This window comes from Moraxella sp. RCAD0137 (assembly GCF_002894025.1).
Lineage (GTDB): Bacteria > Pseudomonadota > Gammaproteobacteria > Pseudomonadales > Moraxellaceae > Moraxella > Moraxella porci.
The window spans coordinates 1-41,476 of record NZ_LTCC01000016.1; the positions used below are offsets into that span (position 1 = coordinate 1).

The window sequence follows — 41,476 nt, forward strand, 5'->3', positions numbered from 1 at the left end:
TTGACCATTTCTAGTTTAAATTCGCTGCTGTACTGCTTACGCTGTTTTGTCATGAGAGATTGCTCCTAGTTTGGGGTAGTATAACCTCTTATGGGGTGTCTGGGAATATTGTACCGGTACAAATGTAGAGTTCACATTTCTTTTTTTGGCATAACTATCAATAACCAACCCCTTTTTATAGTCTTGGGGTTGTTTAGAGAAATAATACGTGTAAAATTTTTGAGTGACATTCTCAAAAGGGTTTCCAGATCTGGTCCAATCATCAAACCCCAAAAAATAAGCTTTTTTATTGTTCGCTAGTAGTAATTTACGATATCCTTCGTAGGTTTGTTGCACCAAGAATGTGTCTGGCATTAGCAATCCCATTACGCCATCGTCATGCAGCCAATTACTAGCGACAACATTGGTAATCAAGGCAGCAATATTTAGATTAATACCGCCAGTTCTAGCATCACCAGAAAATATAGTTTTCGTAATTTGTAAAGATTTTATTTTTTCTCGATACTGTGAAGGTAAATTCTTCCAGTCCACCCAAGGTGGATTCCCCACAATAACATCAAAGTGACCAATTTTTGAAGTGGTTAAGTAGTTGGTAATTATCCTAGCCCAAATACCATTCCAATCATTTTTTTCAAATCTCACGAAATTATCTGCCAAGTCTTGCATCTTTTCGACAATGATAGGTGTTTTTTTATATTCTTCCGGAATTAAAGTCATTAATCTATTAAATACAGAAGTGCTATTCAATGACCGAATATCTATCTCTACTTCAATCATGCAACGAGAGAACCTTTTTAAATTTTTAAGTCCTACCTCTGGGAAGTAAACGGGAAAAGTTATGTCTTCTGGATTGTGACTGGGGATGTTTGTATCAAGTGAGTATTTAATGAAATCTATATTGTCGATTTTAACCACTTCTGGCGTATAAGCTGAATCGCCAGCATAAATCGGTATTTCAATTTCAGAATCAAAAGTAATATAAGGCGATATGTTCAAAAAGTAGTTTACTCTAGCCGTTAATACGGCTAATGGATTCAGGTCAATACCGACCACCCTTGAAGTAATTTCTCTAAGAATATCGCCTTTATCCATGTTGCTAGGTAGCGAATCAACTACTTGGTTAAGCAAGGCTGTAATAAACGTGCCCGAACCACAACATGCGTCCAGCGCTCGCCATTTTTTGTTAAACTGGTCTTTTCTAAAGTCTAGTGATTTACAAACAACATGATTAGCCAACCAGAAAGGTGTGTAGTATTCACCTAGCGCATGGCGTACTGGTGAGGGTATAACCGTCTGATAAAGATTTTTAAAGAAGTCTTTTGCTTGATTTTGATTATCGAAAAAGTCAAAAGTAGTGTATTTGTTCAATTTCTGAATAATAAATTTAATATTTGTGGCGATTTCATCGTTCCATTGCTGACTGGTAGAGTACCAAGAGAAAAAATCACCTTCTAACAAATTTTGTACACCATAATCTCTAATAATCGATCCAGATTCCAACTCCATCATTTTACTTTGCAAGGCCTGAGATTTTGCATTTAGCATCTCTGAATAATTTACCAGCGAATCATCGAATTTAACCTGTGAAATAACCTTGAACGCTATTAATTTGATCAAAATAGAGTAAGCGGTCTGTAGAGCAAACAGGGCATTATATTCACTGTCACTATCATCCAAATTAACAGAAAGGTAGTCGCTTAAAGATTTTTTTCGCTTGATAATATCCTGTTGTTGAGAATGGTCATCATGTGAAAGTTTAAATAAATTTTTCCATTCTTTAAGCAACATCTGAGTTTTCGTAGTCGATGATTCGCTTATGGTTTTATAAAGCAAAAGTGTTAATGCTCGGATTGGCGAATTATTCACCGGAGCAAAATCATTGATTAATGCCGTTGAATCAAAATTTTTTTGATTCAATCCAACAATGGCTTTGATCACCCGCTCATAATGTTCATAAGTTATATCAGTGTAGTCTTCGAATCGAACGACTCCTTTGTTATCTACTGTAAATATTGCACAAATATTACCATCTGTTGTCATCGCAAAAGTTTTGTTGATGCTATCTTTGTTTTCACCATTTAGATAATTAAGTGTCTGCTTGATAGCAGATTGCTTATCGGTTTTGGATGCTAAAGCACTAGGTTGTTTAAATTCAATCAAGACATTGGCTAGCGCAGTATCAACAAAACCGGATTTATAGGTGACAATATTTTTTTCTTTATGAGGATTGTACTGATACCCCAAAGGGTTAAAAAATTTCTGAAACAAAGAAAAAATTCGCATATCAAACTGTGTTTCAATAGTTTTTTCGTTCTTTGCTATTATATTTGCATATTCTTTTATATCATTCATTATCTGGGTTAGTTCATTAATAAACCCATTATCTACAAAAACACTTTCAAGATTTGATAAATTTGACATTTTAATCTCTTAACCATTTATTTAATATGGAGCTGCAGTATATCATATGATGCAGCCCACTACAGCCCTTTTTTATAGTATCGAGCAGCGCTAAGTCTATACCAGTACACAAAAGTAGCTTTCATCAAGCTCTACTTCGCCATCAAATAAAGTGCGAGCTTCAAGGTTGAGATTATATTCTATCACAAGTCTAATTTTGCGGTAAAATAAAGCTGCTGAATTGTGCTGAATGCCAAGCAAATCACTTGCTGTTCTAGCAGTAACTTGTGCTACAAAAAAAAATTCAAGCGGTTTTATTTGAACTTTTTTTACTTAATTTACAACGAGTTATCTTCATGTTTGTAGTATAGCATAAGGGCTAATCTACTACAGCCCTTTACGATAAAATACGGCAAATTACGATAAAGCTACCCAAACCTCTCACTTTATTGGAACTGGAAATGTAGGTATGGATTGGTAAAGTGGGGTTGATATCTCTTTTAAGCGTTTTAATCAAAGGGCGTTAACCTCCCCACATCCTGCAAATACCCAAAACGATAAAACGGCTCACGGTAATCATGATACAATTTTCTCAAATTTGCCGTATCTCGGCAAAACATAGCCGTGCGAATATTTATTCGATAGACATCTAGGCAGGTGCGTAATGAGCCGATGAAGTCTTTGATTTCAGATGATTGAAGATTGGATGGTTGATATAAGCACTCAATATTATCCAGTATTAACAAATATCGCTGATTGCCTGAGATAATTTGCTCAAATACAACTCTTAAAGAATAACAGCTATCTGTTTGATTGGGGCAAACAGCCGCAATCATGTGGGTCAAAAAATGCTGATAAATGGATGCTTGCACATCAGCAAAATCATAATAAATCACTTGGATGTCAGTATCTTTAGCCAGTCTTTCAAAGACCTGTCTATATTCATCCAATCGATACAAATACGCGTCATCACTGCTATAAAACACAGCAGTGTCCAATATCCCTTCACAAAAGGCATCAAAGATACGCGTTGGTAGGTCTTTCATGGGTTTTTGGATTGTCAAAAATTTGATGGCTATCTCAATTATCTAAAGATGTGTACGCTGTCATCTGAGCATAAATAAATTCAGGTACCATATAAAATTTAGGCTCTCCATCTTTTATAAAAGACGCAGTATCTCACCCACATGAATTGGTCTCATGCTGTTGTTTGGTACATTCTTCTCCATTTTACAGCTTAATGAATTAGCAGCAGCTCATCCCACCGTGTTGTAAATCTCTGACTAATTCGCTCACGGCGCATCTGCCAGTCGTCAGACAGCTTTTGCGAACCTAAAATCAGCTTGCCTTTGCCAAATTGCTTATTGATGGTATCCAGTGTTTGCATCAGGTTTTGATTTTCTAAATGCTCAAACTCATCTTGTTGTGCAAATAAATCATACTGCACACGATGGATGGATTCAATCCCGCCAAGCTCAATGCCACACTTTTTGTAATGATAGCCTTGTTTGTATAGGATTTTAAGCAATTTTTGGGCATGTTGGTTTAACACTCGAGTATCATTACTACCTTTAGTAAGAGCAATGGTCTTTTTGCCATAATACTGCTGATGATTGCCAAATGGATTGGTTCGGATAATAACGGTCAGTGTATGAGCTAGAGTGTTTTGTTCTCTGAGCTTTTGGGCACCACTAGCGATATGATAAGCGATGGCTGATTGCAATGGCTCAATCTCAGTGATTGCCTTAGCAAAACTTCTGCTTCTAATGATGTGTTTCTTTGGCTCTTCAATCTCAAGTCCTGCACAGGGTTTGCCATTCATCTCTTGCCATGTTCTTTGGGTGACGACGCTAAAATGATGCTTGATAAGATGTCTGTCAGCATCAACAAAGTCTTTGGCGGTGGTGATGCCTAATTGCTTAAGCTGTAGTGCTGTTTGACTGCCAATGCCCCATATTTCATCCACACTTTGGCTTGCCAAGGCTCTGTGTTGAATTTGCTTTGACCAATCATCCCAAACTACCACACCGCCAAAGTGCTGTGGGTAGCTTTTGGCAAGGTGATTGCAGAATTTAGCCAGTGTTTTAGTTGGTGCAATACCGACACAAGTAGGGATACCAACCCATTGCCAGACTCTGTCTTTGATGGATTTGCCTAAATCAGATAGTTGATGCTGATTAATCCCTGTTAAATCCGCAAAGCATTCATCAATCGAATAAATCTCAATAGTAGGGACAAGGCTTGCAATGGTGTTCATCATCCGAGTAGAGATATCACCATAGAGCTCATAATTACTTGAAAAGGCGATGACTTTACCGCGATGAATAAGCTCTTTGATCTGAAAATACGGCACACCCATTTTAATGCCAAGTGCTTTGGCTTCAGCCGTGCGAGCCACCACGCAGCCATCATTGTTTGATAGAACGACCACAGCTTTGTTTTTAAGCTTAGGATTGAAAATCCGCTCACAAGAGCAATAAAAGCTATTGCCATCAATCAATGCGTACATGAAATATCATCTTGAAAAAAGTTACCGATATGATACTGTAAAGTTTATCAGATTGCAATTTGAAATTGGTAACTCTTTTCAACATGAACAAGTTAAGTGATATTGATAGCTTATCGCTTACGCACATCCTTAATCACATGCATCACCACACCAACAATAGCAAGTTCATCGCCATCACTAAAGGTGTAATTGGGATAACGCTCATCACCACGGCTGTTTTCAGAATGTAGTTCGATACATCCATCATCTAAGATATGCAATCGCTTGATGGTGTATTGAGAACCCAAATCAGCCATGACGATATCTCGATGGCTTGGGGTGATGGCACGATCAATGACCAATAAATCATCTTTATCAATCCCAGCATCCAGCATCGAATAGCCACCACAGCGAGCAATGATGGTGGACGAAGGATTGCGTACCAAATACTCATTAAAATCCAAATAATCTTCGATATAACCCTCAGCAGGGGAAGCAAATCCTGCAGGAATTTTCTCTGTGGCGATGGGTAAGTCAAGCTTAGTTGGATTAGGATGTACGACTAGTGCATCTAATGGTACAGAGCCTGTAGTCAATACCACGCCCAGCTTACCTGCTTTATTCTTTTGAATTAAAGACTCTACCATCGGCAATAAGTTTCTGGGAATCTTCTTCGCCACAGGACTACCAAAAGGCGATGGCTTACGACCACTGCCTGCACGGCGACCGCCATGAGTGGATTTGGGACGAGATTTGGGTTGGGTGTTATCTGATTGGGTCATGGTGATGTCTTGAAAAAGGTTTCGGTTATCATATATGAAAAGGTGGGTGGGGTCAAGCGGTTCACTAAATGCAAAGGGAAACCAACCCATACCCCAATCTATTTACCTTTTGTTCTAAGGTGCTATAATAAATCAACAATACTTTATGGGAATAGAACTATGGAACAACAAAACAACCTCTGCGCTAATCAAGTTTTAACTGAGCATGCCAAACTTCACCTACAACAGTCACAACTCGAGTTTGCACGTGGTGATTTTGAAATTTTTGATAGTCTAGACGAGCTGAACAGAGCGGCGACAGAGTTTATGTGCAAGCTAAGCGAAGCTGAGTAAATCTGATAGCACACCAACTTCAAGCTTTGTATTTTGGAATCCAATACTCTTTGCTTTCATGAACTAATAAAAACATATCCTCCTCTGTGTAATCGGTGATTGTGGCACTCTTTAAGGCTTTCTTGGTGATTTCTTTCTTATGAAAAAATAGCATGCTGAGCATGAACCATTCTATCTGCTCTTTCTTTGATAGGGGATTTTCCGAGTTTATTAAAGCCATCAACCTTTTTTCCACTTCTTTGCGTTTGGATTGGATGGATAACTCGTCTTTTGTATCTTTAACCTTGGCTCGTAGCTCAACGCCATAATTATTGCGTAAAAATGGCAAAAATGACATTAAAGATGCACGCTGGCCACTTTTGATAGCTAAATATGCATCTAATTGCGCCTGAGATGGCGTATTTTCGTCTTTAAGCTCAAATTGGTGGTACATATCCACCACAGGCTGTAAACTCAATCTAAGCGTTGTTATGGACGTTCCACGTTCTAATCTTCTTGTATGCAAATAATCAAGATATTTCAAAATGATTGGTGGCGTGGTTTTGCCAAGTTTAGCAAGCAACTGCTCAATTCTTTGTTCCTCAGCCATCTCGGTCTTTAGTTGCTTATCAACCTTAACTTGATTGGTTTCGATAAGCCATCTTAGGGCATTAAGATAGGTTCTTAGTCCATCGGGTTTAAACTCAATGACAAGTTTTTTATAACTTGGAATCTCACCCCATGTTTTGTCACAGTGTGCAAAGAAGTCTATATACTTTAAATGCTTCTCAACCGTCCAACCATACCCACGAGTTTCAGCAAGCCACTCAATAAAATTGGCGTACGATTCTTTGATATTTGGATTTCTAAACAGATGTTTATTTAACTCGATCTCTCGTGTCAGTCGTTCACGAAGATAGCATTCATGGCACCGCTGACCACGCCCCGCCCACATTGGCTTTTGGCAACCAGAGCAAGGTATTTGCCCTAAATCATGGCATTTTTGGCACATCTCACCCTTATCAATTTGGACAAGCTTTCGGTACCGACCACAGCAAGGGCAGGTTTTATGGGTGTATTTTTGTGCACATGATGCACAAATTGGTTCATCATGGGGTACGGCTGAATATCTTGAAACATTGACCGCTTGTTTGTTGCACTCATAGCAGGTCTTTTTTTCAGTAAAATATCGCTGATAGCAAGATTGGCAAGCAATCCCATACGGGGTTCTGGCCGTACTTTTTGCTACTTTTCCACAACGAATACAAGGAACACTGCGTAAGCAGCGTTCACAAACATTGTGTGTATCATTTTTAAGCAAGCGTGCATCTTTACCACACTTAGGGCATGGTTTTTTGACAAAACAACGCACATAGCATGCTGTACAATAGGCTTTGTTTAAATAACGGCGATGAATGTCTGGCTTAAGATTGCCACAACCATCGCAATATGTCAGTTGTTTATTTTCTAGTGAGGTGTTGCTCATATTCCGCCCATGCATTTGCTTTTTTCTGAAGCCTAGCCCAAGATTTCTTCACTGCATTCAAAGTCGCTGGTTTGTCAAACTGTCTTTTTTCTCGTTTCTGTTCTTCAACCAACGGAAGTTGATTAATAACCGGCATAAACGCTCGAGGTAGAACAGACTTTTTACCATTAAACATAAAACTATTTTGGTTGGCTTCAACAGCCAGACAAGCACAAACCCACTTATCAAGCGGTATATCTAGCAGCATTTTGGCATATCTTAGATAACGAATGCGCTCATGGATCGGCAAGCTTTCAAAAACAAGACCTGTCTCGCTTTCTTTTAAGGAAAAAGTCGATACCCTTGAGGTGTCTAAACCTAGCTCATTAAACAATCTAAACATCTTGTATTGATTGTCGGCATGTCGCGCAGCAATTTTGGTTAATGTGATAAAAAACCCAATCAGATCAAACCAATCAACACCGTTAACTATCTGCCCAAAAACAACAGCTTGTTTATCTTCTAAAACCTGCATCGCTTGTTTCTGCAATTCAAATACTTCAGGTATCAACAAAAGGTTGCCTAAGTAGTCATTTGTGACCACTTCATGACAGCTGTGACAATGATTGATTGTCTGCAGCTCTTGTGACAACAAACCAGGTTGAAACAAAGCATCACAGCTATGACATCGATTTTCCATCTTAACCGCATGGACATGGCAATAGGTGTACCAACTGTACCGCCAAAGAAGGCGCATGTACGGTATTTTGTCTTCTTCTAGGCACACTGGACAGTAATGATAACCATACAAAGCACGACGATTTCTTTTAAATAAAGGCAACACCCACGGGGTGGTGCGATATTTTCCTATAGTGGATGACATGCCTTTAGACAACCAAGTCAAATTTTTGAAATCAAAGCGCTCCCTGGTCGTTTCTGCAAGTATCGCCATATCTTCATGGATTGTTTCGTCCACAAAATTAAAACCTTTATCAACATCCAAGGTCCACAGTCGATATTCTTCCCAATAATAGCTGGCAAAGGTAGTGACTGAACATCCTTGACGGAAGGCCGCGCGGATCAACCATGATGCTATACTTTCATCATCAAATATCGGTGTTCTAAAAAACAAAGGTTTTACATGAGATTTCTTAAGCCCTGAGTAGGACGCAACCATGATTTTTCCTTGATTATTTCTACAGTGATGGTTTCTTTGCCTTGTTTGATGGCATCAATAGCACATTCATTAAGCAATCGCCTTACATTACCAATTCTGCCGTCAGTGATGCTATAAATCAGATTTAGCTTTTTCGGTTCGGTTAAATTAGACGGCTCTTTCAATGGTAATATTCTCTCAAAACTACCGACGAGACGTTTAAATTCACCATCATTTTGCCAAATCGGAATTGGCAACACATCAAAACGACTGATGTGTTGAGGGTCTGTGTGTAAGACCCTCACCGCATCAGGCGTACCAGATAGCACAATGGGAATCTGTAATTCATTGCATAAAAATTTAATGCAATTCATAATCTGGCGTTGCTGACGGGCTGTACCGCTGAGCAATGAATGGATTTCATCAATAATTAAGATTTTTACGCGGCATTGTCGAAATGCGTGAATCACTTGATAACGCAGAGCGCTAGCAGAATCACTCATTTTGATTGGTAGTGCAAAGGTGGCAAGTAAAGCAATATACAAGTCCTTTTCAGTTGAGGCTGGGGGAGCCTGTATAAACACAACAGGGATCACCAAATCTAAATCATCCTCTAAATAAGTATCGCCAAATTTACGAGAAAACTGATTTAAGATTGTGGTTTTTCCATTATTTGACTCACCTATGATTAATAAATTTGGCATACGGTGTTGGCGAACTGTGTTCATCAAGCCTTGCATAATATCAATGGCTTTGTTGGCAGCGGTATAACCAATCCAACGCGGGGAGCCAATAAATTCCAGTCGCTCTTTGTCAGAAAGATGAGCGATATGTCGAAATTTTTCATGGATGTGTGTATAAGGTAGTTGTGTTTGCATTACTCAATATCCTCAAAATAGGTTGAATCATCATCATGCTGAACAGGAGAAGTTAAGGTGGTTGTTTTCAAACCTTGGAGCGCATCACCCATCACAGTTAACTCAGCTGCTTTGGTGGTCACATCATCCTCTTGAGATCTTGCCGATTCATGGATTTTTTGAGATTGGATGTGTGTTTTTCTTCGCTGTGCTTGTCTTCTAGCTGTCTTAGTTGTACTTTGAGCAGCATCGATCATTGTACGCATTTCTTCCCATGCCTGATAAATCAATGACTCGTTCACTGTGCCACTGCGCTGTTTCACCTGTTTTTTAAGCTGGTTATATTCCCAAATGCTCATCGGTGGGAAAGCTTGATTAGCACACGGTATCTTGAAATATTGTTTAATATTTGGATCGAAAAACCATACCGTGCTGATATCTCTAGGATCTTGCCTAAAGATAAATTTGCGCTTTTTGTCCGTCTTGTTATCAGTGGTGTTGATATAACTGTTCAAAATCGTATCGTAGTACTGCAACCCATCAATGGTAACGCCAGTATGTTGAATGGTGCGCTCAACACTTGGCATAAAATCCAATACTAGAGTTTGCGGACTGGTTGGAATACTTGGGATACCAATGCCTTCGTGCTCATCATCCCCAAAAATCCCGATGCGCCATTGATGGGCTGGGCTACAACCCAAAGCAGAGTGAGGTTTTTGATGATAAACCTTGGTGATGTAGGTTAAAAACCATGTTTCAAATTCACCAAGGGTAAGACTGGCGTGTTTTTCAGAATCATAACCATCCTTTTGGCGAATATTGGAAAAGGTAGTTCCTGGTAATTTATGAACCTCATGCATAAGATTCCCAATAATCCGCTCAATATGCCCACCGTATTCAGGGCGTGCAAGGGGTCTAAACTCAATATCAATACCATATAAAGAGCATGAACGTTTAAGTGACTCCGCTCTAAAATCAGAACCATTATCCACATGGATTTTCTTAGGTATGCCAAAGACATCCCATGTGACATCTTGAATGCCATGGCTTAATAACAATTCTTCTTTAGGCAAGATACTGCGTGTTAAACACATGCCTACCGAAGTCACCGAAGGTGCATCCAAGGAGATGTAATAACCTGTGATCATTCGGCTATAAATATCAATGGCTACAGTAATGTACGGTCTGCCGATTGGTTTTCGATGCTTGTCGTCCACCAAAATAATATCTGCTGGCGTATGGTCGATTTGAATGACCGACAAAGGCGCATTGACACTCGGAAAGCTACCAACCTTGGGTGTAAATTTGTTCTTCGCTCTCGACCTATAGCCGCGAGCCTTAAGATATTCTTTTTCATCAATTTTGCCAATTTGATAGCGAATGGCATTTTTACTAGGTTTCTTTACACCAGAAAGATGACAACGCTTAAACACCTCTTGTATGGTTGCTTGAATTGTTGGTCTTTGAATTGTGAGGTAATAATCTTGTATTACTTCATCAATAATCAGCTCTTGCACAACGTCGATACGGCGCCGACCTTCTTGCCAACCACGCTTTTTATCAATCAATGATGCAATAGAGTTCGTTTTTACATAACTTGCGAGCCATCTTTGAAGAGTTCTAACGGACACACCGCACTCTTGAGCGCGCCTTTCGAGCCCTGCATAACCATCGTAGTCATCATCATATCGTAAAATGGGTTCAATAGCCGCGTGTTTAGCCTGTGCCCGTTCCCATTCTTTATCACTGATTGCATCAATGTCTAGTCGCATCACCGCATGATCTGCATCATGTACATTTTCAAACTGATGAATGCTAAGCACCTGTACTTTAAGAGTTTTTAGATTTTTAAAAAAGGCTTGGTTGGCATCGACAAATTCAATCAGTTGGTATTCTTCATCACTATCTTGTTTCTTATAAATACCGCCAATACTAAGACGCAACGTGCCACGGTTAATAACCACGCCTTTGTTATTCATACTGGTAAGATCTGATTCATCTTGCTTTTTAAGCTCTCTATCTTCAAAAATCGACATGGTATATCTCCAATTTTTCACTTGTGATATCTTCCCAGATATCAAATCCTATTAGGTTGTGTGACATTAAATGCCAAAGCACACGCTTACCATGAGGGCGATATATGTCACCTTTGAAGAACAGTTCTAAAATGACTTCAACGGTGGTTTCACCTCGCATCTCAATTTGTTGCAAAATGGCATTAACTTCTTTTCTGTCAACGGCTAGATTCTTGTATTTCGACAGAAAATTGACATTGTCCAGAGCGTGATGGCGAATCCTATCTTCATCATAAATTGAGAATCGAAAGTCATTTTCATTACAATAAGCGATGGCTGCTTTCCATTTATCTGACCAATCACGCCAATTCACCTGCCATTCTTCCTTGGGTTTGACCTCAACCATCAATGAGCGAGGTTTAAATTTATCATTTAATTTAAATTGCACAAAATAATCAGGCGTGTATTCGTAGGTTCGCCCATTTTTTATAAAAGGGATGCTGATTGGCTGTGGGGTGATATCTATCACATTAGGCAACGCGGCATGATAAAGTAGAAAATCCCTTTCCAAGGTCGATTCGTATGCAATGGACTCACCTTTGTAAGTGACAAAACCTGTAACGCTGCGGTAATTGGGTTTGATTTTTCGGACTTGTTTTAGCATAAAATATTATGACGCTTATTACGGGTAGAATATAAGAAAATGTCATCAATTACGGGATAAAAAAGACATTTATTAAGGGAATAATGCCAGTAAAAACCAACAAAATCAAGAGATATTATGACATTTATTTAAGGATTTGACAGAGGCTCAAAACCCAAACCCGGTGAGATATCCTTGGCCCATTTTGGAACAATTTTTTTAGATGAGCTACCAGAATTTGATAGAAAAACTTTAGAAACTCTAAGACAACCCATTGAATCTAAAGAAATTGTTATTTCACGCGCGAATGCTCAGGTCTCATTTCCAGCAGATTTTCAACTCATCGCAGCGATGAATCCTTGTCCCTGTGGTTATCATGGCGACCCTTCCGATCGCTGTCGCTGCCGCCCCGAACAAATCAAAAAATACCAAGATAAGATCTCAGGGCCGCTGCTAGATCGCATCGATCTGCACATTACAGTGCCTGCGATGCCGATCGATGACCTACAAAATGCACCTGCTGGAGAGGATTCGCAGACCGTGCGTGAGCGCGTCGTCGCTGCAAGAAACATCGCCATCGCTCGCCAAGGCAAAGCCAACTATCAGCTGACACCCAGTGAGCTGGATCAAGTGGCAGCATTGGGCAGTGACGGCCAGCAGATGCTAAAGATGGCTCAGGCGCGGCTGAATTTGTCTGCGCGCAGCTATCATCGCACGCTGAGAGTTGCACGCACCATTGCTGATTTGGCAGGCGCTGCGACGATCGAGACTGCGCACATTGCTGAGGCATTGAGTTATCGCTAAAGCAAAGCTTAGCAAACCCTCAGATCTGCTTTATAGTCTGACCGCCACCTCAAAGCCCTCACGGATGGCTCGCTTGGCATCAAGTCGCTCGGACAGCTTAGCACCACCGATGACTTGATAATCGGCTTTTGGCGTGTCGCCCAGCTGCGGCATCAGATGATTGACTGACTCCTGGCCGACACACAGCACCACCGTATCGACACGCAGTAGCTGACTTGTGCCATCGATCGTCACCCACAGACCCTCTTCGGTGACCTTATCATAAGTCACGCCTGCCATCTGGATGACCCCTGCTTGCTTGATGGCAGCTTTATGCACCCAGCCTGTGGTTTTATTCAGACTCTTGCCAAGCTTGCCCTTGCTACGCTGTAGCAAATAGACTTGGCGAGCAGGTGTTGGCGGATGGGCAGGCTGTAGTGCACCATTGCTTTGATAATTGGCATCAGCATCGACGCCCCATTGCTCAAAAAACTCATCCGCCGTCTGTGCCTGCGGCTGATAGTCAGCATCATTGATATCAGTGGACACGCCCGCCCCATGCACCAAAAATTCTGCCACATCAAAGCCAATGCCGCCAGCCCCCAGTACCGCCACACGCTCGCCAGCAACTTTGGCACCGGTCAATAGTTCACTATAGCTCATCACCTGTGGCAGTGCTCGACCTATAATGTCAATTTCTCGTGGCACGACACCGGTGGCGATGATGATATGATCGGCCGCTTGAGCATCCAAGAATGCCTTATCCACCATCGTATTGAGATGCAAATCAATACCAAGTGTCGCAATCTGCTCACGAAAATAACGAATCGTCTCAAAAAACTCTTCTTTGCCTGGGATGACCTTTGCCATATTAAACTGCCCACCAATGAATGGCTTGGCTTCATACAGACTCACCTGATGCCCACGAGATGCTGCCGTCACCGCTGCTGACAGGCCTGCCACGCCTGCACCGACGACGATGACTTTTTTGGGTTTTTTGGCAGGTTTGATGCTGTATTCACTTTCATGACACGCCAAAGGATTGACCAAACACGATGCTCGCTCACCGCTAAAGGTGTGATCTAAGCACGCTTGGTTACAGCCGATACAGGTATTGATAAGATTGGCTTGATTATGATATGCCTTATTGACCCACTCACTATCCGCCAAAAATGGTCTTGCCATCTGCACCATATCCGCCTGACCGCTGGCGATGATGGCTTCAGCAGTCGCTGGCATATTGATACGATTGGCTGCGATGACAGGGATAGATACCGCCTGCTTGATGGCTGCGGTATAACGCACAAAAGTCGCTCTGGGCACGCTAGTCACGATGGTCGGCACGCGAGCTTCATGCCAGCCGATACCTGTGTTAATCAAGGTCACGCCAGCAGTCTCCAGTGCTCGTGCCAGTGCAATGACATCTGCCATCACCGCACCCTCTTCGACAAGCTCAATCATCGATAGGCGAAAGCCAATGATAAAATCCGTCCCAACTGCCGCTCTGATTGCCTGCACAATTTCGATGGCAAAACGCATACGGTTCTCAAGACTACCGCCATAAGCATCCGCTCGCTTATTGGTGCGTGCTGACAAGAACTGATTGATTAGATAACCTTCAGAACCCATAATCTCAACGCCATCATAACCTGCTTTTTTGGCTAGGCTTGCCGTATGGGCAAAATCAGCGATGGTCGCTTGGATATTCTTAAGGCTCATCTGCCGCGGCTTAAACGGTGAAATCGGTGATTTGATGGCACTTGGTGCCACCACAAAGGGGTGATAGCCATAACGCCCTGAGTGTAGGATTTGTAATAAGATTTTGGCACCGTGCTTATGCACTGCACGAGTCACACGAGCATGATGCACCACATCCGCCAAGCGATTGAGCGTACCGCCCAATGGTGTCAGCCAGCCTTGTTTATTTGGAGAGATGCCGCCCGTCACGATCAAGCCCACACCGCCTTTGGCTCGTGCCTCAAAATAGCTTGCCAATTTGCCATAATGATAAAAACGATCTTCAAGCCCTGTATGCATCGAACCCATCACCAGGCGATTCTTTAAAGTCGTAAACCCCAAATCCAGCGGCTCAAACAAATGCGGATACTGCGTCGGCTCGGCTATGCTCGGCTCGGCTGATTTGGTAGGAATGATGTTGGCTAGGCGTTTTTTTAAAAAAGGCATTGGCATAATAAAAAATCCGTTTAGAAAACTGTCGCCATCAAGCTAATTGACGGATGGCATGATTGTATCATTTTAGCATATTTTATGATTTTCTAAATATGCTATTTATGTTTTGACCAAGCAGTCAGTGCACTGATGTACGCTTGAATTAATCAATGATTTTTAGCCAAATTTATAACCCATCACCGCAGCTTTAACGCACTTGCCCCAACACAAACCATTTGCCAAAACCCAAAAATCAGAGTAAGCTACTCATAACTTTACTTTTATCATTTATCATTAAGGATTACTCATGAGCGATACCATTACCATCTCAGGTCAAATCACTGTCGATGATGTCAAGGCACTTGCAGAACAAGGCTACAAAACCCTAGTCAATAACCGTCCTGATGGCGAAGAAGCGGGTCAGCCAACGAGCGACGCCATCAAAGCTGCTGCCACTGAACACGGCATCATCTATGCACACATTCCTTTTAGCGGCGGGATGCTTGAGATGCGCCATGTACAAGAATTTGCTGACTTTTTTAATAGAACCGAACGCCCATTGCACATCTTTTGCCGCAGTGGCAACCGCTCTAGCATCATCTTGCAAGCCGCTCGTGAGCAAGATTTACTCGATGAAGATTGATCGCTTTTGTCATTTGGCATGATTATAATGATTTACAAAAATATCTTGTGAAATCATGATGCTGATTTGTGAAAACTTATCATTTGCGGTAAAATGGTTGTGAATTTTCATGACCATTTTTATTTTGAAATTATTATGAGCAAAAATATTCCTATTTTAACTGCCGAACAAATCGAAAAAATGCAAATTGCTGGCAAGCTTGCCGCTGATGTACTCATCATGCTTGATGACTATGTCAAAGTGGGTGTCAGCACAGGCAAACTTGACGATTTGGCACATCAATTCATCCTAGATCACGGCGCCATTCCTGCACCGCTCAACTACAACGGCTTCCCAAAATCCATCTGCACCAGCATCAACCATGTGGTCTGTCATGGCATTCCTGACCACGAACGCCAATTAAAAGATGGCGACATCATCAATATCGACACCACCGTGATTGTTGATGGCTTTTATGGCGATACTTCCAAGATGTGGATCGTCGGCGAAGGCTCGGTGATGGCCGAACGCATCTGCCGTGTCGCCCAAGAAGCGCTGTACGCTGGCATGAAAGTCGTCAAAAATGGCGCAAGACTCGGTGACATCGGTGCCGCCATCCAAAAAGTCGTCGAGCCTGAGCGTTTTAGCATCGTGCGTGAATTCTGCGGTCATGGCATCGGTGAGACTTTCCATGCTGAGCCACAAGTGCTACACTACGGCAAAGCAGGCACAGGCGTCGAGCTAAAAACTGGCATGGCATTCACCATCGAGCCGATGATTAACCAAGGCGTCTGGCAGACCAAAGTCATGAAAGACGGCTGGACCGCCATCACCAAAGACCGCAAACTGTCCGCCCAATGGGAGCATACACTGATCGTCACCGATGATGGCTGTATCGTCACCACTGCTCGCCCTGAAGAAGACTTAAGCTTTTTGAATAAATGATGATCTGGTGATCTCATGCACTTTGGGGCGTCTTTACGGACTGCCCCTATTTTTTTGAAATTTCGGTATTAGACCAAGGATCCTATGTCAAACACTGCCATCACTTGCTTTATGCAGCTTTGCCAACATCTGCATCTACAGATCGACACGCCGCCAATGCTCGACGGCTCGGACGATGACACCACACGCATCCAAAGCTATCTAAACACCTTAAATCAAGCCATCGACAGTCAAGTGGTCGCTTATGGCATCGATGCGGTGCATCACATTGAAGAGCTGATTCATCTTCGCACACTGGCCATCGATGTGATCTTACAAAAGCTGTTTGAGCTGTCTTGTTTTTCACAAGATGTGGCATTGTTTGCGGTCGGTGGTTATGGTCGTGGCGAACTGCTGCCTGCATCCGACATTGATATCTTATTGATCGGTGATAACCCTGATGCCATCAAATCAAAGATAGAAGCTTTTGTGGCACGGCTTTGGGACATCGGCATCACCCCTGCTTTTTCGGTACGCAGCCTAGATGAGGCTAAGCTGGCTGCAGCCGATCAGACCATCGCCAGCGCCATGCTCGAAGCGCGATTATTGGCAGGTAATGCTTTATTGGCAGAATTTCCTTATCAGACAGTCAAGCAAATCTGGGATGCCAAGTCATTTTATGCAGCAAAAATGACAGAATCCAAAGAGCGCTACCTTGCGCACAATGCCACCGAATACAACCTTGAGCCGAACATCAAAAATGCCCCCGGTGGACTTCGAGATCTGCAAATGATCGGCTGGCTGGGTCGTTTTTATTTTGGGCAGTCAGATCTGAGCGCACTGGCCAAGACTGATTTTATCAATCAAGAAGAATATCACGCACTTACCCAAGCACGGCGTTTTTTGTGGTGCATTCGCCATCATTTGCACACTTTGACAGGGCGCGGCGAAGAGCGACTGTTATTCGATCACCAAAAAAACATCGCTCAGCGCTTTGGCTATTATCTGCACACCGATCACACCACGCACCGAGACATCACTGCAGCACTTGAGGCGATGATGCGCCTATATTATCGCCATGCGATGAAAGTGGCGGCATTTTCTGAGGTGTTGTGCGAGTATTTTTATGAAAATTATCTGGCGACCACAGCGCGGATGGTGGACATCGACGATGATTTTTGTCTGGTGCAATCCGATGCCGACATCACAGGCGAAGGTGAGCGGCCTGTTAAGATCGCCATTCGTCGTGCTGATGCCTTTGAGCAGCATCCGATCAATTTATTGAAGATTTTTTTGGTGATGGGTCGTCAAGGCATTCGCCAAATTGCCGCCAGTACCTTGCGAGCCATCTATCTGGCCAGTAGCCTGATTGATGAGGAATATCGTGCCAATGAGGCGCATCAACGGCTGTTTTTGATGAATCTGCAAGAAGGCAATTATCTATTTCACCGCCTTAGACTGATGAAGCGATTTGGGGTACTAGGCAATTATCTGCCTGCCTTTGGCAAAATCATGGGGCTGATGCAGTATGATCTGTTTCATCGCTACACGGTGGATGCGCATACGCTGCTGCTGGTGCGGATTTTGCACCGCTTTGGTGATGAAGCGCGCGCCGAGGATTTTGGCTTGGTCAGTGAAGTTTATCAAAAAATCACCCGTAAGGACATTTTGGTCATCGCCGCCATTTTTCATGACATCGCCAAAGGTCGTGGCGGTGATCATAGCAAGCTGGGCGCGGTGGATGCTTATGAGTTTTGTTTGGCGCACGGCATGAATCAATCGGATGCTGAACTGGTGCGCTGGCTGGTACTTGAGCATCTAGCCATGTCTTTGATCGCCCAAAAGCAAGACATCTCAGATCCTGAAGTCATCGCCAATTTTGCTGAATTTACCGGCAGTATCACGCGGCTCAACCACCTATATGTGCTGACCGTCGCCGATATGAATGCCACCAACAGCCAGCTGTGGAATACTTGGCGAGCCGCTCTACTCAAGCAGCTGTACATCTCTGTGCATCGGGTGCATAGCCTAGGCAGTCATGTCACCGACAAAGATCTGGTGATCGAAAACCGCAAAAACAAAGCCCAAGATCTGTTGCCGATGGTCGATGATGCACGCTTACAGACGCTGTGGTCAAGCTTTGGCGAGGAATATTTTTTAAAACAAAAACATCAAGACATCGCTTGGCAATCTGCAGAAATCCTAGCAGCAGAACATAAGCTTAAGCAAGGCGAGCCGATCATCGCTTTGCGCGAGCATAAAGAACTGTCGCTGCGCGGTATGCAGCTGTTGATCTGCACCCCAGATCAAGACAATCTATTCGCCACCACGGTCTGCATTCTCGATCAGCTGGGGCTTAGTGTGTTGGATGCGACGATTTTATCAGCAAATATCGATGGCGTGAGTACGGCGGTGGATTCTTATGTGCTGATCGATCAGATGATCACAGACGAGCAAGCATCATTGATGAACAGTCCTGAGCGCATCGATGTGATGATACACGGGCTGAGCGAAGGGCTTAAACACGGGGGTATTTGTCCGCCAGTGAAGACTTTTAATCCAGAGGGCAAGCTAAAGCACTTCACCGTGCCGACACAGATTTATTTTACGCCAGCCACGCCATTGGCACATCAAGGTCATCAACAGATGCACCTGATCACCAAAGATCGCCCTTCGCTACTGGCCAAAGTTGGCGCTGTATTTAGTCGTTTGAACATCGAAGTGCACGGCGCGCGCATCACCACTTTGGGCGAGCGTGCCGAAGATGTGTTTTATTTGAGCGCTGGTGATGGCAAGCCTTTGAGTGATGTGATGCTTCAGGCATTAAAACAAGCCATCATCGAAGCGCTTAGCTGAAGATCGACCAGAGACGACTTAGATGCGCGTTTGGTGATGGCAATTTATAGCAATTTATGCCAAAATAGCGCTTTTGATCGCCATGCTCAGTCATCGCGATCCTTGTTAATTGATCGAGAGTTATCATGACCATTCAAACCCATACCTCATCTTATTCACAGCGCACAGGATGGCTGCTATTGGCACTGATGATGCCGATGATGTCCCACGCTGTCATCAGTACGCACACTTTTGATGAAGAAGATCTGCCTGCCTGTACAGCCCTCGCCCTGCCTGATGATGTCGAATTTGCCACCATCGGGTCAGACTGTGGCTATGCTGAGGGCTTGGCACCTGTGATCAAAGACGACCGATACGGCTATGTCAATGAATCAGGCAAGATCATCATCCCGATCATCTACCAAGAAGCGTATCCGTTCAGTGATGGCTTGGCATTGTATCGCCAAAATGACAAATACGGCTATCTTAATACCTCAGGCAAAGTCGCTATCAAGCCGCAATACACCGATGCGTGGGGCTTTTGGGAGGGGCGTGCCAAAATCGAACAACATGGCAAATACGGCTTTATCGACACCAAAGGCAAAGTGATCATCAAGCCGCAATATGAGGTCGTCGGTGACTGGTTCGAAGAAGGCTTGGTGCTGTTTAAACAAGGCGATCGCTATGGCTATCTAGACAAATCGGGCAAAGTCGCCATCGCACCCAGTTTTGATTCAGCCAAAGATTTTTCTGAAGGACTGGCCGCTGTCACTTTAAAAACTGGCGAAACCGATGCTGATGGTGTAGCACTGCACAAATACGGCTTCATCGATAAGACAGGCCAAGTCGTCATTGACATCAAGTATGATCTAGTCTATGACTTCTTGGCAGGTGCAGCTTATGTTGTCGATGGCGATCAAGCCTATTATATCGACAAACAAGGCAAACCTACCGCCATGCCAAATTATTCAGAGCGCTGATCTGACGCTGAAACTTGACAAATGCACTGGGTTTTGTCATAATCGATTCATCAAGGGGATGTTCTGGCTTCGACGCTGGTAGCGAAACCTAATGATGCATGTCAAGAGCGTGTGACTCTTGTAAATAAACATACATTTAAAATAGTCGCAAACGACGAAACTTACGCACTAGCAGCCTAAGGGCTGCTTGGGACGGCACAGATTGCCTTTGGTCTGGTTGCTCTCCCCGATGCGAACGCACAGAGGCTAGCTTGAAGTAGCGTTGCGATGCTTCAAGCGAAACTTTTAGCAAATCGCCCAATCCATCCTGACTGTCGGATCGGTGCGGGCTAAAGCCAAAGACAGAATCTAAGCATGTAGAGTCATAGATGTAGTGCTGGCGGACGCGGGTTCAACTCCCGCCATCTCCACCATATACATAAAAACCCAGTTGATTATATCAACTAAAATCTTCCAAAAACCCCTGAAACCACTAGGTTTCAGGGGTTTTTGTTTGGTGTGTATTAATACGCTTAAATACACACATTCAAAGATTTTTTGTACCTTTCCTTGTATCTTTATAGTTGCTTTTTTTAAAGGTACAAATTGTTTTTTAAGGGTAGTTTTGTTATAATCCCAACATCTAATTTGTTTTTTTATAAGGTACAAGTTTATTTTTACAAAGGAACAAATTTGTTTTTGTAAAGGCAATGTTAAACCAAGCCATCCTTTATATTAACAGCATGGAGACTTATCAAAAAAATGTATAAGCATGAAATAAAAAAATACCCTATGTCTGATACAACCATCAAATCACTGAAGCATGATCCAAGCTTTAAATCAGCTCAAGACATTGCGGACGGCAAAATTGATGGGGGTACTTTATATTTAAGACTTACACCGGAGGGTGGTAAGCAATGGAGAATTCGCTACAAAAATCCTGATAATTTAAAATGGCAGATCGCCGGGCTAGGCAGCTATCCTGAAATTACAGGAAGTGCTGCTCGTGAAGCTGCTCGCAATTTTATGCAAAAAATACACAAAGGTGAAGTTAATGCAAAACGCTCAAAACACTCTCTAACATTCGAAGCGGTTGCAAAAAAATGGATTGAGGATCAAAAAGTAGCATCAAATTGGTCTAACGATAATACAAAAAAGACCGCCGAGCGCCTGGCAAATCACATTTATCCAAAAATGCGTAACCGTCCAATTAATCGCATCAAACCGCAGGAATGGTTAGATCTATTCCTTGAAATCTATCAAAAGAAAAATGCCAAAGGCGATTTCATGATAGAAACAGCTAATCGTGTGCGTACTCACTGCCGAAATATTTACGATTATGCGATTGTACATGATATTGCAACAAGAAATCCTATCAATAAAATTGAAAATCACCTTAAGAAAAATCATCCCAGCTCTAATTTAGCCCATGTCAGCGAATACGAGCTACCTGATTTACTAAAAGCGATTGCGAATATAGATAATGACATTGTAAGACTTTATCTGCAAATACTGTCTCGCACCTTTTTGCGCCCCAATGAACTCACTCAGGCCAAATGGTGTGAATTTGACTTTGAAAATAAAATCTGGGAAATTCCAGCCAATCGCATGAAAAAACGTCGTACCCACATAGTCCCACTATCCAGCTCTGTAATCAATCTACTAACAGAGCTGAAAACCTGGACTGGTGTTAGCCCCTACCTTTTTCCTTCTCGCGCCACACTTAATCAACCGTGTACCACTCAGCGCTTCAGAAATTATCTAAAAAAACTAGGCTATCATGGTGAGCAAACCTTGCACGGATTCCGCCATATCGCAAGCACTAAGCTTAATGATTTTACTGATGAAAACGGTTATAAATTTGATGAACGAGTTATTGAATTTTCTTTAGCTCATCAAGTTAACGGGGTTCGCGGTGTGTATAACAAAGCTCAATATCTAGAAGACAGGAGAAAATTGATGGATTTTTACAGCAATTGGATTGATAAACTCGAAAAGAGCTGATTCACTCGAATTCATCATTATAGCCTCGGCTTTATAACCTTCCCAACAACTGGGATTCCTGGGGAAGTGGGAAAAATACATTAAAGACCTTGATATTCAAGGTCTTTAATGTATTGGCGAAGTGGGATTGCTTTCTTTATTTTCCCATTCTATTAACACAGATCTCACTCACCTAACACCATGCAGGATATTAGTTAAAAATATTATCAATCTGTTCAAACGTTTCATTTTTAATGCGCGCAATTCGAGCAATATTCATAAACTTAAATTGCGGATGCAATCCCATACGAACCTCTTCAAATGTCAATCGATTTATCAAAATGCTTGCAAAATCTCTCTCAAAAGTATCAGCTTGGCGCTTTGACAGCTTTACCGCACCTACATAATTGGGCAGATTCTGCAAGTTAACCTTTTCAGCAGACGGCAATCCAAAAAATTCATTTTCCCAAGCAACCATCTTTACCTGAGGAAAGGAGGTGGCCAGAAATACAAAACAATGCAGCGTATCACGTGATGACTGTCCAAAATTAATTGGGCAGTGAATATAAACCTCTTTATTTGCCTCAATCAGATGGTTTATCACATTATTTGTATTGAAGTAACTTACAATAGCAAGATAATCGCCTGAGCCGGTATCAACAACCATAGGCTTATCTGAATCCAAAAAATCATTGATAAAAATATCAAACTTCGCGGGATCAATCAGTTTCTCCATACCCACTCCTGTCAAAATATCTATCTCTTTGACCTTCAGACCTTTAAACGAGCTTAAAGTTTTATTATTAGGATCTGTATCAACCAGTTGTACGCTATCATCCCCCAGTCGATCAACGAAATATTGCGACAACAAAAAAGAGCATACAGATTTTCCAGCTCCACCTTTTGATTGCATTACTAAGTGTAAAGAATTTTTTGGGATGCCCATAAGACTTCTCCTATTACCTAAAAATTGTCGTGAGTGAGTTAAGATTTACACATCAATTATACTATATATAGAAGTTTAACAAAAATCAATCACTATATATAGCATTTTAACAATTTTGGCGTCTTTTAGAGAAATCTATTCAAAGTCACTTAGATCGTTAATTTCCTCTAACAAAGTTCCTGAATTTAATTTTTCAATCATTTCATCATGCGACAAACTTAAGAACTTCTGAGCCGACTTCTCCCAATCTTCAAGAACTCGCCCACCTGAAGTGCGTGACGGCATTTTTTTTGACAAGTATTGTTCACTTGCCACCCTATCTGCTTCTTTGACAGCCTGTGTGACAATACCGCCATCTGCCATCCTGCTGTTTGATTCGCTTTGTACTGTTGATACAAGCTTAACATTTGGTACAAACGATGGTAGTGTATCTTTGTGTTTATTGTAAGCCTTTCTGACTGCATGCATAGATACATCAATACCAAACTCATCACGAATCGTTTCAGCAATATCTGCAAAAGTATGGTTTGAATTTTCATCAGTTCGCAAGCTAATAATTCGGCGTATTGCAGCAGTGGTGAGTAATTTTCTTCCCATTTTTGTAGCTCCAATTCAAAAATTGACCAAAATTAACTAAAATTGACTATAGTTTACCATTATTAACCAAAAACTTACATTCTACAATCCAAAAATTGATAATATTTGACCAAAATTAACTATTTTTGACTAAAGTTGACCATACGTATCTACATGTCACTTATTTACACCAAAGCACCAGAATAAAAATCAGACAGAGGCAAATCAGTCCGATAAACCAAGTTTTTGCTTTGATTATTTTAGATTGCAGGATAGGCTACCGCCGACAAAAATATATATTTTTGTGCTATAATCATGGCACTGGCATGATTATAGTGTCGCACCCAGCGACCAGCTACCGCTGACTTTTTGACCTTTTGGGGGATTGATGGCTACTTTTTTGCTCAAGGGATTAACCCAAGAACATCGTGATTTTTTGCGAAATTTCGCCCAAAATGTGCTTGGCTCAAAGAGCAGAACCAAGGCGATTTTGCATCTGATTAACGAAAAGATGAACGGTGCTACCGTCATTGATATGGTTAAGCAAGAGCGATTGGACGAGCCAGCAACCAGCTCAAAAGACACCAAACGCATACAGTTTAGCGTGCTACAAGCTGATTATGATAATTTAGCTAAAATTGCACAATCGACTGATAGTTCAATTCAGCACTACTTGCGTTGCCTTGTGAGAAGTAATCTATACGGCAAGTATGAGTTGCTAGGATTTGAGATGGAAAACCTAAGACGGAGCAATTACGAGTTGTACCGCCTAGGCGTGAACATCAACCAAATTGCTAAGGCATTGAACACTGGTCATGATGTTGAAGTCAGCAAGGCAATGCTGGATGATATGCACAAGCAAATCGAAGAACACACCAGCCGTGTGGAGAAAATTTTGAAGGATAATTTGGAGCGGTATTGACCGCTCGCATATAACATATAAGCTGCCATTCGCAGTGTACCATCTGTTAAATTTACGGTATAAACCCTATCTTTACAACATCCAAATCTATTCGATCCGATTCTGTGTTGCTCCGATAATTGTGATTTATATCATATATCAAATTGCTCCCCTGATTTTAATATCTTATAAATCACGGATTTTACAATCTCTAATGATTTTGAATCAGGTTGTAGCAATAATGCTGAAAGTGCAGAATGTGATTCCATTGCCTGGATAACAGCATTGACTACCGCTGATGGTAAATTGCCCTGCATAGCAATAGATTCTTCATTCAGCTGAATCTGCATCATGACATTTTCATCTTTTTTGATGATATTGACCAAATGATTGATATAGATTCTTTGCTCATCAGGGGTTGATGTATCGCCAAACGCATCAGAGATCATTTTGATGATCACTTTGAGCTGCTCTAGTTGTCTTGGCGACAACTCTCCATTTTTGGTTCCCAAAATCGGTTGAAGCACCAAATCATCATCTTTATTTTCGTCGCCGTCATCTGCAGTTGCCTGTTTGACAATGTCATAACCACGCAAAATAAGTCCAGAGATGTCAATTTCTGCAACAGAGACACCGTCTAAGCGTTTTGCTAGCAACTTACAAAAGTCAGCAAAATTTTCCAAATCTGGATCGCCTAGATTGATCAGCTGTGAGATATATGCGTAATAACGCTCAAATTTACCCAAATCACTTTTGAATCGCTGTAGATTCTGTAGTTTTTGATCATATTCTTTGCGTCTAAACTCTGCTTTTTGTACACCATCTTCATCCCCTTTTGCCTCAGCAGATTTAGCAGAGTTAATGGCATCAGTTACACCCTGCTGAGCATCTTTAAGCTGGCTATTGTAGTTTCTGACAATAGGGTCCAGGGCATCATACAAATCCGCATGAGTGGTGTTTTTGGCATCATTACCCAAAAAGGATTTGGCCGTTTTAAAACGAGCGTTTTTGAACTTTTCAATATCATTTGGATGATATAGATGAGCGTCATCTAGGTTTTGTTTGGCGGTGAAGACAATATTCAGGTCTTGAACCTCTGTGATTTCAGCTCCGCTGTCATATTTTTTGAAGCATGATAAAATCCATTCTGGATCATTCACAAAATCAATCACAAAGGTGGTATCTTTTCCGCTTGTGGTGCGATTGAGCCGAGATAGTGTTTGCACCACTTCAACTTCATTGGCGATTTTCTTATCCAAATACATGGCACATAGCTTAGGCTGATCAAAGCCTGTTTGAAATTTATTGGCGACCACCATTAGCCGATATTCGGGGCGGTCAAACGCTTGCTTTAGATCGGCGGTAGGCAAGCCGATATTGGCGCTAGCTTCGGTAAACTCACTACCCTCTGCAATATCAAACACTCCCAAAAACTCGCCGTCCAATGTCTCATCACTATCATGGCGAATATCACTGCCCTTAAGCGAGCCCGAAAAGGCAACGATTGCCCGATAGTCTTGATATTCGCTATGCTCTTGCAAGTATCTATCTAGCGCCAGTTTATATCGCATTGCCGCAGGGCGTGAACTGGTTACAATCATAGCCTTGGCACGCCCGCCAAGCAGATTGGCAACATTCTTGTGAAAATGCTCAAGAATAAAAATAACCTTTTGGGTAACATTGGTCGCGTGAAGGTTCTTCCAGCGGGCAATCGTGCGTTTGGCGGCCTTTGTATCCACCTTTTCATCACCGATAGCTTCTTCGCTTAGGTTGTAGGCGGTTTTGTAGGGCGTATAGCCTTTGAGCACATCCAAAATAAAGCCTTCTTCTATGGCTTGTCGCATGGTGTATTTATGAAACGATTCGGGTAAATTCTCATCACTTGCCGGCTGTCCATTAGCAGTACGCCCAAACAACATCAAAGTTGAGTGTTTTGGCGTCGCAGTAAAGGCAAAATGGCTGATATTCGGCGATTTGGTACGAGCATTTTGTAGCAGGCTCAATAAATCCTCTGCGGTCATGTCCTCCATATCGGCAGCACTATCAAGCATTAAAGTCGCTTGTAGCTTGGCAGCTTTTGAGCCTGTTTGTGAGTTGTGAGCCTCATCAATGATGATGGCAAATCTATTATTGCTTAGACTATTTTCTGTCAAAATGGCTTCTAAGACATATGGAAAGGTATCAATCGTCACGATAATAACAGGCTTACCCGATAACAAGGCTTCTGCCAATTGCTTGGATTTGGATTGACCGCTGTTTTCTTTTTGATTGCGATTGATGGGTGCGATCAGGCCTTTTTGGTGGTCAATCTGCTGAATAGCCTCTTGGAGCTGGTCATCCAGTACCGTGCGGTCAGTAACCACGATCGCCGAATGATAATAAGGTGAGCCATCGTCAAAGCGTAGTTTGGTAAGAGCATGACATAGCCAAGCAATCGTTGCCGTTTTGCCCGAGCCTGCGCTGTGTTCACACAGATAATTTTTGCCCACGCCATGTGCCTTGATATCAGCGATCATGTTATTCACCGCATCAAACTGATGATAGCGTGGGAAAATTAGTCGCTCTTGTCGATGCCAGTTGCCTTGCAGATCAACCACTTCTTTTTTCTCAATATAGACAAATTCATGGAAAATGCGTAGCCAATTATCTCTTTGGCAGACATAATCCCAAAAATAAGCTACTGGATAATCTTCGCCTTTGGCTCTATCGGCAGGGGCATTGCCTGCATGACCATGATTACCTTTGTTAAATGGTAAAAAAGACGTTGCCCTACCTTTTAATTCGGTCGTCATATAAATCAGACTTTCGCTCATGGCAAAATGCACAATCGCCCCATGTCGTGGCATCAGTAGCCAATGGGTCTTATTCTTCTCTTTGGGTTGGCGGTCGGTGCGATATTGTTCTTTGGCGTTTTCAACCGCTTGGTTAAATTCGGTTTTTAATTCTACCGTTGCCATTGGTATGCCATTGATAAAAAACACCAAATCAATCGCCCGATTATCCCCTGCATAGCGCAGCTGTGGCACAACGCGCAAAATATTGGCGTGATATCGCTCAATCACAGCTTGATTGCGAGCATCTTCGGGCGCAGACTCAGTCATGCTGATCGGTCTGCACCCTGCAATAGAAAAGCCTCTTTTGAACACATCAATGGCATCTCGGCTTCTAAGCTCGCTAGCCAAGCGCTCCAACACCTTGTCTAGTGTTTTTGATTGATTTAATTTAACCAGCTTTTCCCATTCTGTGGGCTGGGTGGTTTTGATCCATTGCTCCACATCTTCAGGATATAGGGCGGTATCAACATCATAGCCACTGGTATGACCCACGCACCAGCCGTTTTGCTCAAGTTTCTGTACGATATAGTATTCAAATTCGCTTTCGCAGTGCGAGCGGTCAAAAATCAGGCTCATACTAGTCCTCTTACATCAATCTTGCCTGTCACAGCATATGAAATAACGCTGCTGCGGTATTCTTTAAGCTGAGTGATAAGTTTCTGTTGTTTTTGGATTAACTCATCAATTTTGGCAGTTTCTTTATCCAAAAATTGGGCGATTTGGTTTTGTTCGTTAACTGGTGGGAATGTTATTCTTGCCGACTTAATATAAAATGACGTTAAAGAAACTTGGTTTACAGCTGGTTTGCAAACACGCTTTAGTTGGTATAAGAAATTTTCAGTTTTAATAAAGTACCCCATAAATATAGGATTTATTGATATTGGCGTAAATCTAATTAAATTCATACCATGATACAAAACTTCTCGCCCATCATACATGGCAGAATTACCAACTTTATCAAAACTATTAATATGGCTAATTAAAAAGTCATTTTTATTTAATTTAAATTTTTCAAGATTGTAATTGTTTGGCAAATAACCAACTTTTTCATAGTCAATTACTCCTTGTGATATACTTTCAATTCTACTTACCTTATACACTGAAAAATTTTCAGACATCTGCTCTGCTGTTGTTCCATTTGTAAAGCCAATTGCAACTTGTTTTAATTGCAATACTTGCCAATGCTCAGGCACTTCCCCTAACCATTCCACGCCACTGTCTTTCATGGGGGTATTGGGGTTTAGTCCTTTGGTTACCGCATGGGAAATCACCGATTTTCGTTGCTCTTCCAACAGCACAATCAATTGCTCTTGCTTGGCAATCAACTCATCAATCTTGGCAGTTTCTTTATCCAAAAATTGGGCGATTTGGTTTTGTTCGTTAATACTAGGTAAAACGACTGGCATTCTATTTAATTCATCCATTTTTAAAGATTGGCGCATTCCATCGCCCATTGAATAAAAAACTTTCTTTAAATCATAGGCCCGGAATAAATAATTATAAAAATCAGAATTTTGCTGGGTTTTGACGCTGATATAAGCCGATGTAATAATGCCATGAAATTTTGAAATAGCATTTCTCAAACTTCGTTTATCGTTTTGCAAGTCGGTAAACCTAAAAATAATGTCATTTGGTTCAATAATTTGATAAGTCTCAAAACTTTCTGGCAGTAATCCTTTGTTATCATCAATGTTTTTTTCTTTGATATTGCCATAGCTCAGTGACAAAACATTGGTTTCTTTCATGCCTAGATTTTTTCGTTTATTTTCATCAAAGATTTTGCCAAATCTAACAACATCCCAATGCTTAGGCACTTCGCCCAACCATTCCACGCCACTATGTTTATACTCTGAATATGCCGAAAATTCCATCAGATATCCCCCAATAGACGAGCCACTTCTGCCGATAATAGCTTGATCTCTGCCATTACTTCATTGGGATGGCGTGGCTTTTCAAACTGGTAAAAATAACGGTTAAAATTAATCTCATAACCGACCTTACCCACTTTGCCGTCTTTGTCATCAACAAAGCTGGTATCCACTACCGCATCAGGAGCATGGGGTAGCACTTCCGCTTGCATATAGCGCTCGATATCATCGCTTAGGGCGATATTTTCGGTATCAGCTAAGTTTTTATCCATTTGCACTTCGTTATTGATCACCACAGGCTCGGCAGCTGGATTGACTACGCCATAATGGGCTTGTAGGGCATTGATCAGGCCTTTGGCAGGTTTTTTGATGACTTGTTTTAATTCATCAAAAAACAGCGCATACGCCATGGTGGTATCATTTAGCTTATGCAGCATTCCTTGCAGGGCAGTTTTGTCAGCGTCTTTTAGCTTGCCAAAATCCTTACTTTCAACAAAATTCGCCGTATTTTCAGCATTGATTACCATATCCATGCGTAGCGGACGATTGACTTTGATTTGACGATAGCCAAATTCGGTATAATCAAAAATCTTGCTAATCTCGCTTGGCTCAAAATCAGCATAAATGCGGGTAATCTCATCAATGGCGTTTTGGTCAATATGAACTCGCTTGTTGCCTTCATTTTTTCGCATTGGGCTGCCCATTTTGGTGGCATCAATGAGCTGCACTTTGCCTTGGCGCTCGGCAGGCTTGCGGTTTGACAACAGCCAAATATAAGTACCAATCCCAGTACGAAAGAAAATATCGGTCGGCAAGGCGATAATCGCTTCAACCAAATCATTCTCAAGCAGATGACGGCGGATTTCAGAAGGCCCTGATCCTGCACCGCCATTAAATAATGGCGAACCCGACAGCACAATCGCCCCACGCCCACCGCCATTGCTCGGCAATTCAAGCTTTGATGCAAGGTTTTGCAAAAATAGCATAGAGCCATCGCTGACCGCAGGCAATCCTGCGCCAAAACGCCCGTCCAGCCCCTTTTCTTTGTGTTCGCGCTCAACCGCCTTGGCATCACTTTCCCATTTCATCCCAAACGGTGGATTGGAGCATTGATAATGGAAACGCTGCCCTGCAAAATGATCATCCGATAAAGTGCTGCCAAGCTTGATATTGGCGGACAAATCTCGGTTGGGGTCGGTAGATAGTTTTTTTAGCAGCATTGAGCCCAGTGCGACTGCATGGGTCTCTGGCTGAATCTCCTGACCAAACGGAATCAAGGTCGGGGCGGCGCCATATCTATCTTTGTAGCTGTCGGCATAGTTCATAATGTCGGTCAAAAATCCGCCCGTGCCACATGTCTGATCATACATGGTACGAATCAATCCGCCTTGCTGCTGTTCAAACAATGCGTTATCAGGCGCCAACAGCAATGTCGCCGCCAAATGAACCACGTCACGAGGTGTCATAAAGTCTTCTGACCCTGTACCCACCTCGGCACCAAATTTAGCAATCAGATGCTCATATACATTACTCATCGTACGATCTGGCACCACATCAGGATGCAAATCAATATTGGCAAAACTATCACATACTTCAAGCAAACGCCCAGCCCGATCCAGCTTGACAATAATATTTTCAAACTCAAACTGCTCAAAGATGACTCGCACATTATCCGAAAAATTATGAATATAATCTTCCAAATTGGCACGAGTTTTTGTGCCACCCAGTGTTGCCAATGAATACTCAGATTTGTTATAAAACGGATTTTGGCTGGCTGATATCAGCAAAGTTTTTTCATCCAAATTTTTGCCGGCAATATTTTTTGCCATGGCAAGCACCGCAGGTTTTGTTGCTTCTAGCTGACATTCGAGCCTACGCAGCACAGTAAATGGCAAAATAATTTTGCCAAAATCGGTATGGGCAAAAGGCCCCCATAGTTTATTGGCAATGCCCCAAATAAAATTGGCAAGGGTGGTATCGGTTTGGTTAGGAGTGACTGGTTTGTTCATAATCTTCCAATTGCTTGTAGTAAAAAATTTGATAAATAAGTTGTGAATAATATCTAAAATATTATTCTTCTTCGGCAATAAACTTGCCGTTTAAAAATCATGAGTATCAGCATAGCATAACCTGCTATCGATGTCATTTTTTTACACGCTGTAGATAATCAAAATACTGTCGCTCGGATGTCCTAGTATCACTGCGTTCAGAAAATTCTGTATAAGTAACACTGCCATCCAACTTTGTGGTTTTGACCATTCTTTTGTTTTTTTCTGTTTCCAACTTCTCTGCTAGAGACTTATTCTCTTTCTGAGTTTTTTCCAGTTTTTGAGTTAGATCACGCAATTTTTTGCTTTGTTCATATCTTAGTTTTTGCAGAGCCGCCTCACTATTTCTAAGTCGATTTAATTGCTGTATTTGGCTTACCATTTGACTGTTTTTTTCTACCAATTTGGCATTTTCCTTTTTTAGCTTCGTGTTTTCTCTTGTTAGCTCGAGATTTTTCTGTTTTTGGTATTGAAAATTATCTTTCTTTAGTTGGATAAAGTCATTCTTCTCACGCTGAATTTTTTTGATTTCTTCCCGAAGCTGCCTATCTCTTTCTTGAAGACGCTCTTCATACCGTCTTTCCATTGCTTCTATCTGCTCTAAATTTAATTTTTGGGGCGTGGTCATGACATTTAGAATATCATTCAATAGTCTTTCAGCCACTTCCAAATCTTTTTTTAACCTCTCTTGCCATTTTTTCATATCTTCCAATGAGACTTTTTCGATATCCCTAGACAGGCTCTCGCTCATTTCGCTTAGAGCATCAGTAAGTCTTTCTGCAATATCCTCATAAAATTTCGCCAGAGCCATGTCTTTACCTCCTGTGGTTGAATGCTTAATTAGTCTAAATTGTTTAATATAAATTATAAGCAATTTTTTGCGTTAAGCAAAGCTTAGGTCATAATGACCATAAGCTTTTATAACGCTGTGATTTTTGCTCAATCATTTGCTGGATTTGTTTGTCTGCTGCTATATCTTGCTGTACGATATCCAACGCCTTGGCTTGTTCATCTTCTGTCGGTACAAATACCTCAAGATTTTTCAAACTACTCAGTGGTAAGTTTGCAACAGATGTCCCTACTGAGAATTTTGATAATAACTTCTGACCCACTTCAGAACGCAAGAAAACAAACAAGGCTTCGGCGGTGATAGGTGAAGACCGCTTCATGCGCAAGACCGTTACAAACTGACTGGCCACCCAACCATTTTCACCAATATCAGGGGCATGATCCGGTACAAAAGATACCCTGCCAATATTTGATCCTTTGGTGATGATCAGGATGTCTTTGGGCTGTAAAAAGCAGTCCTCAAACTCATCCAAGGCACGGCCAGCGACCATGACATCTCGGATAGGTTGCTGTAGATAGTCATTGATCAGATCGTGAGAAGATGCTTCCCATAAGCGTATCGCTGTGTCATCATCGCTATTTTTGACTGTCACTGGCAAAGCACGCTCAAAATTCACAATCTTATTAAGCGGAATCGCTTCTCGGCTTTGCAAAAAGTCGTTAAATTCTTTGTCAGCTTGACTCAATGGATAATGCCCCGCGGTCAAGTCAAATTTATTTTCCATGATTGCAGCATTGCTGATAGTAGCGATACCTTCAAAATTCTCATTGCTGTTAATCTTGGCTACCAACTCATCAACATTAACCAGATGCACCGCTCGACGCTCTTTCTCAGTAAAACCCGCCATCTCTACATCGACAAACCGGACGCTATCATGTCCGCCTTTTAAATCGATAACTAGAATTGCCGTAGGAATACTTGTGCCTGCCATTGAGTCTGATGGTAAAAAAATGATCGTCTTGAGCAATCCATTTTTGATCAGATACTTGCGGAAACTTTGTTCGATGGTCTTAAATAAAAAACCCAATGGAACTGTTGCTACTACCATATCTGTGCAGTGAGCCATGACATGCTGAATGGTTAATGACTCAGAATTGCGAGATTCAAAAATAAATCGTCCCAAATGATCTGTTTTTACAATCTCATTAACACCATTTAACTGCATACCAAAAGGTGGAAGCGTTATCCCTGTATCAAACTTTTGTAACTTACCCGCTTGGACAAATTTAGGATTGTGATATACATCACCAAATTCCACAACAACCCCATCTGTGAATAATTCTTTAAAAGATTGGGCCAAGTAAGATAACTCAAATGACTCGTAAGATACTTCTTTAGCCCTTGGTAGTATATCTCCAAGGATCGATAAAGTTGCAGGTGATGTTGTATAGACTGTAGATTGCTCATTAATCTCAGCCATTGCAAGGATTAACTCGCTATAGCCTTGTTTATAATACAAACAATCAGAACGTCTGACATTATCAACCTGTATTTTAGTTAATAGTGAAAAATCTTGCGGTTGAATTTTGTTAATACCCATTTCATTTGCGATTGCAATAATCTTAACCAGTGTTTCTGGGGCGATTTTTTTGAAAGCGGTATTATCATTCAATATTCCCCAAGTGGCTGCTGATACATCACTGGGTGAACTTGATAATAAAGCCTTCCAGCCTTCAACCGTATGAAGAGCAAAATTAGAATCGGATAAAAGCACCTTGAGAATAAGCACCTTAATAGCAATATCAACAGGGTTTTCGCCTACAAAGCCGCGCAAAGATTTACTGGCTTCATATACATAATTATTAATGATTGTCTTGTTCATAAAAACCTTATATTTTATTTAGTTAATCCACGTTTATTACAATTGTAGCTAGTAATAAACGCCGTATCAGTGCAAACAACGGTTACACCGCCTTTATCAATAATTTTGGCGAGTATCTTCTCGATTTGAATCAACTGATTAGTATTCAAATCACCATCATTTACCAAAGCATCAATAATAGATAGCTTCATAGCATTCTCCTCTTAAATTTTTCGTTGTTTGATAATAAAGCTTACTTCACGTTTTAGTTGAATGGCTAGCTTTTTATTTAGAATTAATTTATCACCAGATGATTCGCCAAATGCCATAACTACATCAATCATGAGCTGGCTAATACCGCGTTGATTTTGGCGTGCTTGGAAATGCAGGGTCTTTTTCATAGCAATAACTCCGTTACTTATGCCATCATTCTTTAACTATATAGATAGTACTGAAGAATGATTTGATGTGCACATGATATTATTATTTTTTAATCTTGTCAATAGTACGTACGAATAATTTATAATTTTTTTGTACCATATCACAAATGGGGAATTTGAACGTGGGTTTTGCCGGAAGTATCGCTTCGAATGAATCTGTTGACGTTCTTGAACTTGGTGCAATGTACAGCTATACCAAGTATAAAAAAACACAAGCTAGATTGGTATTGCCATGAGCATAGACTCAAAACAGATTCTTGGTTGTATGCGGCAGACAAGATACCAAAATCTTTAAAAGACCATGCAGCCAACTAAACATAGATAATATCAATCCGTTTTGTAATGATTATTGGCAATTCTACCAAGAAGTTATTCCAACTCTTTTTCCTACCTTTAACACTGGTGTTTTTTATTGAGTGATCTAATGAGACTGGAATGTACGGTTACGCGAGGAGCGTAATAAATTGTCTGGTCATTTAGAATGGAATATGGAATATTTACACAATTTTTACCCTTCCCTTGAACGATCCAATCTGTTTCCTTGAACGACGATAGAAGAATTTTTCAAACAATAAGGAAAATTGACATAAAAAATCAATCGTAAATATCCAAATTCCCACCGCTCATCACAATTTTTGACTACAAAGCTTTTAATTATTTATAGCAAATCTATAAATCAGCACATTTTTTGTCTTCATTTACAAAAAATTTTGCAAAATTTATTTGGTTGCCTTTGTGTAGATTTTTTTGAAGTGATGACATTGATAATAGTTTTTACCCCTCCTTTAATACTCTTAAATTGGTTTATAAGACAAGTATATCAAATAGTTTGTTCATAAATATATTAAATTATCATATTAATATTTATGAAAAAAAAATACTGTTAACCTGTTGAAAAAATTTATTTATTTTATTTCCGAAACATGGAAAGAAAAAAATTTTTCCATGTTTCGATTGTCGAATTGAGTAAATTTTCGCTTATTATATGCCTCTTATATGCCTCTTAAGCATATAATATGATTAAAAAAAGCACTTGCCCCTATTTAACATGGAAAACAAATGTTCACTTTCCATGTTTGAATTTGCACACTATTTCTATATTGGTCAGCAAAACGATCTTGGCGCCCCACTTCGCATACCCCTCCATTATAAAAAAAATTATCAGGCATAAAAAACATGATCTTTCTAGTAATTGGTATTATTTTTAATAGTTAAAAAATATTTAATAATATACCAAAATATCTTAAATTTCTATTTTTAGGGTATTGACTTGAGAGAAATGCAAAAATATCATGATATAGTAAATTTTATGGATTGTATGCCCATATTTTACCATATATTGATTAAAAGCCCATTTTACCCTTACCCGAAAGGAGGACGAACATGACCATCAATTTGACCAATTTGCATCATGAAAATAAATCAATGCAATTAAGAATTACTCAAAAAATTGCTTGTGAAATTTTATGCGTAAGCTATAAGGGCTTACAACTTTTGCGTGAACAAGATGATAGCTTTCCAAAGCCCTACAAATCTGGCACAAGTCGCCAGGCTGCCGTTTACTATGATTACAACGAAATAGTGCAATGGCATAAAAATCAATTAAAAAAACAAAATGAGGAGTCTAACAATGATGTCGCACAGACCACACAATCCACCAATTGAATCAATTCTGACTTTACATCAGTTCTTACCACGGCTTAGTAATCAATAATGAGAGACTCTCTGCCAACCGTAAGAACTTATAATTACCTCGCCTCCTATTAGATAACATCATATCAAACAGCAATTTTTGCAAGGTATGTTTACGTACCTAGGAGGCTTATTGCTCAAAAATAGGTAAATAACATGAATGACACAGAAATCCACATTTATCCAACCTCCAGACAGGGATTCAATTCCGTAATTCAACCAATTAGACTACCTGGCAAAAATAAAGGCCAGTATGTCATATTTGAGAATTTTCAACATACGAACGGGGAGGCTTATCATGGTTTATATTTCGTTCCCGACGATTTAAATAGCGACATGATACTTTTGTGCAATCCTCTTTATGTTGAAGGCAAAGGTGATCAGCAATCAAAAAATAGCGGCACTCTTGTTCGGTTTCGTAGCACAATCAACGACCTTGAGCAAAAAATTTTTGTCCCATTTCGCGACTTGCAAGGCGATGGTGTTGAATTTCAAAAAGTACTTTCAGATCATGGTTTACTAACTATAGGCGATGGTTTAAAAGTTAGAAGCTATCTGATTCGTTATATTAGAGAAAATCCTACAACCAATAGATTTCAAATTACTGACCGTATAGGCTGGCATGGCAATACTTACGTTATGCCAAACCACACATTAGGTATTAACAACTACCATTTAATGCATTGCAATCAACACAAATATTCAACCAAAGGAACATTGGAAGAATGGCAAAGGCTAATTTCAGCCCAATGCGCCACCCACAATCGTCTGGTATTTGCGCTATCAGTTGCTTTTAGTGGGTCAGTATTGAGCATTTTGGGCCTATCTCAAGGGATGGGATTTCACTATGTCGGCACATCAAGTATAGGCAAAACACTTTCTCTATATTTAGCAAGTAGCATTTGGGGAAATCCACTCCAATATATTCTTAGTTGGCGGAGTACTGCTAACGGTCTGGAGGCTGCCGCAAGGTTGCATAATGATAATTTTATGGCATTGGATGAAATGAGCGAATGCCCACCAGAAACATTACGTGATTCAACATATATGCTTGCAAATAGTTCAACTAAAAACAGAATGACCAAGCAAGGGCAACTGCAAGATATTCCAAAATGGCTAATTGCCTATCTCTCATCTGGCGAAAAAACAGCAGAAGAAATTTCCGCATCCGCTGGCTTTACACTAAACTCCGGCCAAATAATCCGATTAATTGATATCGAAGCAGATGCCGGAGATGGATGTGGCATTTTTAATCGCAACACCGATCCAGCAACACTAGCAAATAACCTAAAAAGCCTAACAAGTCAATACTACGGTACAGCAGGTATAGCATGGCTTGAATATTTGGTCAATGCCAAACGGTCTGATATTGAAAACATTTTTAATCAAATCTATAACAAGCTCACAAATACATATCAAGATCTAGGCTCAATCCAGACTCGTGTCCTACGTTGCTTTGCCGCCGTGGCCGCTTCAGGAGAGTTGGCAAGTATGGCAAAAATTACAACTTGGGAAAGGGGTGTAGCCTACCAAGCAGCCTGCTTATGCTTTGAAAATTGGCTTAAAAAATATGGGCGAAATGGTAGTTTGGAAGAAAGAAATATTCTACTTCAAGTACGTAACTTTATACAAGCAAACATCAATAGCGTCAAGGTTATAAAAAACAGAGCGCAGACTAACGCAAATGGACCCATTGAAATACTTGGATACCTATCAAAGAATCAAAATTTATTCTATTTCACAGATAATAGTTTTGCTAAGGCGATCAGACCTTATACAGAGAATCAGGCTTGCAAAGTTTTAAAAAACAAAGGATTTTTGATATATGATAAAGATCGCAGTAGCAAGAAGACAGTTGAACATGGGTTCTTTGATAAGAAAACTCGCCTTTATACGGTAAGTACAAGCATTTTAGAATTTGAACCTCTTTGACTTTCATCTCACACCAAAACCCTGTATCAAAATATAGGGTTTTTTTAATTGCTCAATGATGCCAAAATCAATTCCCAGAAAAATTCATCAAATTCCCTAGAATTTGGACATTTTTCCCAATTCTAGGGAGTAATTGTCAGCATTTTAAATAGTTAACCTATTGATATAATTTGTTTTTTTATGAAATCATCCCAATATTCCCACTATTCCCAACAAATCTTTATTGACCTTGATACAAATGAATGCTAACATGATTGCGGTTTTAGTCATTGCCTTAAAGAGCAAATTAGATAACATAATACTTATAAAGTATTTGTAGGTTTTTGTTCCTTTTTATGAACCTTTGGTAGAGATTTCGAAAATAATATTTGATTTTTCAATCACTTATGTAATAAATTAAGGTTTCGCCATCTCCACCAATTAAAACCTTAAAAGTCAATCACTTGCATGGTTGGCTTTTTTGTTTGACTTATTTTTTGACAAATAATTAACAGCGCAATCCAGACCATTTGACAGACAAAAAATATCGCCCAAGCTGACTTGAGCGATATTTTAAATTATTGGCTTATCGACGCTGATCAATCAGTGCCAGTGCGTGATCAAGTAGCCCAAAGATAGTGCGATGCTTGTCGCTGTCATCATCCAGCGTCGGATTAAATTCAGTGATTTCAAATAATCTGACATTATCTAGCACCAATAGACGATCAAAAATCCGTCTAACTTCATCAGCCTGATAGCCCTGTGGCTCAGGCGTCCCTGTGGCAGGAATCAGCGTCTCATCGAGTGCATCAACATCAAAGCTGACATAAATCGCATCAAGTAACGATAATCTTGCCACCATCTCATCCAAAATCTCATCAAGTGATTTGCCATCACCACGAGCGATCGGCACGCCTTTGGCAGAATAAGCGAACATCTGATGCTCTGTGATCAAATGTGCTTCAGGCAGCTCATAGCTACGCAGCCCCAAAAAGAACACATCACTTGGCAAAATACCCTGATGGTCGGATAGCGATTTGAGTTTATGCCAATACGCCGCCGCCATCTCATCGAGTGTGTTAATCTGACAATCGGCATTATCAAGCCTTAACGCAGTCGCCAGTGGCATCCCATGCATATTGCCCGATGGTGTGGTCAGTGCCGAATGCAAATCAGCGTGTGCATCAATCCACACCACGCCGATTCGCTGATCGTGATGGTGATTCATAAATGCCGCCAGATTGCCAATGGCATTAGAATGATCACCGCTGATGATGACAGGGAATTGCGCCTGTTCATCGGCGATTTTGAGTCGCTCACCCACCTGTGGCACAAGCGTATCGGCAAAAAATGGCAGCAGATTTTCGATATACTTCGCCGATGGGTGGGCAGGCATCAATTTATCATGCTTGGCATAAATCTTATGCACAGGCGCAGTCGGATGGTTCGCTTCACAATGCTTGGAGAGCATCGCCACGCCATGGGTCGTGCCGTGCTTGCCTGCTCCGATATCAGAATAAATCTCAATAAACTTAATCGCCATGCAAAATTCCAAATAGCCATGGGTGATAAAGATGTTAAAAAATGGCAGTATATCACCGAATAAGGCGGTGATTTGTAATAAATGCCAATGGCTTATTCACCCTTTGTCATAAATTATAAAGCGATCAACTTATCCGTCCAACTTAGCGGCCAGCGCATTTGCTTATCATCACAATAAAGAAATGTCAGCGATCAGGCCGCTCATCTGCTATAATCCACTTGATAGCAAATAAATTATCTTAACAGGATGGATTATGAAAGCAGTATTTTTGGATGCGGCGACTTTTTCACGCCAAGCAAACCTGCCTGCACCAGATGGCGTCAGTGATTATCAAGTCTTTGATCACACCGTCAATGACGCCAATCTCATCATCGAGCGCTGCACTGATGCTGATATCATCATCACCAATAAAGTCATCTTAGATCGACGAATCATCGAAGCCCTGCCTAAGCTTAAGCTGATTCAGCTGACCGCCACAGGGATGAATAATGTCGATCAAGCAGCCTGTCAAGATGCTGGCGTACAGCTGTTTAATGTGGCGGGTTATTCTGTCAATACTGTGCCTGAACACACTTTGATGATGATGCTAAGCGTGATGCGCGCTGCCAAACATTATCATCAGGTCGCCACCGATGGCACTTGGCAGGCCGATGGACGGTTTTGTCTGCTTGATGAGCCGCTGTTTGATTTGGCAGGTCAAACCTTGGGCATCATCGGGGCAGGCGCGATCGGGCGACGCGTCGGTGAGTTGGCAAAAGCCTTTGGCATGAGCGTGCTTTATGCAGAGCGTCGCGGTCAAGCGCCACGCGATGATAGCTATACCGCATTTGAAACAGTGCTGGCTGATAGCCACATCATCAGTCTGCATTGTCCATTGACCGAAGACACCGAACGACTAATCAATGATCAGACCATCGCCCAAATGCACAATAAGCCATTGATCATCAATGTCGCTCGCGGCGGTGTCGTCGATGGCGGCAGCATCGTTCGCGCCTTAGACTCTGGACAGATCTTTGGCTATGCCTCTGATGTCTTTGATGATGAACCTTTTGCCGCAGATGATCCTTTATTGAGCATCATGAATCACCCAAGAGTACTGTACACGCCGCATAATGCTTGGGGTAGCCTAAAAGCGCAGCACAAGCTGTGGCAAATCTTATCTGCTCAAGTTAGCCAATTCATCGGCGAACATCAGACCTAAGATGCATCAACCAAAAAAAGCCTTCTCGATATCTCGAAAAGGCTTTTTTAATATGGTGGCGAGAGGCAGGATCGAACTGCCGACACACGGATTTTCAATCCGTTGCTCTACCAACTGAGCTATCACGCCAAAGTGGGCGTATTAAACCATAAACAACTTCATCAAGTCAAGCATTTTTCGTAAAAATCATTAAAAATTCATAAAATCGAGCAGATTGGCGGCTTGATAGAGCAGATTGTTGCTGTCAATGCCGTGTTAGTAAATTAATCAGTCAACATACCAATCACAAAAAATTTTTCAAAAAAAGGTTTTTTGGTCAGCAGATTGGTGTATGATATGGATTTAATTTTTGGGGCTGTACTAGATTAGCCTAAATCCCACACCATCTTCTCAATACTTTAAGCTGATTAGATGGTGTACCATAGTTAAAACGAAACTCACATTCTTTGATAAAAAGATGAAAGTGTTTCTT

General features: G+C 41.2%; 30 protein-coding genes, 1 tRNA gene, 1 other RNA gene and 3 pseudogenes. 12 read left to right on the forward strand and 23 right to left on the reverse strand.

The features are described 5' to 3' along the window. Positions 1 to 36 precede the first annotated feature (36 nt). From AZ602_RS08685 to AZ602_RS08705, 5 genes and pseudogenes are all read right to left on the reverse strand, one after another. Entirely contained in the window at positions 37 to 2,421 is a 2,385-nt protein-coding gene (locus AZ602_RS08685) for a hypothetical protein (protein ID WP_103034565.1), read from the reverse strand. A gap of 111 nt (positions 2,422 to 2,532) precedes the next feature. After that, a pseudogene (locus tag AZ602_RS08690) lies at positions 2,533 to 2,758 on the reverse strand (IS1595 family transposase); the annotation flags it as partial. 151 nt (positions 2,759 to 2,909) lie between these two features. Continuing rightward, the gene (locus AZ602_RS08695; protein ID WP_103034566.1) at positions 2,910 to 3,446 is read right to left on the reverse strand and encodes a hypothetical protein; all 537 of its coding nucleotides are present in this window, start codon (positions 3,444 to 3,446) and stop codon (positions 2,910 to 2,912) included. Between the two features lie 191 nt (positions 3,447 to 3,637). After that, complete coding sequence (locus tag AZ602_RS08700; RefSeq protein ID WP_103034567.1) at positions 3,638 to 4,909, reverse strand: Y-family DNA polymerase; 1,272 nt, start codon at positions 4,907 to 4,909, stop codon at positions 3,638 to 3,640. Between the two features lie 110 nt (positions 4,910 to 5,019). Next, a complete protein-coding gene (locus AZ602_RS08705; protein ID WP_103034588.1) occupies positions 5,020 to 5,670 on the reverse strand; it encodes a LexA family transcriptional regulator in 651 nt (216 codons plus the stop codon). 159 nt (positions 5,671 to 5,829) lie between these two features. On the opposite strand from AZ602_RS08705, the gene AZ602_RS10055 reads away from it, so the two are divergent. Continuing rightward, entirely contained in the window at positions 5,830 to 6,003 is a 174-nt protein-coding gene (locus AZ602_RS10055; RefSeq protein ID WP_158245124.1) for a hypothetical protein, read from the forward strand. Positions 6,004 to 6,022: 19 nt separating this feature from the next. Here AZ602_RS10055 and AZ602_RS10000 read toward each other — a convergent pair whose 3' ends face one another. Genes AZ602_RS10000 through AZ602_RS08735 form a run of 5 tightly spaced genes read right to left on the reverse strand, consistent with a single transcriptional unit; the run spans position 6,023 to position 12,139 of the window. After that, the gene (locus AZ602_RS10000; RefSeq protein ID WP_146025235.1) at positions 6,023 to 7,468 is read right to left on the reverse strand and encodes a hypothetical protein; all 1,446 of its coding nucleotides are present in this window, start codon (positions 7,466 to 7,468) and stop codon (positions 6,023 to 6,025) included. Beyond that, complete coding sequence (locus AZ602_RS08720) at positions 7,443 to 8,624, reverse strand: TniQ family protein (protein WP_103034569.1); 1,182 nt, start codon at positions 8,622 to 8,624, stop codon at positions 7,443 to 7,445. Before AZ602_RS08720 ends, AZ602_RS10000 begins: the two co-directional genes overlap by 26 nt. Next, a complete protein-coding gene (locus tag AZ602_RS08725) occupies positions 8,585 to 9,481 on the reverse strand; it encodes a TniB family NTP-binding protein (RefSeq protein WP_103034570.1) in 897 nt (298 codons plus the stop codon). The genes AZ602_RS08720 and AZ602_RS08725 overlap by 40 nt, the downstream gene beginning before the upstream one ends. Continuing rightward, positions 9,481 to 11,496 carry a Mu transposase C-terminal domain-containing protein gene (locus AZ602_RS08730; RefSeq protein ID WP_103034571.1) on the reverse strand — a complete coding sequence of 672 codons (2,016 nt, stop codon included), beginning with the start codon at positions 11,494 to 11,496 and terminating at the stop codon, positions 9,481 to 9,483. The genes AZ602_RS08725 and AZ602_RS08730 overlap by 1 nt, the downstream gene beginning before the upstream one ends. Continuing rightward, the gene (locus tag AZ602_RS08735) at positions 11,483 to 12,139 is read right to left on the reverse strand and encodes a TnsA endonuclease N-terminal domain-containing protein (protein WP_103034572.1); all 657 of its coding nucleotides are present in this window, start codon (positions 12,137 to 12,139) and stop codon (positions 11,483 to 11,485) included. The genes AZ602_RS08730 and AZ602_RS08735 overlap by 14 nt, the downstream gene beginning before the upstream one ends. Positions 12,140 to 12,283: 144 nt before the next feature. On the opposite strand from AZ602_RS08735, the pseudogene AZ602_RS08740 reads away from it, so the two are divergent. Then, positions 12,284 to 12,922, forward strand: a pseudogene (locus tag AZ602_RS08740) (ATP-binding protein); the annotation flags it as partial. Between the two features lie 30 nt (positions 12,923 to 12,952). Here AZ602_RS08740 and AZ602_RS08745 read toward each other — a convergent pair. Beyond that, positions 12,953 to 15,091: an NADPH-dependent 2,4-dienoyl-CoA reductase gene (locus tag AZ602_RS08745; RefSeq protein ID WP_103034573.1), complete on the reverse strand. Its 2,139-nt coding sequence runs from the start codon at positions 15,089 to 15,091 to the stop codon at positions 12,953 to 12,955. A 286-nt stretch (positions 15,092 to 15,377) separates the two neighbouring features. On the opposite strand from AZ602_RS08745, the gene AZ602_RS08750 reads away from it, so the two are divergent. From AZ602_RS08750 to AZ602_RS08775, 6 genes are all read left to right on the forward strand, one after another. After that, positions 15,378 to 15,713 (forward strand): TIGR01244 family sulfur transferase, encoded by a 336-nt coding sequence (locus tag AZ602_RS08750; protein WP_078318581.1) that lies wholly within the window; start codon positions 15,378 to 15,380, stop codon positions 15,711 to 15,713. Between the two features lie 135 nt (positions 15,714 to 15,848). Beyond that, a complete protein-coding gene (gene map / locus AZ602_RS08755; RefSeq protein ID WP_103034574.1) occupies positions 15,849 to 16,637 on the forward strand; it encodes a type I methionyl aminopeptidase in 789 nt (262 codons plus the stop codon). A gap of 84 nt (positions 16,638 to 16,721) precedes the next feature. Further along, entirely contained in the window at positions 16,722 to 19,472 is a 2,751-nt protein-coding gene (glnD, locus tag AZ602_RS08760) for a [protein-PII] uridylyltransferase (RefSeq protein ID WP_103034575.1), read from the forward strand. Between the two features lie 125 nt (positions 19,473 to 19,597). Next, entirely contained in the window at positions 19,598 to 20,431 is an 834-nt protein-coding gene (locus tag AZ602_RS08765) for a WG repeat-containing protein (RefSeq protein ID WP_078318578.1), read from the forward strand. Between the two features lie 54 nt (positions 20,432 to 20,485). Next, positions 20,486 to 20,844, forward strand: a transfer-messenger RNA (tmRNA) gene (ssrA, locus tag AZ602_RS08770). 358 nt (positions 20,845 to 21,202) lie between these two features. After that, on the forward strand, positions 21,203 to 22,414 hold the full coding sequence (locus AZ602_RS08775) for a tyrosine-type recombinase/integrase (RefSeq protein WP_158245125.1): 1,212 nt from the start codon (positions 21,203 to 21,205) through the stop codon (positions 22,412 to 22,414). 190 nt (positions 22,415 to 22,604) lie between these two features. Here the strand turns inward: AZ602_RS08775 and AZ602_RS08780 are convergent, their stop codons facing one another. Then, complete coding sequence (locus AZ602_RS08780; RefSeq protein ID WP_103034577.1) at positions 22,605 to 23,339, reverse strand: hypothetical protein; 735 nt, start codon at positions 23,337 to 23,339, stop codon at positions 22,605 to 22,607. A 135-nt stretch (positions 23,340 to 23,474) separates the two neighbouring features. Beyond that, positions 23,475 to 23,936 (reverse strand): hypothetical protein, encoded by a 462-nt coding sequence (locus AZ602_RS08785; protein ID WP_103034578.1) that lies wholly within the window; start codon positions 23,934 to 23,936, stop codon positions 23,475 to 23,477. Between the two features lie 367 nt (positions 23,937 to 24,303). Here AZ602_RS08785 and mobC point away from each other — a divergent pair, with 367 nt between their 5' ends. After that, complete coding sequence (mobC, locus tag AZ602_RS08790; RefSeq protein WP_103034579.1) at positions 24,304 to 24,837, forward strand: plasmid mobilization relaxosome protein MobC; 534 nt, start codon at positions 24,304 to 24,306, stop codon at positions 24,835 to 24,837. 131 nt (positions 24,838 to 24,968) lie between these two features. Here mobC and AZ602_RS08795 read toward each other — a convergent pair whose 3' ends face one another. The 7 genes from AZ602_RS08795 to AZ602_RS10065 form a co-directional block, all read right to left on the reverse strand. Then, positions 24,969 to 28,226, reverse strand: coding sequence for a type I restriction endonuclease subunit R (locus AZ602_RS08795; RefSeq protein ID WP_103034580.1), 3,258 nt, complete (start codon positions 28,224 to 28,226; stop codon positions 24,969 to 24,971). After that, positions 28,223 to 29,521, reverse strand: coding sequence for a restriction endonuclease subunit S (locus AZ602_RS08800; protein WP_103034581.1), 1,299 nt, complete (start codon positions 29,519 to 29,521; stop codon positions 28,223 to 28,225). Before AZ602_RS08800 ends, AZ602_RS08795 begins: the two co-directional genes overlap by 4 nt. Continuing rightward, positions 29,521 to 31,527, reverse strand: coding sequence for a class I SAM-dependent DNA methyltransferase (locus AZ602_RS08805; RefSeq protein ID WP_103034582.1), 2,007 nt, complete (start codon positions 31,525 to 31,527; stop codon positions 29,521 to 29,523). The genes AZ602_RS08800 and AZ602_RS08805 overlap by 1 nt, the downstream gene beginning before the upstream one ends. 133 nt (positions 31,528 to 31,660) lie before the next feature. After that, on the reverse strand, positions 31,661 to 32,377 hold the full coding sequence (locus tag AZ602_RS08810) for a hypothetical protein (protein ID WP_103034583.1): 717 nt from the start codon (positions 32,375 to 32,377) through the stop codon (positions 31,661 to 31,663). 88 nt (positions 32,378 to 32,465) lie between these two features. Continuing rightward, entirely contained in the window at positions 32,466 to 34,238 is a 1,773-nt protein-coding gene (locus AZ602_RS08815) for an N-6 DNA methylase (protein ID WP_103034584.1), read from the reverse strand. Positions 34,239 to 34,252: 14 nt separating this feature from the next. Further along, complete coding sequence (locus AZ602_RS10060) at positions 34,253 to 34,429, reverse strand: hypothetical protein (protein WP_158245126.1); 177 nt, start codon at positions 34,427 to 34,429, stop codon at positions 34,253 to 34,255. A gap of 12 nt (positions 34,430 to 34,441) precedes the next feature. Beyond that, entirely contained in the window at positions 34,442 to 34,618 is a 177-nt protein-coding gene (locus tag AZ602_RS10065; protein ID WP_158245127.1) for a hypothetical protein, read from the reverse strand. A 1,422-nt stretch (positions 34,619 to 36,040) separates the two neighbouring features. On the opposite strand from AZ602_RS10065, the gene AZ602_RS08820 reads away from it, so the two are divergent. After that, on the forward strand, positions 36,041 to 36,322 hold the full coding sequence (locus tag AZ602_RS08820; RefSeq protein ID WP_369803885.1) for a transcriptional regulator: 282 nt from the start codon (positions 36,041 to 36,043) through the stop codon (positions 36,320 to 36,322). Between the two features lie 183 nt (positions 36,323 to 36,505). Next, complete coding sequence (locus AZ602_RS08825) at positions 36,506 to 38,281, forward strand: DUF927 domain-containing protein (protein ID WP_103034585.1); 1,776 nt, start codon at positions 36,506 to 36,508, stop codon at positions 38,279 to 38,281. A gap of 565 nt (positions 38,282 to 38,846) precedes the next feature. Here AZ602_RS08825 and AZ602_RS08830 read toward each other — a convergent pair. Then, positions 38,847 to 39,803 (reverse strand): arginase family protein, encoded by a 957-nt coding sequence (locus tag AZ602_RS08830; protein ID WP_103034586.1) that lies wholly within the window; start codon positions 39,801 to 39,803, stop codon positions 38,847 to 38,849. A 253-nt stretch (positions 39,804 to 40,056) separates the two neighbouring features. Between AZ602_RS08830 and AZ602_RS08835 the strand changes: the two genes are divergently transcribed. Further along, positions 40,057 to 41,004, forward strand: coding sequence for a D-2-hydroxyacid dehydrogenase (locus AZ602_RS08835; RefSeq protein ID WP_103034587.1), 948 nt, complete (start codon positions 40,057 to 40,059; stop codon positions 41,002 to 41,004). Positions 41,005 to 41,057: 53 nt separating this feature from the next. Here AZ602_RS08835 and AZ602_RS08840 read toward each other — a convergent pair. Together AZ602_RS08840 and AZ602_RS08845 are read right to left on the reverse strand one after the other, a co-directional pair. Beyond that, positions 41,058 to 41,133: transfer RNA gene (locus tag AZ602_RS08840), tRNA-Phe, on the reverse strand. Positions 41,134 to 41,374: 241 nt separating this feature from the next. Then, positions 41,375 to 41,476 (reverse strand): annotated as a pseudogene (locus tag AZ602_RS08845) (IS1595 family transposase); the annotation flags it as partial.

What these genes read in the sequence shown, in the direction of transcription:
- AZ602_RS08685 (WP_103034565.1), bottom strand. Translation starts at nt 2,421, where the DNA reads ATGTCAAATTTATCAAATCTTGAAAGTGTTTTTGTAGATAATGGGTTT.
- AZ602_RS08695 (WP_103034566.1), bottom strand. Translation starts at nt 3,446, where the DNA reads ATGAAAGACCTACCAACGCGTATCTTTGATGCCTTTTGTGAAGGGATA.
- AZ602_RS08700 (WP_103034567.1), bottom strand. Translation starts at nt 4,909, where the DNA reads ATGTACGCATTGATTGATGGCAATAGCTTTTATTGCTCTTGTGAGCGG.
- AZ602_RS08705 (WP_103034588.1), bottom strand. Translation starts at nt 5,670, where the DNA reads ATGACCCAATCAGATAACACCCAACCCAAATCTCGTCCCAAATCCACT.
- AZ602_RS10055 (WP_158245124.1), top strand. Translation starts at nt 5,830, where the DNA reads ATGGAACAACAAAACAACCTCTGCGCTAATCAAGTTTTAACTGAGCAT.
- AZ602_RS10000 (WP_146025235.1), bottom strand. Translation starts at nt 7,468, where the DNA reads ATGAGCAACACCTCACTAGAAAATAAACAACTGACATATTGCGATGGT.
- AZ602_RS08720 (WP_103034569.1), bottom strand. Translation starts at nt 8,624, where the DNA reads ATGGTTGCGTCCTACTCAGGGCTTAAGAAATCTCATGTAAAACCTTTG.
- AZ602_RS08725 (WP_103034570.1), bottom strand. Translation starts at nt 9,481, where the DNA reads ATGCAAACACAACTACCTTATACACACATCCATGAAAAATTTCGACAT.
- AZ602_RS08730 (WP_103034571.1), bottom strand. Translation starts at nt 11,496, where the DNA reads ATGTCGATTTTTGAAGATAGAGAGCTTAAAAAGCAAGATGAATCAGAT.
- AZ602_RS08735 (WP_103034572.1), bottom strand. Translation starts at nt 12,139, where the DNA reads ATGCTAAAACAAGTCCGAAAAATCAAACCCAATTACCGCAGCGTTACA.
- AZ602_RS08745 (WP_103034573.1), bottom strand. Translation starts at nt 15,091, where the DNA reads ATGCCAATGCCTTTTTTAAAAAAACGCCTAGCCAACATCATTCCTACC.
- AZ602_RS08750 (WP_078318581.1), top strand. Translation starts at nt 15,378, where the DNA reads ATGAGCGATACCATTACCATCTCAGGTCAAATCACTGTCGATGATGTC.
- map (WP_103034574.1), top strand. Translation starts at nt 15,849, where the DNA reads ATGAGCAAAAATATTCCTATTTTAACTGCCGAACAAATCGAAAAAATG.
- glnD (WP_103034575.1), top strand. Translation starts at nt 16,722, where the DNA reads ATGTCAAACACTGCCATCACTTGCTTTATGCAGCTTTGCCAACATCTG.
- AZ602_RS08765 (WP_078318578.1), top strand. Translation starts at nt 19,598, where the DNA reads ATGACCATTCAAACCCATACCTCATCTTATTCACAGCGCACAGGATGG.
- AZ602_RS08775 (WP_158245125.1), top strand. Translation starts at nt 21,203, where the DNA reads ATGTCTGATACAACCATCAAATCACTGAAGCATGATCCAAGCTTTAAA.
- AZ602_RS08780 (WP_103034577.1), bottom strand. Translation starts at nt 23,339, where the DNA reads ATGGGCATCCCAAAAAATTCTTTACACTTAGTAATGCAATCAAAAGGT.
- AZ602_RS08785 (WP_103034578.1), bottom strand. Translation starts at nt 23,936, where the DNA reads ATGGGAAGAAAATTACTCACCACTGCTGCAATACGCCGAATTATTAGC.
- mobC (WP_103034579.1), top strand. Translation starts at nt 24,304, where the DNA reads ATGGCTACTTTTTTGCTCAAGGGATTAACCCAAGAACATCGTGATTTT.
- AZ602_RS08795 (WP_103034580.1), bottom strand. Translation starts at nt 28,226, where the DNA reads ATGAGCCTGATTTTTGACCGCTCGCACTGCGAAAGCGAATTTGAATAC.
- AZ602_RS08800 (WP_103034581.1), bottom strand. Translation starts at nt 29,521, where the DNA reads ATGGAATTTTCGGCATATTCAGAGTATAAACATAGTGGCGTGGAATGG.
- AZ602_RS08805 (WP_103034582.1), bottom strand. Translation starts at nt 31,527, where the DNA reads ATGAACAAACCAGTCACTCCTAACCAAACCGATACCACCCTTGCCAAT.
- AZ602_RS08810 (WP_103034583.1), bottom strand. Translation starts at nt 32,377, where the DNA reads ATGGCTCTGGCGAAATTTTATGAGGATATTGCAGAAAGACTTACTGAT.
- AZ602_RS08815 (WP_103034584.1), bottom strand. Translation starts at nt 34,238, where the DNA reads ATGAACAAGACAATCATTAATAATTATGTATATGAAGCCAGTAAATCT.
- AZ602_RS10060 (WP_158245126.1), bottom strand. Translation starts at nt 34,429, where the DNA reads ATGAAGCTATCTATTATTGATGCTTTGGTAAATGATGGTGATTTGAAT.
- AZ602_RS10065 (WP_158245127.1), bottom strand. Translation starts at nt 34,618, where the DNA reads ATGAAAAAGACCCTGCATTTCCAAGCACGCCAAAATCAACGCGGTATT.
- AZ602_RS08820 (WP_369803885.1), top strand. Translation starts at nt 36,041, where the DNA reads ATGACCATCAATTTGACCAATTTGCATCATGAAAATAAATCAATGCAA.
- AZ602_RS08825 (WP_103034585.1), top strand. Translation starts at nt 36,506, where the DNA reads ATGAATGACACAGAAATCCACATTTATCCAACCTCCAGACAGGGATTC.
- AZ602_RS08830 (WP_103034586.1), bottom strand. Translation starts at nt 39,803, where the DNA reads ATGGCGATTAAGTTTATTGAGATTTATTCTGATATCGGAGCAGGCAAG.
- AZ602_RS08835 (WP_103034587.1), top strand. Translation starts at nt 40,057, where the DNA reads ATGAAAGCAGTATTTTTGGATGCGGCGACTTTTTCACGCCAAGCAAAC.